Genomic DNA, 54,053 nt, shown 5'->3' with positions numbered 1-54,053 from the left:
ACAGCTCAAAGAACAGCAGCAGGGCGGCGGGCAGAACGAGGAGGCCAGACAGGCCCAGCAGGAACAGGCCGAAGCACAGAAATCGGCCGTACTCCGCCAGAACCTCACCGACGGGGCCAGACAGCGGCTCAACTCGGTGAAGATGAGCAAGCCCGAGTTCGGTGAGCAGGTCGAACAGCAGGTGTTCGCGCTCGCACGCAGCGGCCGGCTCGGCGACAAGATCGACGAAGACCAGATGCGGGAGTTGCTCCAGGAGCTCAAACCCGACAAGAAGAGCTTCGACATCAAACGACGATAGCTGCCGGTCGGCCGACGACCGGACCCCCGTTCTCGTGGCGCATTCCGTAAGGGTGAACACGCCGATACCGCCAACGGACAGTATGTACGACCGCATCAAGGGCTTTCGTGATTTCTATCCCGGCGAGATGAGCGCTCGCCGTGAGGTCATCGACGACGTCGAGGAGGTCGCCCAGCGCTACGGCTTCCGCGAGATCGGCACGCCGGCGCTCGAACGCACGCAGATGTACGCCGACAAGAGCGGCGAGGAGATCGTCGAGGAGCTCTACAACTTCACCGACCACGGCGGTCGCGAGGTGGCGATGACGCCCGAGCTCACGCCGACGGTCGCGCGGATGGTCGTCGAAAAGCAGCAGGCGCTCTCGAAACCGATCAAGTGGGTCTCGTCGCGACCGTTCTGGCGCTACGAGGCGGTCCAGCAGGGCCGGTTTCGCGAGTTCTACCAGACCAACGTCGATATCTTCGGTTCGGCGGAACCGACCGCCGACGCCGAGATCCTCGCATACGCCGCCGACGCGCTCACCGAGCTCGGGCTCACGAGCGACGACTTCGAGTTCCGAGTGAGCCACCGCGACATCCTGGGAGGGTTGTTGGAGTCGTTCGACGCCGACGTCGACACCGAGGCGGCGATCCGCGCGGTCGACAAACGCGACAAGCTCGCCATCGGCGAGTATCGCGCACTGCTCGGCGACGCGGGCCTCTCGGAATCCGATGCCGAAGCGTTCGACGAGCTACTCGCAACCGAGGAGGAGAACCTCGACGAGCTCGTGGCCGCCGCCGAGACCGAACGTGTGGAGAATGCGGTCGAGAATCTCCAGAACGTGCTCGACGCGACGGCCGATCTCGGCGCGCGCGACTACTGCACGCTCTCGCTCGACACCGCACGGGGTCTCGACTACTATACGGGAGTGGTCTTCGAGTGCTTCGACACCACCGGCACAGTGGGCCGAGCGGTGTTCGGCGGCGGGCGCTACGACGATCTCATCGAGGGGTTCGGCGGCCAGCCGACGCCCGCGGTCGGCGTCGCGCTCGGGATGGCGACCCTCTCGCTGCTCTGCGAACGCGCCGGCGTCTGGCCCGAAGAAGCGACGACGACGGACTACTACGTTCTTCAAGTGGGTGACACGCGCGAGACCGCCGCCGGGATCACCCGCGAGCTGCGCGAGCGCGGCCACGTCGTCGAGACCGACATCGCCGGCCGAAGCTTCGGCGCACAGCTGGAGTACGCCGACTCGATCGGTGCCGAGACGACCGTCATCGTCGGCGAACAGGACCTCGCCGACGGGAACGTGACCGTCAAGGAGATGGCGTCGGGCGATCAGCACCAGGTACCGGTCGACGAGTTTCCCGATGCCGGCGAAAGAAAGTAGGGGACGGGGTCGTTCGATCGGGCAACGATGACGGACGATCTGCCGACGCCAACGGAGATCATCGATACTCACGACGAACTCGCCGAGTGGCTCGAAACAGGCGATATCGACGAATCACGGCTGTCAGAACACTAATTATGAAACGAAACGATAGCACCGGCATGGCCGAACCGGACGGGGAAGAGTTTCGCGAGCGTGTCGACCGAATCATCGAACGCGAGCAACCGATTCTCGATCGACTCGCGGACGAACAGATCGACACCACATAGCGTCACACCCGTTCGACGGCGTTCGCTGACGGTGTGGGAGCATCCGATCGTCGAATGCGCTGTCTGTTTTCGTTTTTCGACGAGGATTTTCGAGAACGGTTGCCCGAGAGAACGTTAGTCCTGGGCCGTCGGTGCGGAACCGACGGCATCGGGATCGACAGCGACGGTCTCCTGAACCTGTGTATAGACGAGCACGAGGCCAAGAGCGGCGAGCACCGCGCCGAAGACGAACGGGGCGGCGTAGCCAAAGCGCACCAGAAAGCCCGACGCGAGCGGCCCGATCGCGGTGCCGAGGCCGAACGACATCGTCAGCACCGACAGCTGCGTGCCGGACGAGCCCTTGCTCGCGAGATCGCCCGCGAGCGCGAGCGCCGGCGCGAACACGAGCGCGCCCGCGATCCCCTGTGCGGCACGGGCGACGATCATCTGCCACGGCGCGACGACGAACCCCTGCGCGAGCGTCGCGGGCACGAGCAGGACGAGCCCGATGAGGATGAACGGTTTGCGGCCGTAGCGGTCGCTCGCGCTACCGATCGGTGCCTGGAAGAGCACCTGCATCAGCACGAACGCCGAGAACTCGATGCCGAACAGTCCGGCACCCTGTCCGAGCCGGGCGTTGACCTGCGGTTCGATCGCCGAGAGCAAGGCGATACCGACAGCCATGAACAGCGAGGCGACCCCGAGGGCGAACACCGGGTCGATCAGCCCGTCGGCGTCGTGGTCGAACACCGCGATCGAGGTGTCCCCGTCGTCGGTCGCGCGCTCGATGTCGGGATCGGTGACGAGCAGCGTGACGAGCACGAAACTCACCACCGCCGAGATGGTCGCGATGTAGAAGGCCGCCTCGAAGCCCGTGATCGAGAGCCCGAGAAGGGAGTACGGGCCGCCGCCGATGACCGACCCGGCGACGATCGGACCGGCCCCGAAGCCGAGCAGTCGGAAGGTGTTGAACGTGCCCATGTTCCCGCCGCGGCTCTCGTCGTCGGCGAGCTCGTTGACTAGCGCGATCGTCGCGACGATCGTCAGCGACGCGCCGAGCCCCTGTGCGATCCGGATGACGAACAGCATCCAGTAGCTCGTCGCCAGCGAGTAGGTGAAATTCGCGACCGCGAGCAGTCCCAGCCCGGCGAGGACGAACGCCTTTCGCTTGCCGAGTTTGTCCGACAGACGCCCGGCAAAGGGCTGGAGCGCGCTGTTGAAGAAGCCAAACGCCGAGAGGATCAGCCCCGTGAGCAGCGAGACGCCGAGCCCGCCCGTCCCGCCCTCGATCGTCCCGCTGGCAATGTAGATCGGGAGGACGACGATGAGAAAGGAGTTGCCCACCGAGTCAGCCATCCGGGCGATCGCCAGCGCGAGTACCTCGCGGTTGATGCCGAGGTATTTGTTGATCGTGCTCACTGTCGACCCGCGCGTTCGGGCTGTGCCGCTCCGACGGACGACCGTCTCCGTTCGATGTGATGGATCGATTCGAAAACCATTCTCTGACTGCTTGGTTAGTCTCGCGCGCGTATGAATCCTTTGGCCAGCGATGGATCGACGCGACGGCATCCGTCCGCCGATCCATCGATCAGCCGGATTCCAACGGAGCGAAGGGTCGGCGGGGAGAAAGAGTGCGTGATGCGTGTGTTCCGGCTCGCCTACGACGGCCGACCGTTTTATGGCTTCCAGCGCCAGCCCACGGTGCCGACCGTCGAGGGGACGTTGTTCGATGCCCTCCGCGAGCTTGGCGTGCTCGATCCGGACAAACGAAAGCCATCGGGCTACGCCGCCGCGGGACGGACCGACAGGGGCGTCTCGGCGGTCGCACAGACGATCGGGCTCGCAGCACCGGAGTGGCTCACACCGCGGGCGCTCAACGGCGTGCTTCCAGGGTCGATTCGCGCGTGGGCACACGCCGATACGGGGTCGTTTCACGCGACCCACGACGCCGTTGCACGCGAATACACCTACCAGCTCCACGCGCCGGCGGCCGACGGCGAGCGGGCGCGCACAGTTCTGAGACGGCTCGCGGGCGAACACGATTTCTACAATCTCACGCCCGACGATCACAACACCGTCCGCACGCTCGCCGGCGAGATCGAGCGCGATAGCGAGTTCGTGATCGTGACGCTCCGTGCAGGAGGCTTCTCTCGCCAGCTCGTTCGTCGTATCGTCACGCTCGTTCGGAACGTCGCGACCGGCGACGCGTCGCTCTCAATGGTCGATCGGGCGCTCTCGGACGAAACGCTCTCGGGGCCGGACGGGATCGCGGCCGCACCGGCCGCGCCGCTCGTGCTCACCGGCGTCGACTATCCAGGACTCGACTTTCGAGTCGACGAGGAGGCCGCTACGAGCGCGCGAGAACTGTTCGAGAACGTCCGTACTGAGGCCGCAACGCGAGCACGCGTCGCCGGCGAGATAGAGCAACGGATCGACTAGTTCGAGAGAAGCTACTGGACATCGTGGCGTGCGGGTTCGTCGGCACCCACCTCGTCGAGGGTCGTCCCGCACCACTGGCAGAAGTCGAGATCGTCCTCGACGGGCCGGCCGCAGTCGGGACAGACCGCCATCTCCGTGCCGACGCTCCGGGCACGGAGGAGGTAGTTGTTGACGACCGCGAGCCGGTAGGCATCGAGCACGCTGAGCAGCGAGACGGCGAGCAGCGGCGCGGCGTCGAGCCACGCGAACGACTGGCCGGAGACGAGCGCATCGAGCGTCGCATCGGGAACGAACACGCTCGAAAGCATCGTCACCCCGAGCCAGCCGAGCGCCCGGAGCCACCGTCGGAGATAGAGGTGGCCGAACGCGGGCGCGATGGCCGAGAGCAACGCCGCGAGCCACGGCCGTTTCCGCGAACGGGTTTCTCCCATACTTTGACTGAACAGTTATTCACGCTTGAGTCTTTCGTTCGCGGCGTTCCCGACGCCGGTTCGGGAAGGTTTACCCCGCTCGGCCGCCGTGTTTTCCCCATGAGTTCGGTTCCCGAACGCAACGAGATCGACACCGAATACACGTGGGATCTCTCGAATCTCTACGCCACCGACGAGGACTGGGAGGCCGCCTACGAGGACGTCGAGGAGGGGATTTCGGCGCTCGAAGCCTACGAAGGACGGGCGACCGAGGACGGCGAAACCCTGCTGGCGACGCTCGAAACGCGCGAGGAGCTGTTCAGGAAGCTCTCGAACGTCGTCTCCTACGCACGGATGCGCCGCGACGAGGACACCACCGATCAGCAGTATCAGGCGCTCACCGCGCGGGCACAGTCGCTGGCGAGCGACGCGTCGAGCGCGGCGAGTTTCATCGACCCCGCGCTCCAGGACTGCACGCGCGAGGAACTCGATGCGATGATCGAGGAAGAGCCCGAACTCGAAACGTACGATCACTACTTCGACGACGTGTTGCGGATGAAGCCCCACACCCGCTCGGCGGAGATCGAGGCGCTGCTCGCGGATCTCGGCGAGGTGACGGGCGCGGCCAACGAGGTCTACGAGATGCTCACGAACGCCGACATGGAGTTCCCCACCGTCGAGGATCCCGACGGGGAAGCCGTCGAGATCTCGCTGAGCAACTTCACGAAGCTCCAGAAACGACCCGATCGCGCCTTCCGTCGGGACGTCTACGAACAGTTCTACGACGAGTGGGACGACGTCAGAAACGCGGTCGGGGCCGCCCACCGCAACAGCGTCAAGGCCGACGTGAAACTCGCCGACGCCAGGAATTACGACAGCGCACGAAAGGCCGGTCTCGACGGCGCGAACATCCCCGTCGAGGTCTACGACACGCTCGTCGATACTGTACGAGGGAACCTCGACGTGCTCAACCGCCACGCCGACCTCAAGCGCGAACGACTCGGCGTCGACGAACTGCGGATGTGGGATCTCTACATGCCGATGGTCGACTCCGAGAGCCCCGAGGTGCCATACGAGGACGCCAAAGAACACGTCACGGCCGCGGTCGCGCCGCTCGGCGAGGAGTATCAGGAGCAGCTCGCGGCAGGCCTCGACTCCCGCTGGGTCGACGTCTACGAGAACCAGGGCAAGCAGTCGGGGGCGTACTCGGGCGGGACCTACGACTCACAGCCCTACATCCTGATGAATTATCAGGACGACATCGCCTCGATGTACACGCTCGCCCACGAACTCGGCCACTCGCTGCACTCCGAACTGGCGAGCGAGGCCCAGCCCTATATCTACGGCGACTACGAGATCTTCGTCGCCGAGATCGCCTCGACGGTGAACGAGGCGCTGCTGACCCACCACCTGCTCGACACCGTGGAGGACGACTCCTTCCGCCGGCACGTGCTCAACGAGTATCTCGAACGGTTCCGTGCGACGCTCGTCCGCCAGACGATGTTCGCCGAGTTCGAGCAGCAGACCCACGAGCTCACCGAAGCAGGCGAGGCGCTCACGCCCGACCGTCTCGACGACATTTACGGCACGCTCAAGAGCGACTACTATCAGGACGCGGCAATCGACGACCGCATCGCCCGCGAGTGGATGCGAATCCCGCACTTCTACCGGCCGTTCTACGTCTACCAGTACGCGACGGGCATCTCGGCGGCGGTCGCGCTCGCCGAGCGCATCCGCGGGGGTGACGAGGACGCCGCAGCATCCTACCGGGAGTTCCTCTCGGCCGGCTCGCACGGCTATCCGATCGAGCTGCTCCGCGAAGCGGGCGTCGACATGACCGACGCGGACCCGATCGAGGCGGCGTTTACGGCCTACGACGACGCGCTTTCGGAGTTCGAAGAGCTGGCATAAACACCCCGAACCCAAAACCACTTTTAACGAAGAGCCCCTATCGTGGAGTAAGAATGTCCCACAGTCCCTCCCTCCCGGACCGACCGCGTCTCGATCTCGATCCGGAGTTGAGCGATGCCGAGCGGCTCGATGCCCTGGCCAAACACTTCGAGAGCGTCTCGAACGTCCACGACGAGCTCGCCGATCGCCTCGAGGAAGCCGAGGCCGAACGTGAGGAGCTCTCCGAAGAAGCCGAACGGCTCCAGCGCGAGAACGAGGCGCTCAAGACCTCCTCGCTGTACGTCGCCACCGTCGAGGAGTTCACCGACGAGGGAGCGATCGTCAGACAGCACGGCAACAACCAGGAAGTGTTGACGGAGGTCGCGCCCGGGATCGCCGACGGTATCGAGAACGGCGATCGCGTCGCCGTCGACGACTCGTTCAGCATCCAGCGCCCACTCGACAGCGAGACCGACGTGCGCGCGCAGGCGATGCAGATCGAGAATCGCCCGGCGGTCGGCTACGCCGACATCGGCGGGATCGACGACCAGATCCGAGAGGTCAGGGAAGCCGTCGAGATGCCGCTGGTCGATCCCGAGCGGTTCGACACCGTGGGCATCGAACCACCGACCGGCGTCCTCCTCCACGGTCCGCCCGGCACGGGCAAGACGATGCTCGCCAAGGCCGTCGCCAACGAGACCGACGCGACGTTCATCAAGATGGCGGGCTCGGAGCTCGTCCGCAAGTTCATCGGCGAGGGCGCACGGCTCGTCCGTGATCTCTTCGAGTTGGCGAGCGAGCACGAGCCCGCCGTGATCTTCATCGACGAGATCGACGCCGTCGCCTCAAAGCGCACGGACTCCAAGACCTCCGGCGACGCCGAGGTCCAGCGGACGATGATGCAGCTCCTCTCCGAGATGGATGGCTTCGAAGAACGCGGCGACATCTCGATCATCGCCGCCACGAACCGCTTCGACATGCTCGATCGGGCGATCCTCCGGCCCGGTCGGTTCGACCGGCTCATCGAGGTGCCGAAACCCGGGCCCGACGGTCGCGAGAAGATCTTCGCCATCCACACGCGCGGGATGAACCTCGACGACGACGTGGCGTTCGACGAACTCGCCGAAATGGCCGACGAGTTCAGCGGCGCGGAGATCGAGAGCCTCACGACCGAAGCCGGCATGTTCGCCGTCCGCGACGACCGCAGCGAGGTGCGGATGAGCGACTTCGAGGATGCTCTGGCGAAGATCACCGAGGACGACACCGCCGCCGATCCGGTCGCCTTCCTCTGAGCGACGCGGATCGCAACGCTCACCGTTCGGTCGCTCCATTCTCCCGTATGCAGATCAGAATCGTCACGGGAACCGGTACCGGGCCGACACCGATCGCGGCCTACGACGCCGCACTCGCCGCCGCCGGCGTCCACAACTACAACATCACCACCGTCTCGTCGGTGATCCCCGACGGCAGCACGCTCGAAATCGTCGACAGCGCGCCGGACCTCGGACCGGTCGGCGAGCGCCTCACCGTCGTCGAGGCGCGCGCCACGAGCGGGGTCGGTGAGAGTGGCGTGGCGGCCGGCCTCGGCTGGACGACGACCGAGAGCGATCGGGGACTGTTCTACGAGGCGACCGATACCGATCCGGAGAGCGTTCGCGAGGGCGTGGCCGCAGGGCTCGACTCCGGGCGCGCGCTCCGCGAGTGGACGTTCACCGACGAGCGCATCGTGACCGAACACGTCGAGGGGACCGACGGATCGTTCGCGACGGCGCTCGTGCTCGGGATCTACGGCGACAGCGAGCCGATATAGCTCGGCCATCCGGCGGTGTGGCAGCGGGTGTCGCGAACGGGAGTCTTTTCAGTACGTCGGCCCAACCGTCGCCGTCCTTCTCATGAACGATCGCACACCAATGGGACCGAACGTCAACACCGCGGACGTGGAACTCTCGGTCGAGCAACGCCGGGCGCTCCAGGCCGGTCTCGACACCGTCGCCGCCCGCACCCGCGAGTATCTCCCCGACGAGTACGTCGTCGGCGCGCAGATCATCGCCGGCAACGACGGGCCACAGGGGACGATCGCGGTCCAGCCGCCGGTCGGCGCGGCCGTCAGCGCCGGCTTCACGCCGGATTTCGAGGATCTGAGCGACGGCATCGCCGAAGAGGACAGAACCGAAGTCGCGAGACAGCTCGCCGCCAGCGCCGCCCTCCAGGTGAAACAGGCGGTGTCGGACGGCATCACACCGGTCGGTCGTTGACTTAGACGCAGCCGTTTGGCGGGTCGTAAAACAGCGCGTAGCCGAGCATCCCGATCGCCGGCAGCGTGCCGATTGCGAGCGCGACCGGCAGCGACAGCGCTGAGACCACGCCAGTCGCCCAGCCTGCGAGCAGGAGCGCCGGCAGCGCGATGAGCAGGAGATCGGCCGGCGCGATCGTCGGCCGGCGCTCGCGAACGGTTTCGACGACCGAATCCTCCGAATCGGACTGGTCTGAGCGGTTCATCGTACGACGGCCAACGGCCGCCGGGTAATTAAATATTATTACCAGCCGCGGCGAGCGGTCATTTCCCCCAGAAGGGGTCGCGCTGGCGCTGTTTGTCGAGATAGATGTGCAGCGCTTCGAGTTCGTCGGCCGGGATGTCGTCGGTGAGCTCCTGTTCGAGCACCTTCGCGTGTTTTTCGGGGATCTCAGACCAGAGCTCGTCACCCTCCTCGATCTGTCGGCCGACCGTCGGCCCGTCGATCGCGACGCTGACGCGCTCGCCCGCGCGGGCCTGTTCGACGTCCTCACCCTGTTCCTGGATGCCCTTGACCTGCCCGCGGCGCTCGGGTTCGTTCCCCTCGAAGTCGACGACGGTCGCGTTGCGCTTCAGCGTGCCCGTCATCACCTCGACGCCGACGACGGCGGGGTCGTTCTGCCGGAAGGTGTGATCGGGCAGCAGGCGAAAGCGGGCGGGCCGGGAGATGTTTTCGAGGATGGTGTCCTGCTGGCTGCGCTCGCGCTCGGCGATGAACTCCTCGTACTCCTCGATCAGCCGGTAGATGACGTCGCTCTCGAAGATCCGGATGTCGCCCTCGTCGGCCTGTTGCTCGGCGTTGTCGAGCACGTCGACCGAGAAGGCGAGCACCGTCTCGTGGCGCTCCTCGTCAGCGGTGCTCGCGACCGTGACATCGCGCGGCGCGACGTCGCCGACCTCGGCGCGGACGATCGGGATCTCGGCCTCGTCGAGCGCGTTCGCGACCGCCTCCAGACTGCCGAGCGTGTCGGCCTTGACGACGACGCCCTCCTCCTCGGTGGTGACGCCGATGGCCGCCAGTTCTTCCTGGACTTCCTGGACGACCTCCTCGCGCGAGCGGTCGCGCACGACGCGGACGGGCGCGCCGGCCATCGCGTCGTCGAGATCGGGCGCGGCGATCTTGAGCCCAGCCGCCGCGCTCACCGCGTCGACCTGCTCGAACCGCTTTTCGGTGCGGATCTCGGCGAGCGGGCGCGGCTGGAGTAGCGCGCGCACGTCGGTCACGATCGGCTCGCCCGTCGCGCCCACGACGACCGTGTCGTCGGCGCGCACGGTTCCATCGTAGAGCACCACGTCGATCGCCGTGCCGAACCCCTTCTGCTCTTTGACCTCAAGCACCGTGCCCGCGCCCGGCCCCTCGGCGTCGATTGCCATCGCGTCCTTGAGATAACGCTGCGAAAGTCCCATCAGTACGGTCAGCACGTCGGGCACTCCCTCGCCGGTCTCGGCGCTCGTCGGCACGACGCCGACGTTGTTGGCGAAGTCCTGGACGCGCCAGTACATGTCCGCCGAGAAATCGTGCTCCGAGAGTTCGCCGATGAGTTCGTAGAGGCGCTCGTCGAGCGTCTCGCGCGCGCGATCGGACTGGTCGTCGTAGCTCTCCTGGATGGGGGCGTCGTCCTGCGGGTTCCAGCCCGGCACGGTGTCGATCTTGTTCGCCGCCACGACGAACGGCGTCTCGGTGCGCTGGAGGATGTCGATCGCCTCGATCGTCTGTGGCTGGAACCCGTCGTTGACGTCCACCACGAGTACGGCGATATCGGCGAGCGCCCCGCCACGCGAGCGCAGCGTCGAGAAGGAGTGGTGACCCGGCGTGTCGATAAAGAGTAGACCGGGGAGATCGAAATCGGTCGGATCGACGAGACTGCCCGCGAGCTCCGAGACCGTTTCGAGCGGGACGGCGGTCGCGCCGATGTGCTGGGTTATCGCCCCCGCCTCGCCCTCCGTGACCGTCGAGCCACGGATCCGGTCCAGGAGGGTCGTCTTGCCGTGGTCGACGTGACCGAGAACGGCGACGATGGGGGTCCGAAGCGTTGCTACTGCGTCGCCGTCCGTCTCCGCGTCAGTATGTGTCTCCGACATGGCGTTCACCCGAGAAAGTCGTTGTTCGTTCGAGTCGGTCACGGCAGTTAAGCGCATCGTCACGCCCGCGTGGGCGAGAAACGGAAACTGCACCGTCTGCATGCGAAGTGGCTCTCACACTGCGGTACGATCGGCGTCGTTCATGCGGACACAGCACACGCCAGCACGAAAACGATATCGTCGGGCGCTCCGCGCGCGGGAATGCTCTCGGGCCTCCGTGGTGTTTATAATGGGCGGCCACGGTAGGGCGGGTATGCCGGACGTACTCGCACGGAAGCTAATCGACAAGGCCGTCATCGGCTCCGATGGTACCGAACTGGGCACGCTCTCGACGCTGACGATGGACCCCGACACGGGGCGACTGGGCGATCTGCTCATCACGCCGCGGAGCGAGACCACCGAACAGATCGACCTCGAACGCGACGAGGACGGGAGATACGCCGTCGCCATCGGCCGCGTGCAGGCCGTCAAAGACCACATCGTCGTCGACCGCTAATGGAGATCCTCGACGCCTCGGCGTTCATCAACGAGTACGACGCCGGCGACGACATCGCGACCGTGCCCGCCGTCGGTGCCGAACTCGACGGCGAGAGTTCCTATCGCTACGACGCGCTCGAAGGAGCGGGTATGTACATCCACGTGCCCGAAGAGGCCGTCATCGGGCGCATCGAACGCGCCGCGAGCGAGAGCGGCGACAAGGAAGAACTCTCGGAGACGGATATCGAACTGCTGGCGGCCGCCTTCGAACTCGATGCAAAGCTGGTGACCGACGACTACGCTATGCAGAACGTCGCCGAGCGACTCGACATCTACGTCGAGTTCATCGCTCGCGACGGGATCACCGAACAGCGCGACTGGGACTTCCAGTGTCAGGGCTGTGGCCGCGTGTTCGACGAGAACAAGGATCGCTGTCCGATCTGCGGCAGCGGCCTCACCCGGAAGAACCCCTCGTAGCTACGGAGCGAGGAAGCCCAAACCGCTCGTCTCGACGAGATAGAGCTGGACGAACAGGAGGGCGTTGTAGCCGCCGTGGACGAGGATCGGCACGAGGAGGTTGTCAGTGTATTCGTAGAGCGTGCCGAGCACGAGTCCGAGGACGAACGTCGAGACGACGTAGCCCCAGACCCCGGCCGCGCCGCTCGCCGCGACCAGCGCCGTGACGTGAGCCAGCCCGAAGAGCGCGCTCGATCCGACGATCGCGCCGACGGGCGAAAACACCCGTCGGAGCACACCCTGAACCCCGCCGCGGAACAGCGTCTCCTCGCCCGGTCCGGTCGCGACGAACGAAAGAACGACCAGCGACAGCGCGAGCAGCGGCTGTGCCCTCGCGGCGCTCTCGATGCGGTTCGTTCCCGGCGCGAACCCGAACTGATCGAGAACGATCCCGACTCCCTGTGCTGCGAGGAGCAGAACGACGAACCCGACGACGACCCAGCCGATATCCCGGAGGGTTCGCCGCGGGCGCGACAGCGACGGCCATCGGATATCGAGCAGTCGCGGACTGTCGCTGTAGCGCATGTAGCCGAGGACGAAGGCGACGAACGCCGCACCCTGGAGGAGCGTCGAGAGAGTGTAACTGACAGCACCCTCGATCGGAAACCCGAGAGCCAGCAGACCAAGCGTCAGCGGAACGGCGAGGAGCTGTGCGAAGAGAAACCCGCCGGCGGCGAGTCCGAGCGCGACCGAGACGGCGAGCAGGTAATCGCGCCAGTCGTTCCCGCCGGCGACGTGTTCGGATGCCATCGCGTGCGGGCACTCGTCGCCGATTCGGCATACGTCCTCCGCTTTTCGAGCGCTACTTGACGACGAGGCGGGTCTTCTCGGCGACGGAGTCGCTCTCGTCGTTTCCGTCGCCGATCAGCCCGCGGGCCGCGCGCTTGCCCCACTCGACGGCGGGCTGGGTGAACGTCTCGATGCCGTAGAGTTCGCCCGCGAGCACGCAGGCGACCTCCATCGTGTAGAGCAGTTCGCCGATCCCGGCCTCGTCGACCCGATCGAGTTCGATCCGCACCGAGGGACGGCCGGCCTCGGCGAGGCTCGCTTCGGTGGCGGCGAACTCCGCATCCAGGAGCTCGCCGAGCCCCGTGCCACCGAGATACGCGAGGTCGTCGTGGTCGGTCTCTGGAACTCGAAGATCGGGGCGCTCGCGCGGGCGAACGAGCGTGACGAGCGTGTTTCCGGGACCCGCCCGGTAGCGCTGGAGCTGGGAGTGCTGGTCGGTCGCGCCGAGCGCTCTGGTGGGCAGCTGGCCGAGCCCGTCCTTGCCGAGGCTCTCGGCCCATAACTGTGCGAACCACTCGGCGAACGATTCGAGCGATTCGGCGTAGGGCATCATCGCGTTGATCACCGCGCCGCGCATGTCGAGCGCGTACGCCACGGCCCCGTAGGCGTAGGCCGGCGTCTCGAACAGCGAGGGCGAGAGATCCGCCGCGCGCGCACCGCCATCCAGAATCGCCCCGATGTCGTGGCCACGGATGGCTGCCGGAGCGAGACCAACAGGTGAAAGCGCCGAAAACCGGCCCGGGACGCCGTCGGGAACCGCGAGTGCGGGCAGGTCGTGGCGGTCGGCCAGTTCGCGCAGCGGGCCGGAGTCGCCCGTTATCGTCACCACTCGTTCGGTCCAGTCGACGCCCACCTCGGCGAACGCCTCGCGCACCACGAGGAAGTTCGCCAGCGTCTCGGCGGTGGTGCCCGATCGGGAGACGACCGTCACGGCCGTCTCGGAGAGCGGGAGCAACGAGAGCACCTCCGAGACGTGGTCGGGATCGACGTTGTCGAGCGTCAGGATCCGCGAGTCGCCGAGCGCCTCGGCGATGGTCGCCGCGCCGAGCGCGCTGCCGCCGATGCCGACGACGAGGACGTACGCCGCGTCGTTCACCGGTGCGACCGTCTCCGTGATCTCGTCGGGGTCGGTCGCTTCGGGCAGGTTCAGTGCGGCGTAGCCGAACTCGTCGTCGCGTCGGCCGCGCTCGATGCGCTCGTGGGCACGCGCCACCCGCTCGTCGAGGCGATCGAGTGCCTCGCGGGAGACGCCCGGCGAGGCCTCGCTGGCGAGCGCGTTGCCGATGTCGATTTTCATACCGGCCGTGACAGGGCCGTCCCCAAATCGTTGCCGACCGCGGCGTTTAATCGCCCGCCGCCCGGATCTGACGCATGGGTGAGGCGAACGTCGAGGAACCGGGCGGGACGAGCGGGCCGAACGAGGAGGCCTACTCGGGGCTGTTCGGCGCGATCCCGTACGCGTTCGGATCGAGCCGGTCGTGGCTGTTCAAGTCCTACGTCGTCGTCGGCGGGCTCGTGGCACTGCTCGTGGCCATCCTGATGACGCTCTCGCTCGTCACGCTCGTCTCGCGCACGGCGACCGCCGGCGGCGGGTCGCTGACGCTCTCGCGGGCGTTTTTCGTGCTCGTCGGACTGTTCATCGTCGGCCCGCTGCTCGCGCCGGTCCTGTTCGTCGCGCGCCGCCATCGTCGCGTCGGCGACAGGAAGCACTACGACACGAGCCTCGCAGTCGCTGGCTACCTGTTCTTCGTCGCGCTCTACATCGGCCTGGTGATCACGATCCCGGCTGGCGAGCGGGAAGCGGTCAGCGGGTCGCTCGCGGGCGTCGTCGAGTTCCTCTACGCGCTCCCACAGCTCTGGGGACTGGTCCCGCCGGTCTGTGCGGCCGTCGGCATCTATCTGGTCCACCGACTCATGCGGTGAACGCCACCCCGAACTGAAAGGGTCAATCGGATCGCGCCCGAACGGCAAATATGACGACCGAAAGTACGTTTCTCGTCACGCACGCCGACGACGAGTCGGCGGTGTTGCACGACACGGCCGACGGACAGGTCCACACGCTCGCGGCGAATCCCGGTCTCGACGCGGACGACGCGATCGAAGGGACGATCGCGCCCGCCGGTCCGATGGAGCTCGCGTGGGAACTGGTCGAGATGGATGCACGGCGCTCGCTATCGACCGAACACAGCGAGGAGCCACCCACGAGTCAGGAGCACGAACTTGCGGACGCACAGGAAGAAGGCGAGCTGACGACCCGCGAGCGCGCCGGTGTCGGCGAGATTCACGTGCTGACGGTGCCCGCAGAACGTGTCCGAAAGGCCGTCGACGACGTTCTCGACGACGAGGCGACGCTCGTGCGCGCGGCTCGACTCGGCGTGAACCGGGTGGAAGTGCGTTCCGATGCCGAGGCGGGCGTCGTGGCAGTTCGGTATCTTCCCTGAGCAGGAGAGGGGGGGGAGAGTGAGAGGAAGAGAGAGGAAATGAAGAGCATGAGAGAAGAGAAGAAGAGATTCCAGCAACAGAAAGCTTATTCCACGATGTGAGAGACGGGAAACGATGAACCGACGAGGGACGCTGGCGTGGCTGCTCGTCACGGTCGTCTGTCTGTCCGCGCTGGGTGCGTTCTCGGCGACGGTCGCGGGCCAGAGCGCCACGGTGAACGAGACCGGACCGAACGACGAGCGGGCGGACGCGATGGAGCTCCCCGAGCGGACGTTCGTCGAAGCCGATACGAAGGACACCGACGACGACTGGTATAAATTCGAGGCGAACGCCGGCGAGGCGATCAGGGTGACCGGTGGTTTCGGAGCCGAATACCCGACCGTCACGCTGCACGGACCGAACGGCGAGCTCGGCACTGGGACGTCGGGCGGCACCGAGGACGCCGCCATCATCGGTGCCGTCGCCCCCGAAGACGGGACGTACTACCTCGAAGTCACCCACGACATCGGGTACGAGGCGCGCTACTCGGTGGCGGTCGCGACCGCCGAACAGGACGAGTTCGAGCGCGGCGAGCAGGGAGCCACGGTCGTCGAGCCGGGGAAGACCTACAACGCGACGCTGTTCGAGCAGCGCGAGGACGTGTTCGCGGTCGAGGCGAGTGCGGGCGAGACGATCACCACGACCGCGCGGATAACCGATCCCGGGGCCGAGTACGGCCAGAACGTCGCCGTCTCCCTCTTCGACGGTGACGGCAACCGCCTCGATCCCGCGAGCGGGCGCAACCACACGAACACGTTCGCTTCCGAGACGGCCTCGGAACAGCAGTTCACCGTTCCGGAGTCCGGAACGTACTACGTCCACGTCGCGTCGGCACGCTCCGTCGTCGGCATCACCGGCTTCACCGGCTACGAGTTGACCGTCGACACGAGCGGCGGGTCGAGCGACGGATCGTCCGATGCCTCCGCACTGACGATCGTCGGCGGCAGCCCGGAGGACAAGGTGAGCTATCGGATCGGCTACGAGGGAAGCGTCGAGCGCAGCGGCGAGAGCCACGGCGCGCCGATCGCGGACAGACACGTCACCGTCGACTCGGACGTCGACGAGATCGGTGATGCACGCGTCGACGGACGGCTCGGCGGCGGTGGCGACGCCTATCTCGTGACGGGCGAGATCACCGGTCTCGAGATCGACGGCAACGCGGAGATCTATCTCGATGGCGAGCAGGTCGATCCGGCGCGGTTCAGTGGCGTCGCCGACGAACGAACATCGACGCAAACCGCAACTGCGACGCCCACACCGACACAAACCACAACGCCCACACCAACCGCGACGGCGACGCCGACGGCAACCGCGACGACAGCGCCACCCATCGAGACCGCGACGCCATCGGCGACCGCGACGACACTGGGCGCAACCGACGAGCAGACGACGAACGCGACGAGCAAAGGAGAGATACTCGGCGGGGCCGAGACCGATACGGAGACGACGAGTTCGGGCGGTCCCGGCTTCGGGATCGCCGTCGCGGTCGTCGGGCTGCTAGTGGCCGCGCTGGTCGCGATGCGGCGCGAGTGATCGGGCGGAAACATACAAACGTTTATTCGCGGGCCTTCCGGACCGCAGGACATGGCTGCGCTCGACGTACCGGCAGTCGATTACACCGACTATACCGACCGCCAGCTCGCCGCGATCCCGCTGGTGGTGCTCGTCCTCGCGCTCGCGGTTCTCGGCGGCTGGTTTCTCATGACCGGCGCGCCGGTGACGCCCGGCATCGAGTTCACCGGTGGTACCGAACTCCAGGTCACGACGGGAGCGGGTCAGGCCCAGATTCAGGACACCTTTGCCGCTCTCCCCGCCGTCGACGGTCAGCCAACCGTCACGCCGACCGCGGGCGGCAACACCTTCATCGTCACCACCCAATCGACCGACACCGACGCGCTCACGTCGGCCGCGGAGTCCGCGGGCTACACCGTCGAATCCGTACAGGAGACCTCCGCGAGCTTCGGCTCCGACGTCCAGCAGCTCGGGGTGCTGGGGCTGGTGGCGGCGTTCGTCGGCATGGCGCTGCTCGTGTTCGTGCTCTTTCGAAGCCTCGTCCCCTCGATCGCCGTCATCCTCTCGGCGTTTTCCGATATCGTCGTGCCGCTCGCGCTGATGAATCTCTTCGGGATCGAACTCTCGCTGGGCACGGTGGCGGCGCTGTTGATGCTGATCGGCTACAGCGTCGACTCCGACATCCTGCTCAACAACCACGTGCTCAAGCGCCGCGGTGATTTCTACGAGAGCACCTATCGCGCGCGACGCACGGGCGTGACGATGACGCTCACCTCGATGTCGGCGATGGCAGTGATGGCGATTGTCGCCTCGAAGTTCGTCTTCAACATCCCCCTCCTGTCGCAGGTCGGGGTCGTGCTCGTGATGGGGCTCGCCGTCGATCTGATGAACACCTATCTGCTCAACGTGAGCCTGCTTCGCTGGTACAAGTTCGAGGGGATCGCACGATGATCCGTGAGAACTGGCGCATCGGCCTGCTCGTGATCTTCGTCCTCGCGGCCGCCGTCGCGCTGTTCGCGCCCGGCCTCGGCGGTGGCGTGGCGGCGAACGCGACCAACGGCAACGTCACGACCGGGCCGACGAACCTCCAGTACGGGCTCGATCTCTCCGGCGGCTCGCAGATCCGTGCGCCGCTGTCGGGACTCACCGCCGAGGGCGTCGACGTCGGTCCCCGAGGAGGAAACAACCTCACCGGACAGGTCGCGAGCGAGTTGAACGTCTCGACGACCGACGTTCGAGTGCGCACCGGCAACGGCAGCGCCACCGTCGAGGTCTACTCGGGGAACGTCTCCCAGCGTGCGTTCGCGAGCGCGCTCCAGTCGGCCGGCTACGACGTCCAGCAAGGCGACGTCAGCGATGGTCTGACCAAGGAGACCTACGACACGGCCGTCGAAGTGCTGAGCAACAAGATCAGCGAATCCGGTCTCTCCGGCGGCTCCGTTCAGACGGTGTCCTCGGGCGGCGAGCGCTACGTCAGCATCGAGGTGCCGAACCAGAACCGTTCGGAACTCAGGGAGCTCGTCGCCGATCAGGGCCAGGTGAAGACGGTCGCGTACTTCACCGTCGAGGGCAATCGGACGCCGAGCTACTGCGAAGGTCCCGTCGGAACGAACGCCAGCGGCAACAGTAGTGCGAACGGGACCGGCCCGACCACGTGTAACGTGACCGCGCTGCCGAGCCAGCAGTCGTTCCAAGACGTTCGACCCGTTCGGCAGGACCAGCAGACCGGTGAACCGGTCGTCCCGGTGACGCTCACCGAGGAGGCGGCCAAACCGTTCACCGAGAAGATGCAGCGGTTCGGCTTCGACGACCCGGCGAACCGTACCTGTGGCTACGGTCGCGGCGGTGGCGGCCACTGTCTGCTGACGGTGCGTGACGGCGAAGTCGTCTACTCGGCGGGCGTCGACCCCGATCTCGCACGGGGCTTCGCCAGCGGCGAGTTCGTCGACGATCCGGTCTATCAGACGTCGGCACAGAACGCCTCGCAGGCTCAAGGGCTCCAGGTTGACCTCCAGGCGGGTGCGCTGCCCGCGCCGCTCAATCTCCAGGAGGGGACGAGCCAGTACATCCTGCCGAGCGTCGCCCAGCGGTTCAAGGGGCTCTCGCTCGTCACGGGATTGGTGGCGGTGCTCGCGGTCAGCGTGGCGATCTTCGTCAGATATCGCGAACCGCGGGTGGCGGTGCCGATGCTGCTGACGGGGCTCTCGGAGGTGTTCATCCTGCTCGGCTTCGCGGCCACGATCGGGCTGCCGCTCGATCTCTCGCATATCGCTGGCTTCATCGCCGTCATCGGGACCGGGGTCGACGATCTGGTGATCATCGCCGACGAGATCCTCCAGAGCGACGTGAGCACGGGCCGAGTGTTCAAAAGTCGGTTCCGACGGGCGTTCTGGGTCATCGGCGCGGCCGCCGCGACGACCGTGATCGCGATGAGCCCGCTCGCGCTGCTCAGCCTCGGCGATCTCCGCGGGTTCGCCATCATCACCATCGTCGGCGTGTTGATCGGCGTGCTGATCACGCGCCCGGCCTACGGCAACGTGCTCCGCCGGCTACTCACCGACAACTAAGCGGGCGCGGGATCGAATCGATCATCGACGAACCGGCGAGCGGGAGCCTTTTGCACCGACCGCTCCAACCAGGCGCATGGCCCAGTCATCCGAACACCACGGCGAGTGGCCGCTCAAACGGCTGCTGACCGAGGTCGTCGGTTCGGGACACAAATCCGCCGACGACATGACGCGCGCGCAGGCGACCGAGGCCTTCGAGCGCATCCTGGACGGCGAACCCGATCACACGACGCTCGGCGCGTTCTGGCTCGCCAACCGCTGGAAGCGCAACACGCCCGATGAGCTGGCGGCGTACATCGACACCATGGCCGATCGGTCGGTGGAGTTCGCCACGCCCGACTGCGATCCCGTCGACTGCGGGGCGAACTACGACGGGAAGGGCCGCTCGGCGATCCTCGGCGTCGGTGCCGGCATCGTCGCCGCGGCGGCCGGCACGCCTGTGGTAACGCACTCCGGCGATCGCGTCCCCACGCAGAAGCAGGACGCCTACAAACACGTCCTCGACGAACTGGGGGTCAAAACCGATCTCGCGCCCGCCGAGAGCGCCGACATGGTCGACGAGACGGGCTTTGGCTTCTACTACCAGCCGAACTTCAACCCCGGTGTCGCCGGCCTCGTAGAGCGCCGCGACATGATGGGCGTGCGGACGTTCGTCAACACGATCGAGACGCTCGCCAACCCCGCTGGTGCCGATGTCCATCTCGGGAGCTTCTACCACCTGCCCTACGCGAAGCGGATCATCGACACGTTCGCGGCGAGCGAGCGCTACGACATCCCCCGCGTGGTGATGTTCCAAGGGATGGAGGGCTACGACGACATCCGGCCCGGCTCGACGACGGTCGCCGTGGGTGAAGACGGCGAGCTCGACGATTTCGAGATCGAGACCGACGAGTACGGCATGAATTTCGCCGAGGAAGACCTCGAAGTCGACGACGTGGCGGCGGACTCGGCGGCGATCACCGAGGCCGTGCTCACGGGCGATCGGGAGGACCAGTTCGCCGACGCCATCGCGCTCAACGGCGCGTTCCGCATCTACGCCCGCGAGGACTGCGACTCGCTCGACGAGGGGCTCGCGATGGCGCGCGAGGCCATCGCCGACGGCAGCGCCGAAGCGGTGCTCGACGAACTTCGGGCCTTCTGAGCCGTCGGAGTCGGCAGGGTTTTCCATCGTGCCGTCGACGTGCGGGTATGACAGACGCGACGCTGCACACCAATCGCGGCGACATCGAGGTCGAACTGTACGACGAGCGCGCGCCGCGCACGGTCGAGAACTTCGTCGGGCTGGCGACCGGCGAGCAGGAGTGGGAAGACGGCGGCGAGACGGTCGAAAAACCGCTCTACGACGACGTGGCCTTCCACCGCATCATCGAGGGGTTCATGATCCAGGGTGGCGACCCCGACGAGAACGGACGGGGTGGGCCGGGCTACACCTTCGACGACGAGTTCCACGACGACCTGCGCCACGACTCCGCAGGAACGCTCTCGATGGCCAACTCGGGTCCCGACACCAACGGCTCGCAGTTCTTTATCACGCTCGACGCCCAGCCTCATCTCGACGACCGCCACGCGGTGTTCGGCGACGTCACGGACGGGATGGACGTCGTCGAGGAGATCGGCTCCGTGCCGACCGATGCCAACGACCAGCCCCAGGAAGAGGTCGTTCTCGAATCGGTAGAGATTCACGAATAAATCGACAGACGACTAACTGTTTGGCCATTCGTTCGAGATGTTCTCGTTGAGCTGCCCGTCGATACGTCGGGTTCGACCAAACGCTTAGGTATTACTGTCGCATGAGTAGTACGTATGAGCAGTAATACATACGATGTCGTCCGGGTCTCGGCGAAGGGACAGGCAACGATCCCGAAGGAGCTCCGAGAGAAATTCGGCATCGAGACGCCGGGACGAGTGCGCTTTCGCGAAAGCGACAGTGGTGAAATCGTAGTCGAACCCGTTCCGCGCCCGTCGGAACTCCGAGGTCGACTCGCCGGTGACGAGTACGAACGTGGCGAGGTGCTGGAGAAGCTCCGCGAGTTCCGTGACACCGAACGCACGGAGGAACGTCCACGCAGGGCGGCGACCGCCAACGGCGATGAGTGAGACCTACGTGTTCGATGCCGAGCCAGTGATAGCGTACTGCTACGACGAGCCCGGCGCTGATCGCGTCGAATCGCTGCTGACAGCGATCTACGACGGCGATGCCACCGGCCTGTTGAGCGAGGTCACCGCAACGGAAATCACCTACAAGATCGCGTGGCTCGAAGCCGACGACCGGCCGACCGATGCCGACCTCGACATCGGGCGAACGCAGATCAAGGACATCGTCGACGGCGGCTGCCGACTCGAATCGACGACCGACTCGTGGGAGGTAGCGGCACGGGTGAAAGCGAGCGGTGGAATCGCACTCGGTGATGCGTTCGCGGTGGCGCTCGCCGAGGCAACCGACGCGCTGCTCGTCGCGGGCGCGGACGACGATTTCGACGAGCTCCCGTTCCCGGTTCGAATCGAGCGAATCCGGGAGAGATCGGCCTGACCCGAACGAGCGACGGCGACCGCCAGTCGAACGACAAGCGAAAAGGCCGTGAGGTTCTCGTTCGACTATGGCCGACGATCCCGTCGATCCGAGCACTATCGGCGAGCGCGACGCCCCACCCATATCGGAGAAACCCTACAAGATCGTCTTCGAGGCGAACAAGTGCATCGCGGCGGGCAAATGCGCCGAGGTTTCCGACAACTGGTCGATGAACATCACGAGCGGGATCGCTGAGCCGGCATCGTATTTCATCACCGAAGCGGAGCTCGACGACAACATCGAGGCGGCCGAGGTCTGCCCGGCGAAGAAGGATCGCGGCGTGATTCACGTCGTCGACCGCCGGACGAACGAGGAGATCGCCCCCGATCCCGACGGCGACGGCACGCTCTCGGTCGACTGGTGAATCGAAACGGGTTTTCGCGCGCGGGCGAACGCTGAACTGCGCGAGGGTGGCCGAGTCTGGCCAAAGGCGGCGGGCTTAAGACCCGCTCTCTCAGGAGTTCATGCGTTCAAATCGCATCCCTCGCACTCACTTCTCAGCGACTCCCTCATCGCCGACCACACCGGCGACGGATTTATCATGGTTCCGCATGACCAGTCGCGTGATGAACTCGGAACTGCTCGCCGGCGACGTCGCCGATCAGCTCGTGACGGCCGCGCGGACCGCGACCGGCGACCGGCTCCGGTCGGTGACCTACTTCACCCGCACCGACTACGACCAGCTCTACCTCCGTGGCGACCTCGCGCGCGACGCCGACGTGATGAGCTTCATCGGCCACGAGTGGCACGACTTCAAGAACACGCGCAACGCCTACCGGAGTTCCGAACTCGGCGGCTATCGCCACACCATCAGGGTGTTCGAGAACGGCTATCTCCTGCGCATCACGACCGATCGCAACGGGGTGTTCGTCACCACCGACGGCCTGACGATGAGCGACTTCGAGGCCGTCGCGAGCGCCGTCCTCTCGATACTCGACGATCGCTGACGACGCGCTTTTGCCTGCGAGTGCCCGAACGCAGCCATGACCGACGACGCGTTCGCAGCCCACGACGCCTACGAATCGGATGAGGGCGACTACGTGCTCACGACGACCGCGTTCGACGGCCGCGTCGCCGTCGACGACGAGTACCGAGTGACGGTGACGATGCCGACGCTCGACGCCGCCGCCGAGGAATCGGTCGAAGACGTTCTGGAGGACGGCTGGTTCGAAACGCTCTCGCTCCGACTGGAGGACGCAGGAAGTGCGACGCGGGGGAATGTCGACGTTCCCGAACCGACCGTCGAGCGCCGGAACGGTGAGATCCACGTCGAGTGGCTGCTCACACAGGACGACGGAGCACGAGCGGCCGAAGCGGCGAAGGCGCTCGTCGAGTACGCCGAGGGGACCTACGTCGAGGGGATCGTTCCCGGCTACTCGTATCGATCGCCCGTCGCCGATCTCATCGCACACGCCCGGACGGAGGGCGACGGCGAGGGCGAGCGCGGCCCGATGCCGCTTTAGACCGCGCCGACGACGAGGTGGCGCACGTCGCCGAGAACGTCGAAATCGGCGAGTGCGACCACCCGATCACCGCGTTCGAGCGAGTCGTCGGCGTGGGGGAGGTCGACCGCTTCACCCTCCTTGCCGAAGGCGAGGAGCTCGGCCCCACCGGGGAGTTCGAGCTCGCTCAGGCTGTAGCCGCGCATCGGCGAGGCCTCGGTGACGGTGAACTCGACGAGCTGGAGATGCTGGGCGATGTCGGCGATCGCACGGGTCGAGCCGCCGACGAGAGCGTTCTTCGCGCCGATCGCGCCGAGCCGTTCGGGGTAGACCACCTCGTCGACCTCGCTGGCGTACTTCCGGTAGATCTCCTGGTAGTAGTCGTCGTCGGCGCGCATCACGGTGCGACAGTCGTACGCGTCGGCGATCATGCAGGCGACGAAGTTCGTCGTCAGATCGCCCGTGAGCGCGCCGATCGCGTCCGCGTCGGCGATGCCCGCCTCCACGAGATCCTCCTCGCGACTTCCGTCGCCGTCGAGCACGTCGACGATCTCCAGACGTTCGCCCCAGAGGCGCTCCAGTCGTTCGGGATCGTTGTCGACGACGGTCGCCTCGTGGCCCTCCTCAGCGAGCACCCGTGCCGTCCTGAGCCCGACCCGCCCGGCCCCAATGATGACGAATCGCATACACCCACTACATCATGGTCGATAATAACAGTACGCACGATTTGCTGGCTCGATCGTCGCGACGCACCGACCCGCTCCCCCCCCCCCCTTCCCTCGTCCCGCGCGCTTTCGACACCCCAAAGGTCGTTCGGGCGGTAGCGGAGGTATGGTCTCGGTCGCCGACATCGTCGGCCTGCTCGTCGTCGTCGGCGTCAACACTGCCGTCGCCGCGCTCACCACACGATTCCTGCGCGTGCAGCTCACTACCCGCTGGGGCGTCGTCGTCTACGTTCTCGCCCTCGTTCCCGCGGTACAGCTGCTCGTCACGCTCGGGCTGACCGGCCCGCTCGGACTCGGCCCCGATCTCGGCAGTTCACTCACCGTCGTCAGCGTCGCGGTCGCGCTGCCGTTCGCGCTCGGGGTCGCCTTCGATTACTTCTGGATGCCCTCGCCCACCGAGGTCGAACTGCCCGAACGCCTCGAACGGTCCTAGTCGAGCAGTCGATCGAGCGCCGTCTCGACCGCATCGAGGACGTCCTCGGGCGGCTGGCTCGCGTCGATTCTGACGAACCGCTCGGGTTCGTACTCGACGAGCGTCTCGTAGTTCGACCGGACGGCCGCGAGATAGCCCGCCTGCTCGAACTTGTTCGTCGCGCCGCTTCGCGCCGCGCCGGTCTCGGGGTCGATATCGAGATAGATCGTCGCGTCGGGCGGGCGCGTCCAGGGCTGATGCACACCGCGGATGTACTCCATCGGCCGCTTTACCTCACCGTCGAGCGCCGCGCCCTGGTAGGCGTAGCGCGAGTCGGAATACCGATCTGAGACGACCAGCTCGCCGTCGGCGAGCGCGGGGCGCACGGTATCGGCGAGGTGGGCGGCGTGGTCGGCGGTGTAGAGGAACAGTTCGGCGAGCGAGTCGGCGTCGGGATCGGCGATCGAGCGCGCGACCGCCTCGCCGTACCAGGAGTCGGTCGGCTCGCGCGTGAACACGCCGTCGTAGGACTCCCGAAGCGCCTCCCAGACGGTCGTCTTGCCGCTGCCGTCGATCCCCTCGATCGTGACGAGCATGGTCATCGTTCGCCCGCCGACGGGTAAGTCTCGTCTTCCGGTGACGGTAGTTTTAGGTCAACTCGCCGAGTCATTCGGGTATGGACGTACTCGTGACCGGCGGCGACGGTTTCGTCGGGCGCTCCCTCTGTGACGAACTGGCGGAACGCGGCCACGACGTGACGGCACTCTCGCGCGACCCCGACCCGACGGTGTTCGAGGAGGACGTCTCCACCGCCGTCGGCGACGTGACGGCCTACGACTCCATGGTCGAGCAGTTCGAGGGCCGGGACGCCGTGGTGAACCTCGTCGCGCTCTCGCCACTCTTCCAGCCACCGAGCGGGACGAGCCACCGCGAGGTCCACCTCCATGGTTCCGAAAACGCCGTGCGGGCCGCCGAGGAGCACGATGTGAAACGATTCGTCCAGATGAGCGCGCTCGGAGCGGACCCCGACGGCGACACGGCGTACCTCCGCACGAAGGGCCGTGCCGAGGGAGTCGTCAGGGATTCGGCCCTCGACTGGACGATCTTCCGTCCATCCGTCGTCTTCGGTGACGGCGGCGAGTTCGTCTCCTTCACCAAGAAGGTCACGCCACCGTATCTCGCACCCCTCCCCCGTGGTGGGCGCACGCGCTTTCAACCGATCTGGATCGGCGATCTCGCCCCGATGCTCGCCGACGGGCTCGACGACGAACACGTCGGCGAGACGTACGAACTCGGCGGTCCTGCCGTCCTGACGCTCGCGGACGTGGCCAAACTCGCCTATCGCGCCGAGGGCAAGCCCGTCTCCGTGCTGCCCGTGCCGATGGGGCTGACAAAGCTCGGCATGAACGCGATCGGTCCCGTGCCGATGATCCCGTTCGGCCCGGATCAGGCGCGCTCACTCGAGATGGACAACGTCGTCGACGAGAACGATATCGGGGCGTTCGGACGCGGTGAATCGGAGCTGACGACGCTCGCGGCGTATCTCGGTGTCGAATAGGGGCTCGGCAAACAACGGCCCACGACCACCGGGACTTTGACTACCGACCCGTAGTTTCCGTATGCGCGTCGTCGTCCCGTTCGCTGCCGAGCAGCCGAAAACCCGCCTTGGTGACTTTTTTACCCTCACCGAGCGCCGCGAGTTCTCCGGCGCGATGCTCACCGACGTTCTCGCCGCCATTCGTGAGAGCGGCCACGAACCCGAACTGCTCGCGACCGCACCGGTCGAACGCGACGTGCCGACGACCGTCGACGAGCGCCCGCTGACCGCGGCCATGAACGCGGTTCTCGAAGCCGACTCGTCGATCGCGGTCGTGATGACCGACCTCCCGCTCGCGACACCCGCAGCACTCACGGAACTGTTCGACATTTCAGAGGACGTGGTGCTCGCTCCCGGTCGCGGCGGCGGGACGAACGCGCTCGTCGCGCGCCATCCAGACTTCCGCGTCGACTACCACGGTACCTCCTATCTCGACCACCGTGAGGGTGCCCGTCGCATCGGCGCGAGTGTCGGAACTGTTGATTCGTTCCGGCTCGCCACCGACATCGACGAGCGTGCCGATCTCGCCGAGGTGCTCGTCCATGGAGAGGGTGCGGCGCGCGCGTGGCTCGACCGTGCTGGCGTGCGACTCGTCCGCAATGACGGGCGCGTCGGCGTCGAGCGGACCGGAAACGGCTGAATCGGGTCGGAGTTGGGACAACCGTTTAGTTGGACGATCACCGAGTTTCGACCGCGCGAGCCGGTTCGCGCGCACGGTCGGTGTCGTCCCGTCCCCTCCCGACACCGGCTTCCGGACAGTCTTTTGTCCACCCGCCACGAGGGGGGTTCATGTCCGGTATCGACGCTGCCCTCGACGTCACTCGGGGCGAGCGCGACCGCCTCCGTTCCGTGGGCCCCGACGGCGTCGAGCCCGCGTCGGCGCTGACGTTCGCGCGCAACGTGTTCGTCCCGCTGACGACGGCCTGCCGGTACACCTGTACCTACTGTACCTACTTCGACCCGCCCGGCGAGGCCTCGCTGCTGAGCCACGAGGAAGTCCGCGACGTGCTCGAAACCGGCGCTGACGCCGGCTGTACGGAGGCCCTGTTCACCTTCGGTGACACGCCCGACGCGCGCTACGAACGCATCCACGAGCAGCTCGACGAGTGGGGCTACGACTCGATCCACGACTACCTCCGCGCGATGTGCGAGCTCGCTCTGGAAGTTGGTCTGCTCCCGCACAGCAACCCCGGCGATCTCACTCGCGAGCAGATGGCCGATCTCGCCGACGTGAACGCCTCGATGGGCGTCATGCTCGAAACCACCGCCGACGTCGACGCCCATTCGGGATCGCGAAAGAAGACGCCCGAACAGCGCCTCGAAACGATCCGCGCGGCCGGCGAGGTCGGGATCCCGTTCACGACGGGGATCCTGATCGGCATCGGCGAAGACTGGGACGACCGCGCCGAATCACTGCTCGCCATCCGCGCGCTCCACACGGAGTACGGCCACATCCAGGAGGTCATCGTCCAGCCGGTGGCCGAAAACGAGCGCTGGAACGGCCCCACACCCACCGTCGAGACGCTGCGCCGTGCGGTGGCGATGGCCCGCTACGCGCTACCCGAGGAGGTCTCGGTACAGGTCCCGCCGAACCTCGCGCCCGTTCGCGAGGTCGTCGACTGCGGCGTCGACGACCTCGGTGGCGTTTCGCCGATCACCGACGACCACATCAACCCGGACTACGCGTGGCCCGGCCTGCGCGAACTGGAGTCGATCGCCGACGATGCTGGCGTCCCACTGAACGAGCGTCTACCGACCCACACGCGCTACGTGGATGAAGGCTGGCTCGCGCCGCGGATCGAGCGCGCCATCGATCGCGAGAACGAGGCCGGCGAACGCTATCGGGCGGTGCTCTCAACGAGCGACTGACGCGGTCAGTCGTCGGCGGGTGCGTGGCTCGTCCCGTCGAACAGCGGCGTCCCGTCAGCCTGTGGTCCGAGTCGCGGGCCGTCGGGGTCGTCGGTGTTGATCTCGCGCACCTGCCGGTAGTCCGTCGAGCGCTCGGCGGGCGTCCGTCCGATCGCCGATATCATCTCGACGTACTCGTCGAAGCTCCGGTACTCGCCGAACTCGCCACCCGCGCGCTTGGTGATCTCCTCCGAGAGGATGGTGCCCATGAAATCGTTCGCACCACACGAGAGCATCTTGAGCCCCTGCTGGTCGCCGTATTTCACCCAGCTCGACTGGATGTTGTCGACGTTGTCGAGGAACAGCCGCGAGACGGCGATCATCAGCTCGTCCTCGTCGTCGCTCGCGCCCGCTTCGACGATCCCACGCTCGGCGAGCGGCGTGTTCGGATGGATAAAGGAGAGGGGAACGAACTCGGTGATCGCACCCGTTTCGTCCTGGAGTTCGCGCACGCGCTGGAGGTGCTTTATCCGATGAGCCGCGTTCTCGACGTGGCCGTACATGATCGTCGCGGTCATGTCGAGACCCACCGTCGCGGCCGCCCTCATCGCCCGCAGCCAGCCGTCGGTGTCGATCTTGCCCGGACAGATGACGTCGCGCACCTCGTCGACGAGGATCTCGGCCGCGGTTCCGGGCACCGAGTCGAGCCCCGCTTCCTGGAGTCGGCCATAGACCTCCTCGTAGCTCCAGTCGGTGCCGCGGCGGGCGTGGTAGGCCTCCTCCGGTGTCATCGAGTGGAAATGCACCCCACAGGTACTCATCGCCTCGATCTGCTCCAGATAGGTGCCAGGATCGGTGTCGTAGGCCGCCGGCGGGCGGTAGTTCACCGTCTTCGCGGCGTCATCGTGATTCGCCAGAATTTCGTGGTGTTCGTCGTCGAGCGCGAAGGCGGGATGGAGCCCCGAGACCGACGTGACCTCGTAGATACCGCGTTCGGCGGCCCGCTCGACGATCTCTCGGGAGTCGGCCGGCGTCTTGGTGAACCCGCCGTGGCTCTCGTCGGCGTCCGACCGGAAGTGTTGAGAGCTGTCCTTGAAGTTGCAGAACAGACAGCCAGTGTTGCAGGCGGTCGTGACGTTGTTGTTGAGGTTCGCGACGAACGTGACCTGCTCGCCGACCGCTTCCGCACGACGGCGGTCGGCGGCTTCGAGCACCCGCTCCTTTCGCTCGGGATCGATCCCTCTCTCGTCGGTGCCGGTCGTGATGAGCTCGATGCCGTCGGCGACCGCGAGCCGTTCGCCGTCCCGTGCCTTCCGGAGGGCGTTCTCGAACGACTGATCGGTCGCGGGAACGCACTCGAAACCGAACTCCCCGCGCGAGCGCTGCATGGTGTGACGGCCGCGGCGAACCCGTTAAAACCCCACGGTAGATGTGTTCAGACCGACTGGCCCGACGGCGCGTGATCGGTGAACTCGGCGTCGAGATCGGCGAAACAGTCCGGACAGACCATCCGTATCGACTCGGTCTCCTCGCCCGGACCGCTCTCGTCGATCAGGACGGCCCGGCAGTCGGGATACTCGCTCGGGCTGAGCTCGGTGCCACAGAGCGCGCAGTCCGTTCCGGCGGGCGTCGGATCGGGCGTCTCGCCGGGCGGGTCGGGATCGGTGCCGTTCGGCCGCGGGTCTTCGCTCATTGCTCGTCCCCGTCGAACCGTGCGTTCAGTTCGTTCCAGCAGCCACGACAGAGCCGGTAGGACACCTGCCCGTCGGTCCCGTCCGAACGGTTTTCGAGCCGGATACGCCACTGTGACTCGCCGCGTGCATCACATCTGTCGCAGATGGTTTCGGTCATGTTCTGTGCGGTCGGATAACCGCTTGGTGACGGAGCGACCTATATGTTTGCTCGCGGGATGACAACCGCTTAGTTCGCCGCCGGCGAGGTCGCCCCATGACCAGCGTCAAGGAGTTTCGCGTCGAGCAGCCCGCGACGCCCGACGAGCTCGGCCGCGGACGGTTCGTCTTCACCGACGCCTACTCGATCTTCGACTGGGGGCGCATGCCCGACACGATCCCCGAGAAGGGGCGGAGCCTCTGTACGATGGGCGCACACAACTTCGCGCTGCTCGAAGCCGAAGGCATCCCGACGCACTACCGTGGCGTCGTCGCCGACGGTTCGGTGGTCGATCTCGCCGAGACGGACGAGCCGCCGCGCGAGATGGCGATCGATCTCGCACAGGTGCCCGAACTCCCCGTCCAGAACGGCGACTACGACTACGGGGCTTTCCACGCCGATGCGGGTGACAACTACCTGATCCCGCTCGAAATCGTCTTCCGGAACACGGTTCCGGTGGGGTCGAGTCTGCGCTCGCGCCGCGATCCTCAGGACGTCGGCCTCGATGTCGCGGAGTGGCCCGACGACCCCGTCGAGCTACCCGAGCCGGTCGTCGAGTTCTCGACGAAGTTCGAGGAGCAGGACCGCTATCTCACGCGGGAGGAAGCCGACGCGATCGCCGGCCGGGCGACGCTCGACGAGCTCGCGGCGCTCGCGCGCGAGGTGAATCGCGTCGTGACCGAGCGGGCCGAAGAGGTGGGGTTGACCCACGAGGACGGCAAGATCGAATGTCTCTACCACGATGGCGAGGTGCGCGTTGCGGACGTCGTCGGCACCTTCGACGAAAACCGGTTCTCGTATCGTGGCCACGAGCTCTCGAAGGAGGTGCTCAGACAGTACCACAAGCGCACCCAGCCCGAGTGGGTGACAGCCGTCTCCGCGGCGAAAGAGGAGATCGAAGAAACCCAAGGGACCGACTGGCACGCGCTCTGTGGACCCGATCCGGAGCCGCTCACCGCGGACGTCGTCGCGACCGCGAGCGACCTCTACACCGCCGGTGCGAACGCCTACGTCGGTCGGGAACTGTTCGATGCGCCCGAACTGAGTGCCGCGGTCGAGGCCGCGAGCGAACTGGCGTAGTTTCGAAGCGCTTTCGCCTACCGGGACCCGCCACCCGATATGACCGCCTACACCGCCGTCGTCACCGTGCGACTGAAGCGGGGCGTGCTCGATCCCGAGGCCGAGACCACCCGGCAGGCGCTCTCGCGACTCGGCTTCGAACTCGACGAGCTCCGCGCGGCCGACCGCTTCGAGATCGACCTCGACGCCGAGAGCGAAGCGGCCGCCGCCGAGCGTGCCGAATCGATGGCCGAACGCCTGCTCGCCAACCCGACCATCCACGACCACTCGGTCGACATCGAGAACAGATGACGGTATCAGTGATCCAGTTCGGCGGCTCGAACTGCGACCGCGACGCCGTGCGCGCGCTCGACGCGGTGGGCGTCGCTGCCGAACGCGTCTGGCACGAGGACGGTCTCCCCGACGACCCCTCGGGCATCGTCCTTCCTGGAGGATTTTCCTACGGCGACTACCTCCGGGCCGGCGCGATGGCCGGACGCGCACCCATCGTCGAGGAGGTCCGCGATGCCGCGCACGAGGGCGTGCCGGTGCTCGGGGTCTGCAACGGCGCGCAGGTCGGCTGCGAGGCGGGGCTGACGCCCGGCGCGTTCACCACGAACGCGAGCGCGCGTTTCCAGTGCGAGCACGTCCACCTTCGCGTGGAGAACGCCGAGACACCGTGGACGCGCGCGTTCGAGGCGGGCGAAGTCATCTCGCTCCCGATCGCCCACGGTGAAGGACGCTTCGAGATCGGCGACGAGGAACTCGCAACACTCGACGACGAGGATCGGATTCTCTTTCGCTACTGTGACGAGGACGGAAACGTGACGCCGGCGGCGAACCCGAACGGCTCGACGGGCGCGGTGGCCGGTCTCTGCGGCGACCGCGAGCACGTCGCCGTGTTGATGCCACACCCCGAACGGGCCACGCTGCCGGAACTCGGCGGCACGGATGGTCAGGACGTTCTGCGCGCGTTCGCCGAGTGAGGGCGGGCGACCGTGACTTTTTGTTCGTGTGTAAGGTACCGACCCACATGGGTGAGCGTGCGTGTTACCGTGCGGTCTGTCCGAACTGTGACCTCCAACTCTCGATCGCCGACGAGACCTGTCCCGAATGTGGGGCGGAGGTCGACACGGACGACTGATCACGAACTGACGAGTCGGCAGCCAACGGTCGATCCGTAGCGAAACGGTCCGCCGAAGAGTCGTTATCGTGCCAGCGGCAGCCCGTAGCTCTTCTCGCGCTCCATCACCGCCTCCCAGGTCCGCTCGCACTCGCAGGACACCTGCTCGAACACCGATGGATCCTGTCTGAGATCGAAGTCCTTGATCGCAGTCTGGACGTGATCGTCGCACTCCCCGCAGTTGTGTGGACCGCGATCGGAGCCGTGGCCCACCGGATCGGAGATCACGAGCGCGTCGGCGTCCGCGGTCTCGTGGAGGACTTCAGCCACGGACCAGAGCCACGGCGGGCGGTAGCCGCCGTCGTGGTACAGCTCCTCGACCATCGTGTGGCGCTGGACATTACAAGGATTCATCGAGACGGTATGGGCGTACTCCGCACAGCGCTCGACCGAGGCAATCATGTCCGCGACGGCCTCGGACTCGCTGAGGAAGGGCGGTTTCATCAGGAGATAGGCCTTGATGCCAGCGCCCGCGTCACGGGCCTGCTCGCTCGCCGCGACGAAATCGGCGAAGTCGAAGTATTTGTTCACACAGTCGTGGCGCACTCTGTCCGTGGCCGTCTCCAGTCCGACCGCCACGTCGACGGCGAGTCCCTGCTCGGTGAAGTCGACGAGCCGATCGTGTTCGACGAAATCCGGCAGTGACTCGACGACGATGCGCTCGCGGTCGCCGAAGGCCTCGGCGATCGCTCGGCGTGTCTCGGCGGGCACCTCGCGCTCGTCGAGGAAGCTGCCCGAGGTGTAAATCTTGATCAGCGGGCACGGTCCGTCGGCGTGTTCGCGTTCGTGGTCGAGGCAGACATCGAGCTGATCCATGAGGGCCTCGTGGGCGACTGTCCCACCCTCGACGGATTCGGCGACGTAGCCACACATCGTACAGCCGCCGGCGCGCGCCCAGCGACAGCCACCCGTGTTGAGGATGATCGTCAGGCTGTCTCGCACGCCGTCGGGCGTGTTGTCCTCGTCGACCCACACCCGAGTGGGTTCGTGCGGGTCGTAGGTCCGGTCGTTGCGCGCGCGGATCCCGCGCATCGCGGCGTTGTGGGCGTCCATGCCCTTCCCCGCCTCGTAGACCTCGGGGCTCGGCTGGCTCATTATAATGATTACGTCGGTCAATAGTATGTTTCTATCGTCTTTTCCTTTCTTCACTGGCCAGAATAGAGCCTATACAAAAATGTAAAATGGTAAATATTGGCGGAAGGTTTTTATCAGAAACTACCGTCATTCTGCTATGTCTCATTATGTTGCTCACTATCACCATCCGATAGACAAACGATATTCAATGGAATACGTAGCAGATAGCATTGATAATTTTGCAGAAAGATACGATGACTTGGAATCGAAAGAGAAGAAAGCAGTGAGTTATTCCTTCCCAAACACATCAGCTTATATACTATACACTCACACAGGTGCATCCGGGACAACAGAGGATCTTGAAGCGACAGAGGCCGAAATCACGGATATTCTTGATGAGATGAATCCAAATGACAGACCAATTGCAGTCCGGTTGATGAATATTTACGAAGGTATTCTCGACGAAGAAGGTCGGACTGGTAATGGTTTAGAGATATATAAGCAAATAGAAATAGAAAACGTTCCAGATACCATCAACAAAATTGACTGGAATGGTGTAGCAACGGATGTCGCAGGCCAAATTATGTCAAACCTTATTTTGAAGCATACTCTACCGAATGCTAATCATCGCTGTAGTATATCAATGTTGGAGGCGTATCTGGAATTAGCCTCTATACAGAGGGGGATGGATTTCACAATGCCCCAGACACACACTCCTGAATATGAGTGGCGTGATTGGGTGAACCCGTATATTCGTCAATCAAAGCGGATTTTGACAATTCGTCGGAACAATGTCCGGTTCAAGGCACTACACGGCTACGGTTGTAAGACCGTCGTTCGTAAAGGTGACATTGAGATCGATCTCGCTGATTGGGAACTCGACATGCATTATCGGGACGCATGGACTCAGTACGCTATTGAACATGAAAAACTTTGCATCAGATTTGCCGAGGCGATCGCTGAGCGAGGGAATGCTCCTGAGCTCCGCGAGCAAGTGACTCTTGATCAAGAGCAATTCGCATCACTACTTGCTAGCACAACGTAGCTACTAGCGGTAGGGTTTTATTTGATATAGATATGAACAGCTAGTCTTGAAGGGTTGCGTTCGACCGGCCGATTTCCCTGTAACGACACCCTTCAGGGAAGTTATACCGATTTTCGAGGTTGCGGACGGTCTGGTGGAAATCCATTATCCTCTGAGCAATGAATGCACTACCTCCGTATAAAGATGGCGGATAGAATCTTTCGAATAGAAATCGAATAGATAGAGTCGTGGAGTTTTTATATAATTCATAGGTTGTATTTTTATCCTACGATTCTTCGACGTGGCGCACGTCGACGGCCACCCCGCGGGAGGCCTCGGCCATCGCGCGCCCGTGCATCGTCGCGCGCCCGATCGCGAACGCCTTCGGTCCCCTGACGACGACCTCGTCGCCGACCCGGATTTCCTCGCTCGCGTCGACGATCCCCGGTGCGAGCACGCTGCCGTGGGGGACGAACTCATCGATCTCGACGATCTTGGTCGGTGCGTCGCTCGCGACCCAGCGGTGTGCGCCCGCGAGCGTGAGTGCGAGCGTGCCATACTGGGGCACCATCGTGGCGAGATGGTCGTCGCCGTGGACTCTGAGCTTCGGATAGCGTCCCTCCGTCGAGATATCCTCGACCAGGTCGTCGCCGGCGGCGGGGCCGAACTGGTAGTCTGCGATGGCTCGGACGGTGTTGTGCTCGCGCTCGCGTTTGGAATACTTCAGCTCGCCCGAGAGCGCGTCGGCGAGGTTCGACAGCGATTCACTCGTCGTGGGGTGAGCCTCGACCGTGTACTCGAATTCGGTGTCGAGGGTCTCCTCGACGCGCTCGGTGATCCGTCGGTAATCGTCGGGAACGTGGGCGATCACCCGCGGGTAGTCGTTGCGTTCGAGGTAGGCCTCCAGGACGCGGGCGACGAACTCGACCTCGCCCGCGGTCCATTCGCCCGTCACCACCGAATCGTAGTGCTGGGCCGGGTAGGTACATTCGAGTTCCTGCGGGACGACGCCAATGGGCGAGGTCATCGAGACGGTGTGTGCTCGGAAGCCGATCGCATCGTGGAACTGGCCGTGGCTCTGGGACTCGCTGTAGGGTTTCGTCGCCGAGCAGGGCACGAGCACGAGCGGGTTGGTAAACCGATTGCGATAGCGCTCGGTCACGCGCTCGGCGAAGCGCTGAATCTCGACCCGCCGGAGGCTCTCCTCGCTCGCGGCGAGCAGTTCGTTGCGACGAAAGATCGGTGCGTGCGCTTCGAGATACGAATACTGCTGATCGAACCGTCGGAGAGCGGCGGTGAGCCACGCCTCGTGACGGGCCTGGCCCTCCAGATAATCGCGAAGCCGTCCCCGGCGGATGCGCGCACGGACGGTCGCGAGCTGGGCACGGAGCACGTTCTCGTTGTGGGCCGCACAGTCCTCGCGATCGAACTCGTCCACACTCTGCTGGCAGGCCGAACAGGCACAGGGCAGTTCGTCGAGATCGGCGACGAACTGCTCGCCGTCGCTCGTGAGATACTTCCCCTGCGTGCCCTTCACGACCGCGCGATCGGCGTCGAACAGGTCGACGCCCGCGTACGCGAGCAGGGCGACGTTCGCCGGCGTCGCCACACCCGGCAGGTAGAGCGCCGCGTCGTCGGGGATCGAGCGCTTCACCTCGACGATCCCCTCGACGAACGCGCGGGCGTGGCCGACGAGTCCTTGAGTATCCGAGAGAACGTAGGCGTCGCTGCCGTGTTCGGTGGCCGTTCCCGACGAGAGCACCGCGGCGCTCGGCCCGTCGATTTCAGGTGTGTCGACCGCGAACGCCGACTGAACTTCGTCAGGGGTGCCGGCGGGTAGCGCTCGGTGTGGAAGAACGGTGAGCGAATCGCGGTCGCCGGCGGGCGTCTCGCGCGCTTCGGGCCAGAGACTGCCCGCATCGTCGATCCTGTCGCCGACAAGCGCGGGCGTCGTGAGCGACTCCGTCAGTCGGAGTTCGCCGATGCGCGCCGGCCCGTCGCGCGCGTGGATCTCGAAGAACTCGGTCATGGCTCCCCCTCGCCGCGCTCCTCGTATTCGTCCATCGATTCGAGCGGCGAACGTCGAACCCGATCGGGGACCGTTTCGAGCGCGCGCTTGGGCCAGTTCCGGTGGGCGAGCGTGAACTCGGTGTCGGGATTCGCCGCCACGAGCGTCGCCACCCCGCTCGCGGCGCTCTCGTAGGCCGCATCGGCGAGTCGTTCGGGCACCTCCGCGGTGAGCGGATACGTCTCCGAGAGCGCGCGCGGGAACGGGCCGAAGGGCGGGACGACACGCCAGGATTCGTCGTATGCGGCGTTGGTGCCGCCCTCGGTCAACAGGATGTCCCCTTCGGCCGAGAGTCGCGCGAGGCGCTCGTGATGGCGTTGGACCTCGGGCCGGCGGGCGCTCTCGGCTGAGAGATGGAAGAAGGCGTCCTTCGAGGCCGGATCTTCTGCTTCGAGCTGGGCGGCGTGATCGAGCAGTGCGCGATAGCCGTCGAGCATCGCCGGGTGACCCCGGGCGCGTGCCTCGACGAGTTCGAGCAGGTCGCCCCGGCGGATGGCCTGCTTGATGCGCCGGAGCTCGCCGAAGCTCACGTGGAGGTTGTGCTCGGCCAGGCGCGTCTCGCGCTCGTCGTCGGGCATCGCGCGGAGCTCGTCGGGCGTGTGCGCTACGCAGACCGGACACTCGCAGGGGAGATAGTCGAGTTCCGGGAGACGTTCGGTGCCGCGGATAGTGAGATAGCGGTCGTCGCGCGCGTAGAGCGCGTAGGCCGCCGAATCGAACAGGTCACAGCCGAGCGCGACCGCGAGCGCAAACATCATCGGATGGCCCGCCCCAAAGAGGTGGACGGGGGAAGCCGCACCCAGCCCACGCTTCGCGGCCGCGACCACGTCGACCATTTTCCCGTACTCGTAGGCGTTCATCAAGGGGACGACCGCGCCGATCGGGTGGATATCGAGCCCGGTCGCGCGGGCGTCGCGGGCGGCCCGCTCGCGCAGATCGGTGTGGACACCACCCTGCACCGGGGCGTTGACGAGCATCTCGCCGGTGTCGACGTCTTGGATCGAATCGAGTCGGTCCTGTGTGGTCGCGAGCTCGTCGGCGGCGCGCTCGCGGCCCGCTTCGGGCGGCGTCGGGATGTCGACCGGCGTGCCGATGTCGGAGCCGATCTGATACTGAAAATCCAGTATTTCGGCACTTGTGACGTCGATTTCGCCGTATTCGGCCAGCTGGAACGATCCCGAGTCGGTCATGATCGCGCCGGAGAAATCGAGAAATTCGTGGAGGCCCGTCGAGAGCACCTCCTCGCGGTAGTCGCTCTGGGAAATGATATAGCCGTTAGTGATGCATATCTCCGCGCCGAACTCGTCTTCGAGTCGTGCGGGCGAGATCGTCTGGAGATTGGGGTTGACGACGGGCATGAGTGCGGGCGTCTCGACAACCGTGTCGGACCGCGGCACCCGAAGTTCGCCGATGCGGCCGGCGGCGTCGGCGCTGCGGAGTTCGAAAACGTCGTTCATGCGGGGATTCGGCCGTCGCGCGGCTAAGGCACTCCGCTTTCCGCGCCGAATCGAGTGTAGTAGAGTAGACAGAGCGCGCTGCGCCCGTCGCGGAGGTCGTCGTCAGCGAGCGCGCGAAGCAGGTCGTCGTATTCGGCTGTATCGACCCGAATCGACTCGTTGTCGTCCAGTTCCTGTGAGCCCGTGGATCGACAGCCATGCGCGACGAAGTGGTGATGGACCGAGTCCGCGAGCCCATTGAGCGGCTCGACGGTCGTGAGATGGTCCATCTCCTCGGCGACGTAGCCCGTCTCCTCCTCGAACTCGCGTCGCGCCGCCTGCTCGATGTCTTCGTCGGGCTCGACGGTGCCGGCCGGCAGCCCGCAGTTCACGCGCCCGACCGCCTGTCGCCACTCCTCGATGACCACGACCCTCCCGTCGGGCGTGAACCCCAACACGACGACGGCGGCGGGTTCGGTGACCGAATCGAACTCCGTCTCGGTACCGTCCGGCAAGCGCACCCGCTCGTTGACGACGTCGAACCCCGGACAGGAGTAGGCCGTGCTCGATTCGAGCGTCTCCCACGCGAGCGGATCGAGGCCACTCATGCGAGGAACTCCTCCAGGAGATCGGTCACGGGCTCCGGAGCGTCGTTTTGCACCCAGTGGCTCGCGTCGGGAAGGCGTTCGATGCGAGCGTCGGGCACCCAGCGATCAAGGCCGTCGAGCAGTTCGGTGCCGAGCGCGCTGTCCTGCTCGCCCCAGATCACGAGGGTTTCGGCCTCGATCGTCGGGTGTCGGCCGCTCGAATCAGTCAGTCCAAACCAGCGGCGTAGCTGGGAGCGTCCGAACGCCCGATAGTAGTCGATCGCTGCCGTGAGCGCACCGGGACGGGCGATCGCGTGCTCGTACCGCTCGATGGCCGACTCGTCGAACGCGGCTGAGTTCGCCGGGGCGGTTCGCAACAGCTCGCCGAGCCAGCCATCGGTTCGTTTCAAGATTGCCTCGGGAACCCGAGGAAGCTGGAAGAACAGCGCGTACCAGGAACGAGCGAGCTGTGTCGGCGATCGCAGTTCGCGTTCGAGCGCTTCGGGATGGGGCGCGTTCAGCACCACGAGACGGTCGAGACGGTCGGGTCGCCGATGGCCGAATTCCCACGCGATGACCCCACCCCAGTCGTGCCCGACGACGTTCGCGCGCTCGGCCTCGAAGTGGTCGACGAGTTCGACGACATCGTCGACGAGTCGTTTCAGGCGATACGAATCGACGCCGGGCGGCTTCTCCGAACGGTTGTACCCCCGCAGATCCGGCGCGACGACGTGAAAACCCGCCGCAGCCAGCGAATCGATCTGGTTGCGCCACGCGTACCAGAACTCGGGAAAGCCGTGCAACAGCACCACGAGCGGATCGTCCGGATCGCCAGCCTCCACGTAATGGAGTACGATGCTGTCGAGATGGGCCCAGTCGTGCGTCCAGGACCCGCCGTTCGTGTCGGTCATGCTGCTCTCCCCGCAGTGATAAACTTCATTCGACGATATCGAATCGAGAGATCGCCTCGGTGGTCGTTCATCTTCCACCCACGTCCTCGCGCTCGACGCCGTCGAATTCGAGGACGAACTCCGGGCCGAACGCCGATGCCGGTGTCTGGAACCCGGATTCGACGTCGTCCTCGCAGACACGTCGGGCGATCTCGGTCGCAGTCCGTGCGGTGAACTCGTAGGTGTCGGGCGTCCGGAGACGTGCAGCGACGCGCTCGCCATCGCCCTCGACCTCGCCCCAGATCCGTGTCGTGCTCCGGGCGCGTTCGTCGGCCGTCGGGCCGCTGACGGTCGCATCGACGATTCCCTTGAGCGCGCGCCGAATGGGTGAAGTACCGAGCAGCGGCGTCAGCGGTCCCGTTTTCCGCATCATCGTCGCGGCGTAGTTCGGGACCGTCGCGTAAGTCTCGACGTTCGGGATCCCGGTCGTGTAGTACGCCGTCGAGACGTCACCCCACGGGATCGTCACGGCCGTGCTCGCACCGCCGCCGAGGTCGATATCGCGGACCTTCCAGGCCGGCGGTACGCTCTCGATCGCGCCGTCGATGCGCGCCGCGCCACCCTCCGAGAGCCCCTCGATGACCGACTTCAGCGTCCCCGGTGAGAAGGTCCCCAACCCGTCGATGGCGAGGCTGAGACGGTCGCCGGCGGAGTGTTTCGTGTGGAGATACGCCGCGAGACAGTCGGTCGGCACCACGTCGAATCCGACACCGGGCAGCAGCGTCACGTCGGCCTTCTCGGCATCGCGATCGCGCTCGGCGGTGGCCTCGAAGGCGGTGATCTCACCGGTGATGTCGAGATAATCCGTCTCGCTCTCGATACAGGCGGCTACCAGCGGGTCGGCCGTCGCCGAGAACGGACCGGCACAGTTCAACACGGCGTCGAACTCGCCGATATGCGATTCGACGACCGTCGGGTGATCGAGGCTGAACACGCGGTGGTCGAGCCCGCGATCGGTCGCCTGGCGCTCGACCGGTTCGGCCCGCCGGCCGGCGAGCGTCGGCTCCAGTCCCGCCTCGGTCACCGTCTCGGTGATGAGCGCGCCCGTATAGCCGTACGAGCCGTAGATGAGCAGGTCGTCTCCCATGCGCCGGCATTGTACGGGCACGGAGAAAACTCACGGGGTAGCGCACATTCAAAAGAACACGGAGGAGCGTCGTCGATCTGGTCGTGAGCGGGCGCAGCGAGCGACAGAAGGAGTACGCGTTATTTTTGGCCCGGATATATGCCCGAGCGCGTCGCTGGTGAAGTACGAAAGGTGGGATGTATGGGCCGGCGCGAATTCGAATCGCGGTTACGGCCACCCGAAGGCCGAAGGATACCAAGCTACCCCACCGGCCCGCAGTCGGACTCACGGTCACGAGCGTGTTAACCTTTCCGTTCTACCCGGTCGCGGTGAGATAGACCGCGACGACCGCGAGCGCGATGCCCGCGCCCTTCTGGAGCGTCAGCGAATCGTCGAGAAAGAGCACGCTCAGGGCCGTACTCCCGACGAGGAACATGCCGTAGACGGGCGTGACGATGCTCACCGGACCGGCCGCGAGCGCGCGGTAGTACGCGAGAATCCCGACCGCCAGGAACACGCCCGCACCGACCATGTAGAGCGCGGTCCGCCCGCCGAAATACGTCGTCACCGACTCGTTCTCGTAGACCGTGAGGCCGACCGCCGAGACGAGGAGGATGCCGTTGGCGACCATCGCGACCACGCTCGACGGTGCGTTGTCCATCGCGAGCGATGCCAACGGGGTGAAGATGCTGTAGCCGACGAGCGCGATGAGTGCCCAGCCGAGGTAGTGCATGTTCACTCGACTCGTGCGGGTCGTACATACCCTTTAGCTTCGGCGATCGTCAGTAGCGCGCGAACCCACCCGTGTCGAGCCAGTTGTGCGCGACCGTGATCGCGTGGTCGGCGTGGAGCCGTTCGGGTCCCAGACGCACCCGCCGGTCGGCCCGCTCCGTGAGTAACTCCGCCTCGCGCGCGGTGAAATCCCGATGATCCGAGAGTACGAACGCCGGATCTCCTGGTACGTCGCTCTCGACGACCGGTTCGCCCGCTTCGTGAAGTTCGAGCAGTGTGCCATCGAGTTCGTCGAGCACACTCTCGAACCCGCGCCGCGAGATCGACACGCCGGGCGAGCTCTCGGCGGCCATGTGGCCAATCGCGCCATCCTTTTCGTCGAGTGCTCCGCGTACGAGCGCCGCTGTCGAGCGCTCGTCGGGGTTGAGATTTCTGAGCTCCGAGCCCTCGAACCGGATGGCGAACTCGTTCCGGAGGACGAGCCAGACACGGGTGTCCTCGCGGATCGCGTGCGAGAGACAGAACGCCGAGGTCACGCAGCGACAGAGCACGTCCAGTCGCCCGGCCCCCGTGAGATCGTCCAGCGAGAGATCGGCGGTGAGCGGCACTTCGTGACCGAGAACGACGAACTGGCGCATGGCGCAACTCACTACTCGATCGGAATAGCGCCGTCGATCACCAGGTCAGTCCTTCGTAGGTCATTCCGTCCCGGGGCTCGACGATTCGCCGGCCGTCGACGACGATCTGTTGGGCCATGTCGTCGAATTCCTCGTCGAGCACCGCGAACTCGTCCCAGTCGGTGACGACGAGCGCGCCGTGGGCATCGGCGAGCGCCGCTTGTGCCGACTCGACGTACTCGACGGCGGGGAATTTCTCGGCCATCGCGTCGCTGGCGACCGGATCGTAGGCGGCCACGCTCGCCCCGCGATCGAGCAGGTCGTCGATGACGAGCGTCGCGCGCGACCCGCGGATGTCGTCCGTCCCGGGTTTGAAGGCGAGCCCGAGCACGGCGATCCGCCGGTCCTCGACGTCCGTGTGCCGTTCGAGCAGTTCGAGCATCCGCCGGGGTTGACCGTCGTTGACTGCAACCACGCTGTCGAGCAGTTCCGGCTCGTAGCCCGCTTCGCGACCCGCTGCGCGGAGGGCGTCGGTATCCTTCGGGAAGCACGACCCACCCCACCCCACACCGGAACGGAGGAATTTCGAGCTGATGCGCTCGTCGAGCCCGATGGCCTCCGCCACGTCGTAGGAATCGACGCCGAACTCCTTGCAGAGGTTGCCGAGCTCGTTGATCAAGCTGATCTTCCCCGCGAGGAAGACGTTGTTGGCGTATTTGACCATCATCGCCTCGCGGCGACCGGTCTCGACGATCGGTATCCCGTCGTTGTCGGCGACAAGCGGTTCGTACAGTTCGTCGAGGCGATCGAGCGCGCGCTCGTCCTCAGCGCCGAAGACGAGTTTGTCAGGACCCATGAAATCGGCGACGGCCGATCCCTGGCTCTGGAACTCGGGGTTGACCGCGACGCCGAACTCCTCGCCCGCTTCCTTCCCCGAGACATCTTCGAGCAGCGGTTCGAGCCGTTCTTCGACGGTTCCGGGAATCACCGTGCTCTTGACGACGACGAGGTGATAGTCCTCTTTCTCGGCGAGAGTCTCACCCACGTCGCGCGTGCCGGCTTCGAGCGCACCGAGATCGATGCTGCCGTCCTCGCGCGAGGGCGTCTGGAGCGCGAGAAAGGTAATGTCCGTCTCGCGGAGGGCAGCGTGGTCGGTCGTCGCGTGCAGTCGCTCGCCGGCGTGGGTTTCGACCAGTTCGGCGAGGCCCGGTTCGTGGATCGGCGTCTCGCCCGAATTGATCGTCTCGACGATCTCCGTATCGATGTCGATGGCGGTCACACGATGTCCGAGATCGGCGAGACACGCCGCGACCGTGGTGCCGACGTAGCCGCTGCCGACGACGCTCACGTTCATGCGTTGTGTTCCGCGGCAGCCGCTTTGAGGATTTGGATAGCCCAGCAACAGGTGTCGAGATGGACGAACGACGGTTTCCGGTCCGTGGTGTCGCCCGTATCAGTCCCACACGGTCTCGTAGCTGGCATCGTGGATAACGCCGTCCGTCGTGAGGATCGCATCCGTGCCCTGTGCTCGGTGGCTACCGACGACCAGGGCATCGTGGATGCTGAACGCGTCCACCACCTGCGCGTACTCGATCAGTTCGGCGTCGTCGATTGGTGCGACGGCGACGGGACCGTTTCCAACCAGTGCCTGTCGAGCGTCCTCGGGCGTTCCCGTGAGACTGATACCGCGGACGTCCTTGTCGCGGGAGACCGAATACAACACTTCGGCGAGCGCCGTGCTCGGTGCCTGAATAACGGTTTTCGCGGCTTCGGCTTCGGTGAAAACCCGATCCGCCCCGCTCGGAAGCGCATCGACGAGATAGACGAGGAGGGCGACGGCGTCAGCGGTGTACGTCGGCATTTCAGACTTCCTCGTAGTTGCGATCCCGGCGGTCGCGGACGCGCCGTGCCAACTCGTCGGCGATCTCCGTACGCTTTCCCTCGGAGATATCGTCGGGCACGAGTAGCCCGCGCCCGCTGGTGCGCGTACGCTTCTGCACGACGATGCCCTCGTCAGTGTCGACCCAGACGACCTCGTCACCGGGCTCCAGATCGTATTTTTCGCGGAGTTCCTTCGGAATCGTCGCCTGTCCCTTCTCCGTGACGCGTGTGGATTCGCTCATATCCGGTAATACTCGCTGTATTACCTTAGTCCTGTGGGGAGGGATGAGCACTGCAGCCACAGGGGGATATATCAGCAGAGATAGGTTCCACTATTGCCCTCTCGGCATCCACAACTTCGGAAGATGGCTGATTCTACAAGCGAAACCGACGAACAGTGACCGTATTCGTCGATGAAAACCGCGATTAGAGCGAATGCGACCCGCTATTCACTGCATGACTGATGCTCAGTCGGTGAAAACAGCCCGCTCTTCTGTAGTACAGCGGAACCACGAGATGACAAGCAATTCAGTTTCTGAATAGCCCCGTATTCGTGACGTAGCGACGGTCTCTCACCCCAGCGTTCCTGTAGTGAAATGCTATTCCGCCAGTCTACACAAGAGCGAAACAGCCAAGAATGGGGTCAGCAGGCGCGTCCCGCAGCTAGCGAGAATTCAATGAACGCGAGAACGGGGTGCTCCTCGTCAGTCACCCGGTACGATGCAGAACGCGAGGATCTCGATGAACTCGCCGGCCGGAATCGGCGGTCGCTCCCCGAGATGTACGTCTACAGCCTCACGAAACAAGAGATTCGTCAGCCGCCACACGTTGTACATCACAACGCCAATCACGAAATACAGGAACCGTATTCGGTAATCCATCGATCCGACCGCCGGTAGGAAGTGCTTCTTGATCGTCTTGTACTCGTTTTCGATCTCCCACCGCTGCTCGTACTGGCCCACGAATCCTTGAGCCTGCTCTACTGGAACATCGCGGTTGGTCGTGAACACCGCGTAGGCACCCTCTTTCTTCGTCGATGGCACGTACATGATGCTCCCTGTACGGATGCGGCCCTCATCTCGTGCGGCACGTTCCGTACGACGCCCGCACTGGTAACGGACTCACGTTCTAATTCCTCGATGTCCTTGATTTCGGCTGTATACTTTCGTTTCGGGTGAGGTGAGTCGTCTCGTGGCGGTCGATTACATCCCGAACGCCGTTCGCGTCGAACCCGCGGTCACAGAACACTTTATGGATATCGACATGCTGCTCGGCCTGTTTCAACAATTGATCGACGAGATGAAGTGTCGAATCCGTAGTAATCACTCAGCTTTGCACGTACGCCAGGGATACAGTATTGTGGGCAGAAGAAGTCTAACGCCAAATATCGACCGTCAAAGAGAGTAGCGACAGGTGCGAATTGGACGAGATTCGGCCAAATGGCCGCAGAGAAGGTGAATTACCGGCTCTGTTGAATCACTAGACGGCGTCGGGATCGGTCGCTAGATCAAAGGCATTGAAGCGAGAGACTTGCGTTGTCCATGACCCAAATCTCTCGCTTCACCGAGCGATGCGTCTTGGTCGCACAAAGAGTTACTGGCGATGGAAGCGAATCCGCCGCCCCGAACGGTGGCGGCGGATTCGCCGATTACGCCCTCGTTTCCCTGCATTGTCTCCGGATTTACCTCGATACGTCCTACCGCATGACCATCGATCTGCTGAAGGAGATGCCACAAATAACCCGGGAGATCGGCCTTGACGCGGCCGATCTCCCTGCACCGTCGACGTTGTGTAAAGCACTCGACCGAATCGAGATGAGCCTCTGTCGAGTGCTACTGCGCCAGTCGGCGCAGTTGCACGATCCGTCCAAACACGCTGCTCTCGACGCCACGTTCTACGACCGAGACCGCGCAAGCCGCCACTACTGCCAGCGCACGAACTACCGCGTGCAGACGCTTAAAGTCACGAAACTCGTCGATACAGAATCCCAAGCCGTCCTCGACGTTCACTGTTCGACCACACTCAAAGGAAGTGACGCCGACCTCTGCGAGCAGATCGCCCGCCGGAATGCGGGCGATCTGCGGACTCTCACTGCGGACAAAGGCTACGACAAGACCGCTCTCCGCGAACGGCTGCGTGAACTCGAGATCCGCCCGCTCATCAAGCACTGCATCCGCGCACCGTACGACCACGCCCATAACGCCCGAATCGACGCGGATCTCTACGCACAGCGGTCGATGACCGAAACCGTGAATTCGGCCGTCAAGCGCTCGCTCGGCTACGCCGTGCGAGCGCGTACCTGGTTCCGTGAGTTTCGAGAGATTGCCCTGATGTGTATCGTCTACAACATCAAACGAGCAGTGAAACAGTGAATTCCATCGCCTTATGGCGATTCAACAGAGCCGAATTACCGGATGATTGATTTACAGAAAATCCGCAAAACCCGGTCTCGCCTCTTGTACAATTCTGAAATACAATATTTTGACGTGTATGGTTGCGGTCGTTGTCTTGAATGATCATCTGACGAATCCCGGCCATATAGGACGAGTCACGATGAATTTCGTCGCCGACGATCCCGGCGACTGGCTCTTTCACTGACACAACATCTATTATCTTGACGAAGGCACAGCACGTATCGTCGAATACACCGGCTGAACACGAAAACAGGACACATCACCAATGAGCGAACATTCGACACGTGACGAGGCCGAACGAGGAAACGAGCCTGCGACCACCGACACACCGCCGGCCCACCGGGGCGATAGCGGCGATGACGTCACCCAGACCGACCACTCTGGCCACGAACAGATGTTCCGCCGACGATTCTGGATATCGCTGGTTCTCTCCATTCCGGTTATCGTCTTCAGCGAATTCATCCAGGACGTTTTCAACTACACCGCGCCTGCCTTCCCCGGCAGCGAATGGATAACACCGGTTCTCTCGGTGGTCGTCTTCGCGTATGGAGGCGTACCGTTCCTCTCGATGGCTCGCACGGAGTTCGAAAATCGCGAGCCGGGCATGATGATGCTCATCTCGCTGGCGATCACCGTCGCGTTCGTCTACTCGCTGGCAAGCCTCGTCCTGCCGGGCACGACGCCGTTTTTCTGGGAGCTGGTGACGCTGATCGATATCATGCTGCTGGGCCACTGGATGGAGATGCGCTCGGTTCGGCAGGCCTCGGGCGCGCTCGATGAACTCGCAAAGCTCATGCCCGACACCGCGGAGCGCGTCACCGAGGGCGGCGATACAGAGGAAGTTCCGATCGATGAATTGACCGAGGACGACGTCGTGCTCGTCCGTCCGGGTGCGAGCGTCCCCGCCGACGGCGAGGTTGCCGAGGGCGAATCGTCGGTCGACGAATCGATGATTACCGGCGAGTCTCGCTCGGTCGAGAAGGAACCCGGTAGCGAAGTCGTCGCCGGGACGGTCAACCAGGACGGCAGTCTCCGTGTGCGGGTGACCACGACGGGTGACGACACGACACTGGCGGGAATCATGCGTCTCGTCGACGAGGCCCAGGAATCGAAGTCCCGGACACAGCTGCTCGCCGACCGCGCTGCCGGCTGGCTGTTCTACGTCGCGCTGGGTGTCGCAGCTATCACGCTGGTCGGCTGGGTGGTTGCGACTGGCTTCAATATCGGTGTGCTCGAACGCGTCGTCACCGTGCTCATCATTGCGTGTCCGCACGCACTGGGGCTAGCCGTTCCGCTCGTGGTCGCCATCAACACCTCGACGGCGGCCCAAAACGGGATGCTCATCCGCGACCGCATTGCCATGGAAGAGTCCCGTAATCTCGACACGGTGATGTTCGACAAGACGGGAACGCTCACCAAAGGCGAGCAGGGTGTCGTCGGCGTCGAAACGGCCGACAACTGGAACGAAGAGCGGGCGTTCGGCGTGGCCGCTGCCGTCGAGGGCGACTCCGAGCACATGATCGCCCGCGCCATTCGGAACGCCGCCGCCGAGCGCGATGTCGACCGTCCAGTCGTCTCAGAATTCGAGAACCTCCGTGGTCTCGGCGTCCGCGCTACCGTGGATGGGACGACCGTGCATCTCGGCGGACCGAACCTCCTCAGAAAGTTCGGTATCGAGCGGCCCGAATCCATCACGTCGTTCGCCGAAGAAGCCGGTGCGAACGCACAGACGGTCATCTATCTGGTTCGGGAGGAAACCGACGTGGTCGCCGCGTTCGCGCTCGCGGACGTGATCCGCGAGGAGAGCCATCGGACGATTCGGGCGCTCCACGATATGGACATCGAGGTGGCAATGATCACCGGCGATTCCGAGGACGTTGCGTCCGCGGTTTCGAAGGAACTCGACATCGACCAGTACTTCGCGGAGGTTCTCCCCGAAGAAAAAGACCAGATGGTCACACAGTTGCAAGAAGAGGGGAAATTGGTGGCGATGGTCGGCGATGGCGTCAACGACGCGCCCGCGTTGACCCGTGCGGACGTCGGTATCGCCATCGGCTCGGGGACCGACGTCGCCATCGAGTCGGGCGACATCATCCTCGTCGAGAACAACCCGCTCGACGTAATGCGCCTCGTGCGCCTCTCGAAGGCAAGCTACCGAAAGATGCAGGAGAATCTCGTGTGGGCAACCGGCTACAACGTCTTTGCGCTCCCGCTCGCTGCGGGGGTACTCGCACCGATTGGCATCCTGCTTTCGCCCGCAGTGGGTGCAGTGCTCATGTCGCTGTCGACGATCATCGTCGCCATCAATGCACGCCGACTCAGTGAGGTGGACCTCTCGTGACCGAGCGCGATTAATTCATCTACGACTGGTGGAACCGTCACGACAGCCTGTTTGACCGCCTCTATGATGTCGGCTTTCCCGGTCGCGAAACCGAACTCTGTGAACGTGCAACGAAGTCGCCTCAACCTCGATTCCGGCGACCGTCATCGGATCACGTTTTACCGCACGTTGATCGCTAACACCGGCATTTCAGCGTGTCTGATGACTCGCTCAGCCGTGCTTCCGAGAAGGTAGCGATTCGAGAGTCAGTCTTCGTTCTCATTGGCGAGGAAATAGAACGCTCCGCCAAGGATGATGAGATTCTTCAGAAAGTGAATCTGCTGGCCCTCGCGCTGATCGTCCTCCATGTTCCAGAAGTCGTGCATCTGTGGCGTCACGGCGACGAACCACGACACAACTGCTCCTGGCGCGAGTCGCTTGAATCGTCCGAGTGCGATACCAAGACCACCGAACAGCAACATTCCACTCGAAAACGGCACAAGTGTTTCGGGTTCTGGAACACCCTTCGAGTCAGCGTAGCCAATCGATCCTTCCAAGTCACGAAAGTTGTCGAACGCCATAAACGCGAGCACGCTGCCGAACAGTGCGCGTCCAAGGCCCGAAGCCGAGAGACGATCCGTCAAATTTCCCATCAGACGCCCGCCTCCATCCGGTGCGTCTGTCGATTTCCGTCTGCTTTTCCAAGCGAAGTAGTCGCCATCACAACGACCAATAGAAGATGAGCCTTCATATGGTTTTTCTAGACTATCAGATACTACTTCGACGGTTGAATCGGCACCGTCATCTTCATCGGTGATAGTTGGGGGAAGCATAATTAGACGTAATTAGCGTGTTTGGGGCGCAAAACTGGCAGTTGAGCGGTTTCTACCGTCGGTAATTTCGTGGTCTCCAATCAGCAGACAGCGACAGATCACAGCCTTAAACTAGAACGCATGGTACAGAGAAATGCAATTTCTCAGGAACCAACGTGATAGACGATCCACACGAGATCGGTCGACGAACGACTACCCGATTCAATACCGCCCGCTCGTCGCCGAGGCGACTTCGATTTCGACCAACGTCCCCCGTTCATCCTCGGTTTCGGGATCGAACTCCCGATATTTGCCGAACACGCGTTCGCGAGCGGTCCGCGCTCGTTCGGCATCCTCGATGACGGTGGCGGTCCCAAGTAGCGTAACCGACCATTCAGGACCGTGCTCGCCTTGTTTTTCGATCGAGACGGCGACACGCGGATTCGACCGAATATTGGCCAATTTCTTGTCACCAGTGAGCACGCTCAGCACGCCGTCACGATAGCCATACCAGACGGGTGCGACGTGTGGTCGATTCTCATCTGCGGTGGCGAGGTGGGCACTCAGAGGCGCGTCGGCGATCAACTCCTCGACTTCTCGTGAAACCATGTGATCAGTGCTTGCCAACTGACTAGCAACGACGGTTATCTCTTCTCATTCAGTTCTCACTGGGATCCATCCCGAGTGAGGCCATCGAGGAGATCGGCCACCGCACGAAGTTCGTCCTCGTTGATGCCGTGGCTCATTCCTTCGTAGAGACGCATGGTCACGTCGGCGTCCATCCGTTCGAAGACATCGGCTGTCGTACGGACTCGTTCTTCGGGGATGTGTGGGTCCACGTCGCTACAGCCGAGGAACACGGACGTGTCCGCGAGGTCACCGTCGTAGTCGTCGGGGGCGACGTCTTCACCGATGAGACCGCCGCTCAAGACTGCAAGCCCACCGTAACGCGTTGGGTTGCGCCCGACGAACTCGCTCGCGAGACACGCGCCCTGTGAGAAGCCAAGAATCATCACACGGTCCGTTGGAATGTCCGCTTCGTTGGCTTTACTCACGGCGTCAGCGATGGCTTGCAGCCCCGACGTGCGCCCGGGTTCGTTCGACTCGACGGGTGCGGTAAACGCGTTCGGATACCACGTGTTGCGGGCGGCTTGTGGGGCGAGATACGCGATATCGTCGTGATCGAACTCATCGGTCATCTGGACGATACTCCGAGCGGTCGCTCCGCGGCCGTGAACGAGAACGACAGCGGCCTCGGCAGCCTCCAAGGACACGCCGGCCGTCACGAGGGGTTGGTTTTGATGGGGTCCAGTCACGTTAGTGTGCCTCCGGTATGCGAGCTGATTCGATCTCGGGAAGGTGCTGTTCGAACATACCTTGTCCACTCTCTAACCGTGACGAAAGCCTTAGCCTTGTTCCCAGTATTGTAAATGATTTGTCACAAGTGAAGCCCGGTTTGTTGGTTTCGATGGACACTACGTGGTGAAGTCCGCTTGTTTCGTTATTCATGTGCTGTCTTAGGTAGTTGTGGAACGGAGTTCTCTCGCTCTATTATAGCCCGAGCCCAATGCCCAGTGCATAGGCCCACGTCTCACTGCTGAGAGCGAGGAAGATCAACGAGGCAGCGAGGAGTTCGACGTTCTTGATGAAGCTCGTCATCTCGTCTTGTTGTTGGTCCTCTGATACGGCCCAGAAGTCGTGCATCTGTGGTGTCACGACGAGGAGGAACAGCACGAGTAGTCCTGCGGCGATTGCTGGATACACGCCGAGGAGGATACCGAGTCCGCCGAGTACGAGCAGTCCACCCGAGGCGAGAACACCGAATCGCGCCGCGGTCACGTTCTTGAACTCGGCATACTCGGCCATCGCATCGGTATTCAGGAAGTGGTTGAGGCCCTGATATATGAACAGTCCACCGAAGAGAATACGCGCGATTAGGAACACGATGGCTCCCAGTCCAGCATCGATTGCCATTAGGCTCTCACCCCCGGTGTGATCGGATGATTGTCGGGTTGTGCAACAGTCACGGTAGCAGTATTCGGTATCACTACAGTACCTAGTTCGTTCTGGAACCTACTTATAATCTTGCTGTCATCAGTGACACCAGGTTGTATGGGTGTTATCCGGAGACAGATGGGATACTGGCAGTATCATTTTGTAACCAGATTCGGATGCGAACCTATATGTGTGTGGAAGATCGTAGTCTAGGTAGCATCTCATGGCAGTGAACAAGGCGCAGAAGGAAGTGGACGGCCTGTACGACGAGGGAGCGTGTTCGGTCATCGATTCGTTGGAGCAGATCGGGTCGCAGTGGCGACTCATCGTGCTGCACGACCTCCAGGAGGGTGAAAAGCGGTTCAACGAACTCAAGCGCTCCACTGACGCGAGCTCTCGAACGCTGTCACGCGTCCTGAGTGATCTTCAAGAGACGGGGTTCATCACGCGCCGACTCGAAGAGGACGCCCCCGTGGCGACGTACTACGCGCTGACAGAGAAAGGGACATCGCTCTGTCCCGTCTTCGACGAAATCGAGGCATGGGCCGAGGAGTGGGTCCAGGAACCCACAGCCAACAACATGGGATCTGACTAACACACCACGCTCGGCAATCAGAGGCCGAGGATCCGCCGTGCCTGCGTCGGCGTTGCGACCTCCCGACCGAGGGTTCCGGCGATGTCTGCGGTTCTCCCGACGAGTTGTGCAGTACTCTCCGCGAGGTCGCCGCGTCGGTAATAGACGTTGTCCTCGAGGCCGACACGGACGTGTCCACCGAAGAGAATCCCCATCGTCGTAAAGGGAAGCTGATGCGGGCCGAAACCAAGCGTGTTGAACATCGCGCCGTCGGGGAGGTCATCGATGGCATTCAGGAAATTCCGTGGGCGTGGGCGCGTGAGCGTTCCCGATCCGAAGATGAGCGTCGTGTACACGGGGTCGTCGAGATCGCGTCTCTCGAGCAGTCCGTGGACTTCGTTACGGTGACCATCGTTGAACACTTCGAGTTCCGGCTTGATGCCGCGGTCAGCCATTTCGTCGTAGAGTGCGTCGATGGTTGCGCGCGTGTTCTCGCTGGTCAGGTGGTCGTAACGATTCAGCGGTCCCATATCGAGCGATGCCATCTCCGGTGACGGATCGGTGTGGAGCGACTGCCGCCGTTGTTCGATCGGTGCGCCAGTCCCGCCGGTCGAGTGCTGGATGATGACGTCATCGGTCCGTTCACGCACAGCGTCCGTCACTGCTTGAAAACGTTCGGTCGAAAAGGCACGTTCACCGTTTTCTCGTCGTGCGTGGAGGTGAACGATAGCGGCACCGGCGGACTCCGCGTCGGCGGCTGCGCTCCCGATCTCTTCCGGTGTTTCCGGAAGGTTCGGATTCGCCTCCTTGCCGTGAACGCCGCCGGTCAGCGCGGCGGTGATGACGACGGGTTCGCCGTTTAGATACGCCTCATATCCCATTTTCGGCCTCTGCTTCGCGGTATATCTCACAGTCGGTCTCGTGGTCGAGATCGTAGCGGTCGTTACAGATGTCGGCGCGCATCGGCTGGACGAACGTGGTAGCTGCTGTGCAGTACGCGCGCGGCTCGTCGAACGAGCGTTCACCGGCTTCATCGCGGTAGTCGAGATATGGGCAGGTCACAAGCAGATGTTCGGTAGTGCTGAATAAAACGATTCGTGGACAGTGAAGACACGTGGTTACTATGGCGTCATGAGATTGCGTGGCTGTCTCTTTGCGACCCATACTACTCCCGTTGAATATATATATATTTTAGTTAATACAGGCGATAATTAATACGCATCCCGTAGTACTTCTTCGATATCGCTTACTGTCGGATCGAAATCGCGTGGTCTGTTCTCCATGAACGAGTCCGTGAGTATCGATTCAGCCACGTCGGGGAATGCAGACGGCTCCGGCCCATCGACATCCCTGAGCCGTGACAGAAGATCCAGTGCATCGCGAATTCGTTCCACGGACTCGACGATTTCCTCGGCGGCCGCTGAACCGTCACCGACGAGTGCCTCCGCGAGTAGCTCGCGTCGTCCATCGGCATTCTCGAAGAGGTAGCTGAGCACGTGTGGTGCAACGATACCGTGTGCAGCTCCTTGCTGGACATCGTAGGTACGGGTTAGCCCGTGCCCGAACGCATGGATAATCGAGAGTGTTGTTCCGTCACGTCTCGAAATGCCGTACTGGACGAGCAGTAGTCCTTCGACGATCGGTTCGAGAACTTCCTCGGAGATAGACTGTTCTCCGAGCTCTTTGAGACTACCTTCGAGCAGACTGAGCCCCTGAGCGGCCGTCGCATCCGTTATTGGCGTCGCGTTTCGAGCATAGATCGTTTCGAGTCCTTTGTCGAACCCGTTCATAGCAGACGCGGCGAGAATCCGCTTCGGCGTGGTGGCGAACAGTGCAGGATCGTAGAAGATCGCTCGCGGCATCAGTCGTGGATCGGAGATCCCGCCACTCACAGCCTCGTTGAGTCCGGATTTCGGCGTGGCGGTCACGCCTGCCACGATAGATTGGTCGGCACCGGCCAACGTGGTGGGAACGGCAACGATGGGTGGTAGCGAACCGGACGGTATAGAAATCGATCCGGTCTCAGCGAGTTCCTGACCAACGACCGTTGGATCGCGGTCGTCCGCAGCGAGGACACTAATGACCTTGGCGACATCGAGACTGCTGCCGCCACCGAGGCTAACGAGGACATCAGCATCGTTGTCTTCCATCGCTTCGAGGCCCTTGTAGGCGGTTTCGAGTCGTTTTTCAGGTGTTGTCTCGGCGAACACGCCCGCCAGTTCTTCATCAAGTCCATCGATTACCGGATCGATTACTTCTGCTGTAGCTCCAACAGTCGATCCGCTGACGACGAGTCCGCTCCGAAACCCCTGCCTTTCTAGCTCCTCCGAAAGCTCTCCGACACAACCCGTTCCGTACTTGAGGACACCTGAACGGTACTCGAATCGAAATCGATCGTACTGGCTCA

The 54,053-nt window shown here is 64.1% G+C and carries 62 protein-coding genes, 2 tRNA genes and 1 pseudogene (2 of these 65 only partly in view); 33 read left to right on the top strand and 32 right to left on the bottom strand.

Going from position 1 to position 54,053, the window contains the following annotated elements:
- A protein-coding gene (locus tag NO363_RS13715) for a DNA-binding protein (RefSeq protein WP_007740549.1) crosses the window boundary here: on the top strand, positions 1–298 show its 3' portion. It extends 50 nt beyond the left edge of the window; the window shows 298 of its 348 coding nt (coding positions 51–348); its start codon lies off the left edge, out of view; its stop codon occupies positions 296–298.
- Between the two features lie 82 nt (positions 299–380).
- Entirely contained in the window at positions 381–1,667 is a 1,287-nt protein-coding gene (gene hisS, locus NO363_RS13710) for a histidine--tRNA ligase (protein ID WP_256685860.1), read from the top strand.
- A 383-nt stretch (positions 1,668–2,050) separates the two neighbouring features.
- On the opposite strand, the gene NO363_RS13705 is transcribed toward hisS, so the two are convergent.
- Complete coding sequence (locus NO363_RS13705; RefSeq protein WP_256685859.1) at positions 2,051–3,334, bottom strand: MFS transporter; 1,284 nt, start codon at positions 3,332–3,334, stop codon at positions 2,051–2,053.
- 219 nt (positions 3,335–3,553) lie between these two features.
- On the opposite strand from NO363_RS13705, the gene truA reads away from it, so the two are divergent.
- Complete coding sequence (truA, locus tag NO363_RS13700) at positions 3,554–4,354, top strand: tRNA pseudouridine(38-40) synthase TruA (RefSeq protein WP_256685857.1); 801 nt, start codon at positions 3,554–3,556, stop codon at positions 4,352–4,354.
- Between the two features lie 11 nt (positions 4,355–4,365).
- On the opposite strand, the gene NO363_RS13695 is transcribed toward truA, so the two are convergent.
- Positions 4,366–4,785, bottom strand: coding sequence for a zinc ribbon domain-containing protein (locus NO363_RS13695; protein WP_256685856.1), 420 nt, complete (start codon positions 4,783–4,785; stop codon positions 4,366–4,368).
- A 99-nt stretch (positions 4,786–4,884) separates the two neighbouring features.
- Between NO363_RS13695 and pepF the strand changes: the two genes are divergently transcribed.
- From pepF to NO363_RS13675, 4 genes are all read left to right on the top strand, one after another.
- Positions 4,885–6,675: an oligoendopeptidase F gene (pepF, locus tag NO363_RS13690; RefSeq protein WP_256685855.1), complete on the top strand. Its 1,791-nt coding sequence runs from the start codon at positions 4,885–4,887 to the stop codon at positions 6,673–6,675.
- Between the two features lie 53 nt (positions 6,676–6,728).
- The gene (gene pan2, locus NO363_RS13685; RefSeq protein ID WP_256685854.1) at positions 6,729–7,946 is read left to right on the top strand and encodes a proteasome-activating nucleotidase Pan2; all 1,218 of its coding nucleotides are present in this window, start codon (positions 6,729–6,731) and stop codon (positions 7,944–7,946) included.
- Positions 7,947–7,993: 47 nt separating this feature from the next.
- Entirely contained in the window at positions 7,994–8,464 is a 471-nt protein-coding gene (locus NO363_RS13680; RefSeq protein ID WP_256685852.1) for a pyruvoyl-dependent arginine decarboxylase, read from the top strand.
- A 100-nt stretch (positions 8,465–8,564) separates the two neighbouring features.
- Positions 8,565–8,909, top strand: coding sequence for a DUF5811 family protein (locus tag NO363_RS13675; protein WP_256687984.1), 345 nt, complete (start codon positions 8,565–8,567; stop codon positions 8,907–8,909).
- 1 nt (position 8,910) lies between these two features.
- On the opposite strand, the gene NO363_RS13670 is transcribed toward NO363_RS13675, so the two are convergent.
- A complete protein-coding gene (locus NO363_RS13670; protein ID WP_256685851.1) occupies positions 8,911–9,153 on the bottom strand; it encodes a DUF8015 family protein in 243 nt (80 codons plus the stop codon).
- A gap of 58 nt (positions 9,154–9,211) precedes the next feature.
- Entirely contained in the window at positions 9,212–11,029 is a 1,818-nt protein-coding gene (infB, locus tag NO363_RS13665; protein ID WP_256687983.1) for a translation initiation factor IF-2, read from the bottom strand.
- A 253-nt stretch (positions 11,030–11,282) separates the two neighbouring features.
- Here infB and NO363_RS13660 point away from each other — a divergent pair, with 253 nt between their 5' ends.
- Positions 11,283–11,525, top strand: coding sequence for a PRC-barrel domain-containing protein (locus NO363_RS13660; RefSeq protein WP_007740536.1), 243 nt, complete (start codon positions 11,283–11,285; stop codon positions 11,523–11,525).
- Complete coding sequence (locus tag NO363_RS13655) at positions 11,525–11,983, top strand: NOB1 family endonuclease (protein WP_256685850.1); 459 nt, start codon at positions 11,525–11,527, stop codon at positions 11,981–11,983. Before NO363_RS13660 ends, NO363_RS13655 begins: the two co-directional genes overlap by 1 nt.
- On the opposite strand, the gene NO363_RS13650 is transcribed toward NO363_RS13655, so the two are convergent.
- Together NO363_RS13650 and NO363_RS13645 are read right to left on the bottom strand one after the other, a co-directional pair.
- Positions 11,984–12,772, bottom strand: coding sequence for a CPBP family intramembrane glutamic endopeptidase (locus NO363_RS13650; RefSeq protein ID WP_256685848.1), 789 nt, complete (start codon positions 12,770–12,772; stop codon positions 11,984–11,986).
- A 52-nt stretch (positions 12,773–12,824) separates the two neighbouring features.
- Positions 12,825–14,108 (bottom strand): phosphoglucose isomerase-related protein, encoded by a 1,284-nt coding sequence (locus NO363_RS13645; protein ID WP_256685847.1) that lies wholly within the window; start codon positions 14,106–14,108, stop codon positions 12,825–12,827.
- Positions 14,109–14,182: 74 nt separating this feature from the next.
- On the opposite strand from NO363_RS13645, the gene NO363_RS13640 reads away from it, so the two are divergent.
- From NO363_RS13640 to NO363_RS13580, 13 genes are all read left to right on the top strand, one after another.
- Positions 14,183–14,734: a DUF8056 family protein gene (locus tag NO363_RS13640; protein ID WP_256685846.1), complete on the top strand. Its 552-nt coding sequence runs from the start codon at positions 14,183–14,185 to the stop codon at positions 14,732–14,734.
- Between the two features lie 50 nt (positions 14,735–14,784).
- Positions 14,785–15,252, top strand: a complete 468-nt coding sequence (locus tag NO363_RS13635; protein ID WP_256685845.1) for a DUF5812 family protein — start codon at positions 14,785–14,787, stop codon at positions 15,250–15,252.
- A gap of 115 nt (positions 15,253–15,367) precedes the next feature.
- On the top strand, positions 15,368–16,825 hold the full coding sequence (locus NO363_RS13630; RefSeq protein WP_256685844.1) for a PGF-CTERM sorting domain-containing protein: 1,458 nt from the start codon (positions 15,368–15,370) through the stop codon (positions 16,823–16,825).
- A 51-nt stretch (positions 16,826–16,876) separates the two neighbouring features.
- The gene (secF, locus tag NO363_RS13625) at positions 16,877–17,755 is read left to right on the top strand and encodes a protein translocase subunit SecF (protein ID WP_256685843.1); all 879 of its coding nucleotides are present in this window, start codon (positions 16,877–16,879) and stop codon (positions 17,753–17,755) included.
- Positions 17,752–19,371: a preprotein translocase subunit SecD gene (locus NO363_RS13620; protein WP_256685842.1), complete on the top strand. Its 1,620-nt coding sequence runs from the start codon at positions 17,752–17,754 to the stop codon at positions 19,369–19,371. Before secF ends, NO363_RS13620 begins: the two co-directional genes overlap by 4 nt.
- Positions 19,372–19,447: 76 nt before the next feature.
- Positions 19,448–20,512, top strand: coding sequence for an anthranilate phosphoribosyltransferase (locus NO363_RS13615; protein WP_256685841.1), 1,065 nt, complete (start codon positions 19,448–19,450; stop codon positions 20,510–20,512).
- Between the two features lie 47 nt (positions 20,513–20,559).
- A complete protein-coding gene (locus tag NO363_RS13610) occupies positions 20,560–21,060 on the top strand; it encodes a peptidylprolyl isomerase (RefSeq protein WP_256685840.1) in 501 nt (166 codons plus the stop codon).
- Between the two features lie 114 nt (positions 21,061–21,174).
- Positions 21,175–21,468 carry an AbrB/MazE/SpoVT family DNA-binding domain-containing protein gene (locus tag NO363_RS13605; RefSeq protein WP_256685838.1) on the top strand — a complete coding sequence of 98 codons (294 nt, stop codon included), beginning with the start codon at positions 21,175–21,177 and terminating at the stop codon, positions 21,466–21,468.
- Positions 21,461–21,901, top strand: a complete 441-nt coding sequence (locus tag NO363_RS13600) for a PIN domain-containing protein (RefSeq protein ID WP_256685836.1) — start codon at positions 21,461–21,463, stop codon at positions 21,899–21,901. Before NO363_RS13605 ends, NO363_RS13600 begins: the two co-directional genes overlap by 8 nt.
- A gap of 67 nt (positions 21,902–21,968) precedes the next feature.
- Entirely contained in the window at positions 21,969–22,304 is a 336-nt protein-coding gene (locus NO363_RS13595) for a ferredoxin (RefSeq protein ID WP_007740516.1), read from the top strand.
- 40 nt (positions 22,305–22,344) lie between these two features.
- Positions 22,345–22,429, top strand: a tRNA-Leu gene (locus tag NO363_RS13590).
- Positions 22,430–22,506: 77 nt separating this feature from the next.
- Complete coding sequence (locus NO363_RS13585; protein ID WP_256685833.1) at positions 22,507–22,887, top strand: DUF7522 family protein; 381 nt, start codon at positions 22,507–22,509, stop codon at positions 22,885–22,887.
- A 36-nt stretch (positions 22,888–22,923) separates the two neighbouring features.
- Positions 22,924–23,403, top strand: coding sequence for a DUF5813 family protein (locus NO363_RS13580; RefSeq protein ID WP_256685831.1), 480 nt, complete (start codon positions 22,924–22,926; stop codon positions 23,401–23,403).
- Here the strand turns inward: NO363_RS13580 and NO363_RS13575 are convergent.
- The gene (locus NO363_RS13575; protein WP_256685829.1) at positions 23,400–24,068 is read right to left on the bottom strand and encodes a potassium channel family protein; all 669 of its coding nucleotides are present in this window, start codon (positions 24,066–24,068) and stop codon (positions 23,400–23,402) included. The genes NO363_RS13580 and NO363_RS13575 overlap by 4 nt on opposite strands.
- A 145-nt stretch (positions 24,069–24,213) precedes the next feature.
- Here NO363_RS13575 and NO363_RS13570 point away from each other — a divergent pair, with 145 nt between their 5' ends.
- Entirely contained in the window at positions 24,214–24,540 is a 327-nt protein-coding gene (locus NO363_RS13570) for a DUF7991 family protein (protein ID WP_256685827.1), read from the top strand.
- Here the strand turns inward: NO363_RS13570 and tmk are convergent.
- Complete coding sequence (gene tmk / locus NO363_RS13565) at positions 24,537–25,115, bottom strand: dTMP kinase (RefSeq protein WP_256687981.1); 579 nt, start codon at positions 25,113–25,115, stop codon at positions 24,537–24,539. The two genes, NO363_RS13570 and tmk, sit on opposite strands and share 4 nt — an antisense overlap.
- 80 nt (positions 25,116–25,195) lie before the next feature.
- On the opposite strand from tmk, the gene NO363_RS13560 reads away from it, so the two are divergent.
- From NO363_RS13560 to cofG, 3 genes are all read left to right on the top strand, one after another.
- Positions 25,196–26,077 (top strand): complex I NDUFA9 subunit family protein, encoded by an 882-nt coding sequence (locus NO363_RS13560; protein WP_256685825.1) that lies wholly within the window; start codon positions 25,196–25,198, stop codon positions 26,075–26,077.
- A 61-nt stretch (positions 26,078–26,138) separates the two neighbouring features.
- Entirely contained in the window at positions 26,139–26,756 is a 618-nt protein-coding gene (gene cofC / locus NO363_RS13555; RefSeq protein ID WP_256685823.1) for a 2-phospho-L-lactate guanylyltransferase, read from the top strand.
- A gap of 149 nt (positions 26,757–26,905) precedes the next feature.
- A complete protein-coding gene (cofG, locus tag NO363_RS13550; RefSeq protein WP_256685821.1) occupies positions 26,906–27,985 on the top strand; it encodes a 7,8-didemethyl-8-hydroxy-5-deazariboflavin synthase subunit CofG in 1,080 nt (359 codons plus the stop codon).
- A gap of 5 nt (positions 27,986–27,990) precedes the next feature.
- Here cofG and cofH read toward each other — a convergent pair whose 3' ends face one another.
- Genes cofH through NO363_RS13535 form a run of 3 tightly spaced genes read right to left on the bottom strand, consistent with a single transcriptional unit; the run spans position 27,991 to position 29,815 of the window.
- Positions 27,991–29,352: a 7,8-didemethyl-8-hydroxy-5-deazariboflavin synthase subunit CofH gene (gene cofH, locus NO363_RS13545; protein ID WP_256685819.1), complete on the bottom strand. Its 1,362-nt coding sequence runs from the start codon at positions 29,350–29,352 to the stop codon at positions 27,991–27,993.
- A 47-nt stretch (positions 29,353–29,399) separates the two neighbouring features.
- A complete protein-coding gene (locus tag NO363_RS13540; protein WP_256685817.1) occupies positions 29,400–29,657 on the bottom strand; it encodes a hypothetical protein in 258 nt (85 codons plus the stop codon).
- Positions 29,654–29,815: a hypothetical protein gene (locus NO363_RS13535; RefSeq protein WP_256685815.1), complete on the bottom strand. Its 162-nt coding sequence runs from the start codon at positions 29,813–29,815 to the stop codon at positions 29,654–29,656. The genes NO363_RS13540 and NO363_RS13535 overlap by 4 nt, the downstream gene beginning before the upstream one ends.
- A gap of 96 nt (positions 29,816–29,911) precedes the next feature.
- Between NO363_RS13535 and NO363_RS13530 the strand changes: the two genes are divergently transcribed.
- From NO363_RS13530 to purQ, 3 genes are read left to right on the top strand one after another with little or no spacing between them, the layout of a single operon-like run.
- A complete protein-coding gene (locus tag NO363_RS13530) occupies positions 29,912–30,934 on the top strand; it encodes a phosphoribosylaminoimidazolesuccinocarboxamide synthase (RefSeq protein WP_256685813.1) in 1,023 nt (340 codons plus the stop codon).
- 39 nt (positions 30,935–30,973) lie between these two features.
- On the top strand, positions 30,974–31,225 hold the full coding sequence (purS, locus tag NO363_RS13525; RefSeq protein ID WP_256685811.1) for a phosphoribosylformylglycinamidine synthase subunit PurS: 252 nt from the start codon (positions 30,974–30,976) through the stop codon (positions 31,223–31,225).
- Positions 31,222–31,899, top strand: a complete 678-nt coding sequence (gene purQ, locus NO363_RS13520; protein ID WP_256685809.1) for a phosphoribosylformylglycinamidine synthase I — start codon at positions 31,222–31,224, stop codon at positions 31,897–31,899. The genes purS and purQ overlap by 4 nt, the downstream gene beginning before the upstream one ends.
- 221 nt (positions 31,900–32,120) lie before the next feature.
- Here purQ and NO363_RS13515 read toward each other — a convergent pair whose 3' ends face one another.
- The gene (locus tag NO363_RS13515; RefSeq protein ID WP_256685808.1) at positions 32,121–33,191 is read right to left on the bottom strand and encodes an archaeosine biosynthesis radical SAM protein RaSEA; all 1,071 of its coding nucleotides are present in this window, start codon (positions 33,189–33,191) and stop codon (positions 32,121–32,123) included.
- Positions 33,192–33,327: 136 nt separating this feature from the next.
- Here NO363_RS13515 and NO363_RS13510 point away from each other — a divergent pair, with 136 nt between their 5' ends.
- On the top strand, positions 33,328–34,215 hold the full coding sequence (locus NO363_RS13510) for a DUF8172 family protein (protein WP_256685807.1): 888 nt from the start codon (positions 33,328–33,330) through the stop codon (positions 34,213–34,215).
- Positions 34,216–34,480: 265 nt separating this feature from the next.
- Here NO363_RS13510 and arcS read toward each other — a convergent pair whose 3' ends face one another.
- From arcS to NO363_RS13450, 12 genes are all read right to left on the bottom strand, one after another.
- The gene (arcS, locus tag NO363_RS13505) at positions 34,481–36,223 is read right to left on the bottom strand and encodes an archaeosine synthase subunit alpha (RefSeq protein WP_256685806.1); all 1,743 of its coding nucleotides are present in this window, start codon (positions 36,221–36,223) and stop codon (positions 34,481–34,483) included.
- Entirely contained in the window at positions 36,220–37,719 is a 1,500-nt protein-coding gene (gene tgtA, locus NO363_RS13500; protein ID WP_256685805.1) for a tRNA guanosine(15) transglycosylase TgtA, read from the bottom strand. The genes arcS and tgtA overlap by 4 nt, the downstream gene beginning before the upstream one ends.
- Before the next feature lie 23 nt (positions 37,720–37,742).
- Positions 37,743–38,306 carry an NUDIX hydrolase gene (locus tag NO363_RS13495; RefSeq protein ID WP_256685804.1) on the bottom strand — a complete coding sequence of 188 codons (564 nt, stop codon included), beginning with the start codon at positions 38,304–38,306 and terminating at the stop codon, positions 37,743–37,745.
- Positions 38,303–39,196, bottom strand: coding sequence for an alpha/beta fold hydrolase (locus NO363_RS13490; RefSeq protein ID WP_256685802.1), 894 nt, complete (start codon positions 39,194–39,196; stop codon positions 38,303–38,305). Before NO363_RS13490 ends, NO363_RS13495 begins: the two co-directional genes overlap by 4 nt.
- Before the next feature lie 67 nt (positions 39,197–39,263).
- Positions 39,264–40,322, bottom strand: a complete 1,059-nt coding sequence (locus NO363_RS13485; RefSeq protein ID WP_256685801.1) for a saccharopine dehydrogenase family protein — start codon at positions 40,320–40,322, stop codon at positions 39,264–39,266.
- A gap of 181 nt (positions 40,323–40,503) precedes the next feature.
- Positions 40,504–40,576: transfer RNA gene (locus tag NO363_RS13480), tRNA-Pro, on the bottom strand.
- 41 nt (positions 40,577–40,617) lie between these two features.
- A complete protein-coding gene (locus NO363_RS13475; protein ID WP_256685799.1) occupies positions 40,618–41,034 on the bottom strand; it encodes an EamA family transporter in 417 nt (138 codons plus the stop codon).
- Between the two features lie 49 nt (positions 41,035–41,083).
- A complete protein-coding gene (trmY, locus tag NO363_RS13470) occupies positions 41,084–41,671 on the bottom strand; it encodes a tRNA (pseudouridine(54)-N(1))-methyltransferase TrmY (protein ID WP_256685798.1) in 588 nt (195 codons plus the stop codon).
- Between the two features lie 37 nt (positions 41,672–41,708).
- The gene (gene aglM / locus NO363_RS13465; RefSeq protein ID WP_256685797.1) at positions 41,709–43,004 is read right to left on the bottom strand and encodes a UDP-glucose 6-dehydrogenase AglM; all 1,296 of its coding nucleotides are present in this window, start codon (positions 43,002–43,004) and stop codon (positions 41,709–41,711) included.
- A 99-nt stretch (positions 43,005–43,103) separates the two neighbouring features.
- On the bottom strand, positions 43,104–43,511 hold the full coding sequence (locus NO363_RS13460) for a hypothetical protein (RefSeq protein ID WP_256685795.1): 408 nt from the start codon (positions 43,509–43,511) through the stop codon (positions 43,104–43,106).
- Between the two features lies 1 nt (position 43,512).
- Positions 43,513–43,773 carry an AbrB/MazE/SpoVT family DNA-binding domain-containing protein gene (locus NO363_RS13455; protein ID WP_256685793.1) on the bottom strand — a complete coding sequence of 87 codons (261 nt, stop codon included), beginning with the start codon at positions 43,771–43,773 and terminating at the stop codon, positions 43,513–43,515.
- Between the two features lie 462 nt (positions 43,774–44,235).
- Positions 44,236–44,580 (bottom strand): hypothetical protein, encoded by a 345-nt coding sequence (locus NO363_RS13450; protein ID WP_256685791.1) that lies wholly within the window; start codon positions 44,578–44,580, stop codon positions 44,236–44,238.
- A gap of 492 nt (positions 44,581–45,072) precedes the next feature.
- Here NO363_RS13450 and NO363_RS13445 point away from each other — a divergent pair, with 492 nt between their 5' ends.
- Positions 45,073–45,903 carry an IS5 family transposase gene (locus tag NO363_RS13445; RefSeq protein WP_256684399.1) on the top strand — a complete coding sequence of 277 codons (831 nt, stop codon included), beginning with the start codon at positions 45,073–45,075 and terminating at the stop codon, positions 45,901–45,903.
- A 436-nt stretch (positions 45,904–46,339) separates the two neighbouring features.
- On the top strand, positions 46,340–48,286 hold the full coding sequence (locus tag NO363_RS13440) for a copper-translocating P-type ATPase (protein ID WP_370525598.1): 1,947 nt from the start codon (positions 46,340–46,342) through the stop codon (positions 48,284–48,286).
- Positions 48,287–48,444: 158 nt separating this feature from the next.
- Here NO363_RS13440 and NO363_RS14170 read toward each other — a convergent pair.
- The 5 genes and pseudogenes from NO363_RS14170 to NO363_RS13415 all read right to left on the bottom strand — a co-directional run.
- Positions 48,445–48,492, bottom strand: a pseudogene (locus tag NO363_RS14170) (hypothetical protein); the annotation flags it as partial.
- Positions 48,493–48,531: 39 nt separating this feature from the next.
- On the bottom strand, positions 48,532–49,098 hold the full coding sequence (locus NO363_RS13430) for a DoxX family protein (RefSeq protein ID WP_256685788.1): 567 nt from the start codon (positions 49,096–49,098) through the stop codon (positions 48,532–48,534).
- Between the two features lie 201 nt (positions 49,099–49,299).
- A complete protein-coding gene (locus tag NO363_RS13425) occupies positions 49,300–49,686 on the bottom strand; it encodes a pyridoxamine 5'-phosphate oxidase family protein (RefSeq protein WP_256685787.1) in 387 nt (128 codons plus the stop codon).
- A gap of 56 nt (positions 49,687–49,742) precedes the next feature.
- On the bottom strand, positions 49,743–50,393 hold the full coding sequence (locus tag NO363_RS13420; protein WP_256685785.1) for an alpha/beta hydrolase: 651 nt from the start codon (positions 50,391–50,393) through the stop codon (positions 49,743–49,745).
- A gap of 235 nt (positions 50,394–50,628) precedes the next feature.
- On the bottom strand, positions 50,629–51,051 hold the full coding sequence (locus tag NO363_RS13415) for a DoxX family membrane protein (protein WP_256685783.1): 423 nt from the start codon (positions 51,049–51,051) through the stop codon (positions 50,629–50,631).
- Between the two features lie 244 nt (positions 51,052–51,295).
- Between NO363_RS13415 and NO363_RS13410 the strand changes: the two genes are divergently transcribed.
- Complete coding sequence (locus NO363_RS13410) at positions 51,296–51,667, top strand: winged helix-turn-helix transcriptional regulator (RefSeq protein ID WP_256685782.1); 372 nt, start codon at positions 51,296–51,298, stop codon at positions 51,665–51,667.
- Positions 51,668–51,684: 17 nt separating this feature from the next.
- Here NO363_RS13410 and NO363_RS13405 read toward each other — a convergent pair whose 3' ends face one another.
- From NO363_RS13405 to NO363_RS13395, 3 genes are all read right to left on the bottom strand, one after another.
- Complete coding sequence (locus NO363_RS13405; RefSeq protein WP_256685781.1) at positions 51,685–52,527, bottom strand: beta-keto acid cleavage family enzyme; 843 nt, start codon at positions 52,525–52,527, stop codon at positions 51,685–51,687.
- Positions 52,517–52,708 (bottom strand): hypothetical protein, encoded by a 192-nt coding sequence (locus NO363_RS13400; protein WP_256685779.1) that lies wholly within the window; start codon positions 52,706–52,708, stop codon positions 52,517–52,519. Before NO363_RS13400 ends, NO363_RS13405 begins: the two co-directional genes overlap by 11 nt.
- A 149-nt stretch (positions 52,709–52,857) precedes the next feature.
- Positions 52,858–54,053, bottom strand: the 3' portion of a protein-coding gene (locus NO363_RS13395; RefSeq protein WP_256685777.1) for an iron-containing alcohol dehydrogenase family protein. The gene runs 1 nt beyond the window's last position; only the last 1,196 of its 1,197 coding nucleotides appear in the window; its start codon straddles the right edge of the window (only 2 of its three bases are visible, at positions 54,052–54,053); its stop codon occupies positions 52,858–52,860.

Source organism: Halococcus qingdaonensis, from assembly GCF_024508235.1.
In the GTDB taxonomy this organism is placed as follows: Archaea; Halobacteriota; Halobacteria; order Halobacteriales; family Halococcaceae; genus Halococcus; species Halococcus qingdaonensis.
This window is presented reverse-complemented; position numbering and strand designations above follow the sequence as displayed.

Excerpts from the sequence above, each read along its gene's own strand:
- pan2 (WP_256685854.1), top strand. The coding sequence starts at position 6,729 with ATGTCCCACAGTCCCTCCCTCCCGGACCGACCGCGTCTCGATCTCGAT.
- NO363_RS13695 (WP_256685856.1), bottom strand. The coding sequence starts at position 4,785 with ATGGGAGAAACCCGTTCGCGGAAACGGCCGTGGCTCGCGGCGTTGCTC.
- NO363_RS13570 (WP_256685827.1), top strand. The coding sequence starts at position 24,214 with ATGGTCTCGGTCGCCGACATCGTCGGCCTGCTCGTCGTCGTCGGCGTC.
- NO363_RS13580 (WP_256685831.1), top strand. The coding sequence starts at position 22,924 with ATGACCGACGACGCGTTCGCAGCCCACGACGCCTACGAATCGGATGAG.
- tmk (WP_256687981.1), bottom strand. The coding sequence starts at position 25,115 with ATGCTCGTCACGATCGAGGGGATCGACGGCAGCGGCAAGACGACCGTC.
- NO363_RS13680 (WP_256685852.1), top strand. The coding sequence starts at position 7,994 with ATGCAGATCAGAATCGTCACGGGAACCGGTACCGGGCCGACACCGATC.
- NO363_RS13585 (WP_256685833.1), top strand. The coding sequence starts at position 22,507 with ATGAACTCGGAACTGCTCGCCGGCGACGTCGCCGATCAGCTCGTGACG.
- NO363_RS13595 (WP_007740516.1), top strand. The coding sequence starts at position 21,969 with ATGGCCGACGATCCCGTCGATCCGAGCACTATCGGCGAGCGCGACGCC.
- NO363_RS13495 (WP_256685804.1), bottom strand. The coding sequence starts at position 38,306 with ATGAGTGGCCTCGATCCGCTCGCGTGGGAGACGCTCGAATCGAGCACG.
- NO363_RS13640 (WP_256685846.1), top strand. The coding sequence starts at position 14,183 with ATGGGTGAGGCGAACGTCGAGGAACCGGGCGGGACGAGCGGGCCGAAC.
- purS (WP_256685811.1), top strand. The coding sequence starts at position 30,974 with ATGACCGCCTACACCGCCGTCGTCACCGTGCGACTGAAGCGGGGCGTG.
- NO363_RS13650 (WP_256685848.1), bottom strand. The coding sequence starts at position 12,772 with ATGGCATCCGAACACGTCGCCGGCGGGAACGACTGGCGCGATTACCTG.
- purQ (WP_256685809.1), top strand. The coding sequence starts at position 31,222 with ATGACGGTATCAGTGATCCAGTTCGGCGGCTCGAACTGCGACCGCGAC.
- cofC (WP_256685823.1), top strand. The coding sequence starts at position 26,139 with ATGCGCGTCGTCGTCCCGTTCGCTGCCGAGCAGCCGAAAACCCGCCTT.
- NO363_RS13415 (WP_256685783.1), bottom strand. The coding sequence starts at position 51,051 with ATGGCAATCGATGCTGGACTGGGAGCCATCGTGTTCCTAATCGCGCGT.
- pepF (WP_256685855.1), top strand. The coding sequence starts at position 4,885 with ATGAGTTCGGTTCCCGAACGCAACGAGATCGACACCGAATACACGTGG.
- NO363_RS13675 (WP_256687984.1), top strand. The coding sequence starts at position 8,565 with ATGGGACCGAACGTCAACACCGCGGACGTGGAACTCTCGGTCGAGCAA.
- NO363_RS13440 (WP_370525598.1), top strand. The coding sequence starts at position 46,340 with ATGTTCCGCCGACGATTCTGGATATCGCTGGTTCTCTCCATTCCGGTT.
- cofG (WP_256685821.1), top strand. The coding sequence starts at position 26,906 with ATGTCCGGTATCGACGCTGCCCTCGACGTCACTCGGGGCGAGCGCGAC.
- NO363_RS13455 (WP_256685793.1), bottom strand. The coding sequence starts at position 43,773 with ATGAGCGAATCCACACGCGTCACGGAGAAGGGACAGGCGACGATTCCG.
- cofH (WP_256685819.1), bottom strand. The coding sequence starts at position 29,352 with ATGCAGCGCTCGCGCGGGGAGTTCGGTTTCGAGTGCGTTCCCGCGACC.
- trmY (WP_256685798.1), bottom strand. The coding sequence starts at position 41,671 with ATGCGCCAGTTCGTCGTTCTCGGTCACGAAGTGCCGCTCACCGCCGAT.
- infB (WP_256687983.1), bottom strand. The coding sequence starts at position 11,029 with ATGTCGGAGACACATACTGACGCGGAGACGGACGGCGACGCAGTAGCA.
- aglM (WP_256685797.1), bottom strand. The coding sequence starts at position 43,004 with ATGAACGTGAGCGTCGTCGGCAGCGGCTACGTCGGCACCACGGTCGCG.
- NO363_RS13660 (WP_007740536.1), top strand. The coding sequence starts at position 11,283 with ATGCCGGACGTACTCGCACGGAAGCTAATCGACAAGGCCGTCATCGGC.
- NO363_RS13410 (WP_256685782.1), top strand. The coding sequence starts at position 51,296 with ATGGCAGTGAACAAGGCGCAGAAGGAAGTGGACGGCCTGTACGACGAG.
- NO363_RS13430 (WP_256685788.1), bottom strand. The coding sequence starts at position 49,098 with ATGCTTCCCCCAACTATCACCGATGAAGATGACGGTGCCGATTCAACC.
- tgtA (WP_256685805.1), bottom strand. The coding sequence starts at position 37,719 with ATGAACGACGTTTTCGAACTCCGCAGCGCCGACGCCGCCGGCCGCATC.
- NO363_RS13540 (WP_256685817.1), bottom strand. The coding sequence starts at position 29,657 with ATGAGCGAAGACCCGCGGCCGAACGGCACCGATCCCGACCCGCCCGGC.
- NO363_RS13515 (WP_256685808.1), bottom strand. The coding sequence starts at position 33,191 with ATGAGCCAGCCGAGCCCCGAGGTCTACGAGGCGGGGAAGGGCATGGAC.
- secF (WP_256685843.1), top strand. The coding sequence starts at position 16,877 with ATGGCTGCGCTCGACGTACCGGCAGTCGATTACACCGACTATACCGAC.
- NO363_RS13655 (WP_256685850.1), top strand. The coding sequence starts at position 11,525 with ATGGAGATCCTCGACGCCTCGGCGTTCATCAACGAGTACGACGCCGGC.
- NO363_RS13620 (WP_256685842.1), top strand. The coding sequence starts at position 17,752 with ATGATCCGTGAGAACTGGCGCATCGGCCTGCTCGTGATCTTCGTCCTC.
- NO363_RS13460 (WP_256685795.1), bottom strand. The coding sequence starts at position 43,511 with ATGCCGACGTACACCGCTGACGCCGTCGCCCTCCTCGTCTATCTCGTC.
- hisS (WP_256685860.1), top strand. The coding sequence starts at position 381 with ATGTACGACCGCATCAAGGGCTTTCGTGATTTCTATCCCGGCGAGATG.
- NO363_RS13445 (WP_256684399.1), top strand. The coding sequence starts at position 45,073 with ATGACCCAAATCTCTCGCTTCACCGAGCGATGCGTCTTGGTCGCACAA.
- NO363_RS13600 (WP_256685836.1), top strand. The coding sequence starts at position 21,461 with ATGAGTGAGACCTACGTGTTCGATGCCGAGCCAGTGATAGCGTACTGC.
- NO363_RS13575 (WP_256685829.1), bottom strand. The coding sequence starts at position 24,068 with ATGCGATTCGTCATCATTGGGGCCGGGCGGGTCGGGCTCAGGACGGCA.
- NO363_RS13490 (WP_256685802.1), bottom strand. The coding sequence starts at position 39,196 with ATGACCGACACGAACGGCGGGTCCTGGACGCACGACTGGGCCCATCTC.
- NO363_RS13670 (WP_256685851.1), bottom strand. The coding sequence starts at position 9,153 with ATGAACCGCTCAGACCAGTCCGATTCGGAGGATTCGGTCGTCGAAACC.
- NO363_RS13510 (WP_256685807.1), top strand. The coding sequence starts at position 33,328 with ATGTCTCATTATGTTGCTCACTATCACCATCCGATAGACAAACGATAT.
- NO363_RS13530 (WP_256685813.1), top strand. The coding sequence starts at position 29,912 with ATGACCAGCGTCAAGGAGTTTCGCGTCGAGCAGCCCGCGACGCCCGAC.
- NO363_RS13630 (WP_256685844.1), top strand. The coding sequence starts at position 15,368 with ATGAACCGACGAGGGACGCTGGCGTGGCTGCTCGTCACGGTCGTCTGT.
- arcS (WP_256685806.1), bottom strand. The coding sequence starts at position 36,223 with ATGACCGAGTTCTTCGAGATCCACGCGCGCGACGGGCCGGCGCGCATC.
- NO363_RS13610 (WP_256685840.1), top strand. The coding sequence starts at position 20,560 with ATGACAGACGCGACGCTGCACACCAATCGCGGCGACATCGAGGTCGAA.
- NO363_RS13615 (WP_256685841.1), top strand. The coding sequence starts at position 19,448 with ATGGCCCAGTCATCCGAACACCACGGCGAGTGGCCGCTCAAACGGCTG.
- NO363_RS13560 (WP_256685825.1), top strand. The coding sequence starts at position 25,196 with ATGGACGTACTCGTGACCGGCGGCGACGGTTTCGTCGGGCGCTCCCTC.
- NO363_RS13635 (WP_256685845.1), top strand. The coding sequence starts at position 14,785 with ATGACGACCGAAAGTACGTTTCTCGTCACGCACGCCGACGACGAGTCG.
- NO363_RS13535 (WP_256685815.1), bottom strand. The coding sequence starts at position 29,815 with ATGACCGAAACCATCTGCGACAGATGTGATGCACGCGGCGAGTCACAG.
- NO363_RS13450 (WP_256685791.1), bottom strand. The coding sequence starts at position 44,580 with ATGTACGTGCCATCGACGAAGAAAGAGGGTGCCTACGCGGTGTTCACG.
- NO363_RS13645 (WP_256685847.1), bottom strand. The coding sequence starts at position 14,108 with ATGAAAATCGACATCGGCAACGCGCTCGCCAGCGAGGCCTCGCCGGGC.
- truA (WP_256685857.1), top strand. The coding sequence starts at position 3,554 with ATGCGTGTGTTCCGGCTCGCCTACGACGGCCGACCGTTTTATGGCTTC.
- NO363_RS13485 (WP_256685801.1), bottom strand. The coding sequence starts at position 40,322 with ATGGGAGACGACCTGCTCATCTACGGCTCGTACGGCTATACGGGCGCG.
- NO363_RS13475 (WP_256685799.1), bottom strand. The coding sequence starts at position 41,034 with ATGCACTACCTCGGCTGGGCACTCATCGCGCTCGTCGGCTACAGCATC.
- NO363_RS13425 (WP_256685787.1), bottom strand. The coding sequence starts at position 49,686 with ATGGTTTCACGAGAAGTCGAGGAGTTGATCGCCGACGCGCCTCTGAGT.
- NO363_RS13405 (WP_256685781.1), bottom strand. The coding sequence starts at position 52,527 with ATGGGATATGAGGCGTATCTAAACGGCGAACCCGTCGTCATCACCGCC.
- NO363_RS13605 (WP_256685838.1), top strand. The coding sequence starts at position 21,175 with ATGAGCAGTAATACATACGATGTCGTCCGGGTCTCGGCGAAGGGACAG.